The following is a 56,626-nucleotide window of genomic DNA, read 5'->3' on the forward strand; positions in this document are numbered from 1 at the left end:
GAACGGAGCGAAGAAGTCGCCGCCGAACCAGCCTCCGCCACCTCCACCGCCGCGCGGGGCCGGGCGGGGCGAAGCGAACGGGTTGAAGTTGAAGAACTGGGCCGAGGCGGGGCCGGCGATGCCGACGAGCATGGCGATGACGACCGCCAGCACGACCAGCGGGCCGGGCTCGTTCAACAGCTTGAGGATGGACTTCAGCTTTGACATGCGCACCCGTCGCGCGGCGTGATCGTGACGATCCATATAATAGGACGCGAATCAGGCCGCAAACGGGCATTCACCGGATGGTGTTGACGGCGCCGGTAATCACCCCAGAAGGTTACCGGCAGGGCAGGTTGGGCTGCGATCAGCGCGCCCGCAGCCGTTCGAGCACGTCCGAGGTGGCAAATCCGTCCGCCGGCGCCCCGATCGAGGCCTGGAAGTTCCGCAGCGCCTCGCGCGTCTGGCCACCGAACTGGCCGTCCGGCGTTCCGCGGTAAAATCCGCGCTCGGCGAGCAATTGCTGCAGCTCGAGCCGCTCGCCGCGCGACAGCGTTCGCTCCTCGCGCGGCCAGGCCTGAACGAACGGCGGCGCGCCGCGCAGGCGGTCGGCGAAGTGTCCGATCGCCAGCGCATAGGCTTCCGCAGGGTTGTATTTCATGATGACGCGGAAGTTCTGCAGCATCAGGAAGCCGGGGCCCTGGGCGCCGGCCGGCGCCAGCAGATAGGCCTTTTCGGCGCTAGTCGGGAACGGCTGACCATTGGCCCGTCGCAGGCCGAGCTGTTCCCACTGGCGGAAGCTCATGCTCTTGGCGCGGTCGGCGAGCATGTAGTTGAAGCCCTGGGGCACCACGACCTCGTAGCCCCAGCTCTGGCCGCTCTGCCAGCCGTCCTTCTTCAGATTGTTGGCGGTCGAGGCGATCAGGTCGGCCGGATTGTCGACGACGTCGCGGCGGCCGTCACCATCGGCATCGACGGCGAAGCGCTTGAACGCGGTCGGCATGAACTGGGTCGGGCCGAAGGCGCCTGCCCAGGAGCCGCGCAGCTGCTCGGGGCGCAGATCGCCGCGATTGAGGATTTCCAGGGCGGAGAGGAACTCATCCTTGAAATAGGCCTGGCGGCGGCCGATGCAGGCGAGCGTCGCGGTCGACTGCAGCACGCTGCGGTCACCGATCTGGGTCGAGTAGTTGGACTCGATGCCCCAGATCGAAGCGACGATGTAACGGTCGACGCCGTAGGCGCGCTCGGCCGCGTCGAACTGCGGCTTGTACTTCGCCAGCACCTCGCGGCCCTTCGCCAGCCGGTTGTCGTTCACCAGGATGTCGAGATAGTCCCAGATCGATTTGGTGAATTCGGGCTGCGCGTCGAGCAGGTCCATGATGCGCAGGTCCGGCGACAGGCCGGCGGTAAAGCGCTGGAAATTGTCCTGCGTGATGTTGCGCCTTGCGGCATCTGGCCACATGCCGGCGACGCAATTGTCGAAATTGCCGGCGGCCTCGCGGATCGCCGCCGCCGTCATCAGCGGATGGCCGGAGGCGCCGTCCTCGCCGCTCCACGGCTGCGGCCCGCCGGCGGCAGGGGGCTGGTTGGGGGCGGGGTTGCCCTTGGTCAAGGTGCCCGTGAACAGGCCGTCGAGAAAGTTCAGCGGCCCGCCGCCGGATTGCGCGACAGCGGAACCGGACACCACCGTCAACGCCGTGACCAGAACCGCCGCGCCGGCACCCGCCTTCAGAGCTGTCAGCATCACGTTCCGTCGCATCATGTCTCGATCCAGATCGCATGGAAGATCGGCCTCCACGAGGCCCGGTCCTGCTTAACGGGAGATTAACAAGGTTAACGATTTCCGCAGCGAAATTTAGCCGTTCGGTCCATGTCGAGCGGAACACCGGACCAACATCCGCCTTTGTTCTCGGCTGCAAACGAGCTACCTAAAATGCGATCGATTTCGCATTCATATCGCCACAAGGTCTAGTCATCCCCATGAAGATCCGCAAAGCCGTTTTTCCGGTCGCCGGTCTCGGCACCCGCGTCCTTCCCGCCACCAAGGCGATGCCGAAGGAAATGCTGACGATCGTCGACAAGCCGCTCATCCAATACGTCTTCGATGAAGCCAAGGAGGCGGGCATCGAGCATTTCGTGTTCGTGACCGGGCGAAACAAGACCGCGATCGAGGATCATTTCGACCGCATGTACGAGCTCGACGCGACGCTCGCGGCGCGCGGCAAGAAGACCGAGATGGAAATCCTAGCGCGCGACCAGCCGGAGGCTGGCGCCGTCAGCTTCACCCGCCAGCAGGCCCCGCTCGGGCTCGGCCATGCCGTGTGGTGCGCGCGCGACATCGTCGGCGACGAGCCGTTCGCGGTGGTGCTGCCGGACGAACTGGTGCTGAACGCGCCGGGGTGCCTGGCGCAGATGATCGCCGCCGCGAACAAGCTGCCCGAGAAGAGCAATGTGCTCGCGGTGCAGGAGGTGCCGGCCGACCAGACCCATCAATACGGCATCTGCGGCGTCGGCAAGCGTGACGGCAAGATCTTCGAGGTCGACGGCATGGTCGAGAAGCCGGCCAAGGGCACCGCGCCGTCGAACTTCTCGATCACCGGCCGCTACATCCTGCAGCCGGAGATCTTCAAGATCCTGGCGACGCAGGAGCGCGGCGCCGGCGGCGAGATCCAGCTCACCGACGCGATGATCGGGTTGTCCAAGACGCAGAAATTCTACGGCGTGGATTTCGACGGCGAGCGGCACGATTGCGGCTCGAAGTCCGGCTTCCTGAAGGCCAACATCGCCTTCGCCATGGCGCGGCCCGACCTGCGCGATGGCCTGCGCGAGGACATGAAGCGCTATCTCGACGGCAAGGGCTGAGGCCAAGCCGACGAGAAATGCCGCGCCTTCGAGACAGTTGGTGGCATCACGCCGCCAGCGAGGCCGCGGGTGACGGGTTATGCACCGCTGCGCTGGCGCAGCGGTTGCGGCCTGCGGCCTTGGCCATGTAGAGGGCGCGGTCGGCGGCATTGAGCAGGCCGGTCCAATCCGTGTCGCGCGACGGCGTGACACTGGCGGCACCGATGCTGATCGAGGTGGTGCACGCCTCTCCCGCCCACAGCTTGACCTTGCTGCGGATCGTCTCCGCGACGCGCAGCGCATCCGCTTCCGAGGTCCCCGGCAGCAGCACCGCGAACTCCTCGCCGCCATAGCGCGCGGCGCAATCGCCGGCGCGCCGCACCGAATCGGAAATGCACACGGCAATGCCGACCAGCACCTGGTCGCCGGCCTGGTGCCCGTGGGTGTCGTTGTAGCTCTTGAAGTGATCGGCATCGATCATCAAGAGCCCCAGCGGCGCGCCGGCGCGCTGCGCCCGCCGCCATTCGAGCTCGATGGTCTCGTCGAACTTGCGCCGATTCTTCAGACCCGTCAGCGGATCCGTGGTCGCGAGCTGCTCCAGTCTGGATTCGACCTTCGCCCGGAGCTGGATCTCGCGCGCGGCGACCTGCGTCGCGGCCAGGACGAACACGATCAGCGCCAGCATCATCGCCCCGATCTCCGCAGCCTCATGGCGCCAGTAGGCATAGACGCTGTCCCACGACTTGCTGGCGATCACGACCAGCGGCTCATTGGCGTTGCGCCAGACCAGGAGCCGCGGCAGATCGTCGAGCGCGCCATGGCTGCTCGACCAGCCGGCCGGCTCGGTGAGCGCGCGGGTCACGGCCGGCGCCCGCGCCAGGTTGCGTCCGATCGCGGCAGGATCGAACGGCGCGCCGACGATGACGGTGCCGTCGCGCCGGAGCACGGTGATGTTGTCGCCCGTTCCGAGCGTGAGCCGCGCGAACAGGTCGCGGAAATAGCCGAGGCGGATCGAGCCGGCGACGACGCCGGCGAAGCGTCCGTCCGGCGTCGAGATGCGGCGACTGAGAACGATGGAATATTGGCCATGATGCTGGGCGGGCCGCCCGACATAGAGCCCGGTGTCGGGCCCGTCGCGATGCACCTGGAAGAAATCGGCGTCGCTGCGGTCCTCCGGCAGCGGGTCGAGCGTCGACGATTCGAGCGACAGCCGTCCGCGGGCATCGAACACCTGGATGGTGCCGAAATTCTTCGCGGTGGACGAACGGTCGAACAGGATCAATTGGCGGACCGGCTTGCTGACCTCGTTGATTTCGGGCAGCAACATGTTGCTGGCCACGGCCCGCAGCGAGAGATCGTAGAGCTCGACGTTGCGGCTGATGTCGGCGCCGATGCTGGCGGCCATGTTCTCCAGCGCCTGCCGGGCGCGGACCTCCTCGCTCCGGCGCAGGTCGATCATGACGCTGGCGCAGATGGCGGAGAAACCGATGATGGTCGAGATGGAGCAGGTGATCAGCGTGCGCGCCGAGAGCCGCCAAGGCTGCGTCGCCCGGCCCGTTCGGCGTGTCCAGCGCATCGGCTCGTCCCGTCCCCGTGAAACCCCGTCCGTAGACTGACGGATCAGGCCGAAGTAACGCATGTTAGGTTAACGAGCGGTTGCGTTCGCTGCGCCTGTCGTCAAGGCGGCCGCACACGCGCTTGTACGAGGGAGTCGAGACTTGCCGGACTATGATGCGCTTCGAGACTATCTCAAGCGGCAGACCCGCCCCGAACTGGTGCTCAGCCTCGAGGAGATCGAGGAGCTGATCGGCGACGGCCTGCCGCGCGCCGCGCAGCGCGCCTCGTGGTGGGACAGCCTGCGGAGTCCGCAGGAGAAGATGCCGCAGCGCGAGGCCTGCCTGGCGGCAGGCTATGTCGCGACCCGGCTGCCCGATGGCAAGGGCGTCCGCTTCCGCAAGCTGAAGCCGGAGCGCTGAGCTGCATCAGTGTCCGCGCAATTGGCCTACATCCTGCTTTCCGGGCGGTGCTGCAGTGTGGTTGAGCTTTCAGAGCGCGATCGAGCCCGCATTGTGACCGAGGATCTGGAGAGACGGACATGAACGAGCAGGACCTGCGCCACGAGATCGCCGCGGTCAAGGACGGGCGGCTATCGCGCCGTGACTTCGTGCAGCGGATGCTGGCGGCCGGACTGACGGCGCCGCTGGCCGGCATGATGCTGGCGCATTCGGGAGTGGCAATGGCGGCGCAGGAATTCCCCTACAAGCCGACCAAGGCGGGTGGCGGCGGCGCGCTGAAGCTCCTGTTCTGGCAGGCGCCAACCCTGCTCAATCCGCATTTTGCCATCGGCTCCAAGGACCAGGAATCCGCGCGCGCCTTCTACGAGCCGCTGGCCGGCTGGGACGCCGACGGCAATCTCGTCCCGGTGCTGGCGAGCGAGATTCCCAGCGTGGCCAACGGCACCGTCGCGGCCGACGGCACCTGGGTCATCTGGAAGCTCAAGCAGGGCGTGAAGTGGCACGACGGCCAGCCGTTCACTGCGGACGATGTGATTTTCAACTGGCAATATGCCACCAATACCGAGACGTCCGCAGTCACCATCGGCGACTACAGGGACCTCAAGACGATCGAGAAGTTTGACGACCACACCGTTCGCCTCGTGTTCAGCCGGCCGACGCCGCAATGGTTCACGCCGTTCGTCGGCGGCCGGGGTGCCATTATTCCGAAGCATCTGTTCAGCGACTACATCGGCGCCAAGTCGCGCGAGGCGCCGAACAATCTCAAGCCGGTCGGAACCGGTGCCTATCTGTTCGTCGACTTCAAGCCGGGCGACATCCTGACCGGCAGGCTCAATCCCGACTACCACGTTCCGAACCGGCCGCATTTCGACACGCTCGAGATCAAGGGCGGCGGCGACGCGGTATCGGCGGCACGCGCCGTGCTGCAGACCGGCGAATATGACTACGCCTGGAATCTGCAGGTCGAGGACGAGATCCTCGTCAAGCTGGAGACCGGCGGGACCGGGGTCGCCGAGATCGTGCCGACCGGCAATCTCGAATTCATCCTGCTCAATGCCACCGATCCCAATGTCGAGGTCGACGGCGAGCGGTCGAGCCTCAAGACCAAGCACCCGCTGTTCTCGGACCCGGCGGTGCGCGAGGCCATCAACCTCCTGATCGATCGCGCATCGATCCAGAAATTCGTCTATGGCCGCGGCGGCATCGCCACGGCGAACTGCGTCAACAATCCCGCGCGCTATCGCTCGCCCAACACGCGCTTCGAGTTCAACATCGACAAGGCGAACGAGATCCTGGAGAACGCCGGCTGGAAGAAGGGGACGAGCGGGATTCGGGAGAAGGACGGCAAGCCGCTGAAGCTCGTCTTCCAGACCTCCACCAACGGGCCGCGGCAAAAGAACCAGGCGATCGTCAAACAGGCCTGCCAGAAGGCGGGCATCGAGCTCGAGCTGAAGTCGGTGGTGGGTTCGGTGTTCTTCTCCAGCGACGTCGCCAATCCCGACACCTACACGCACTTCTATTGCGACATGGAAATGCTGATGATCACGATGTCGTCGCCCGAGCCGCAGGCCTTCATGACTCAGTACGTGTCGTGGGAAGTGGCGAGCAAGGCCAACAAATGGCAGGGTCGCAACATCTCGCGCTGGCAGAGCAAGGAGTATGACGATCTCTACAACGAGCTCACGCGCGAGCTCGATCCGGTGAAGCGTGCGGCGCTCTACATCAAGCTCAACGACACGGTCTGCGCCGGTCGTCACGTGCTGCCGGAGCTCAATCGTCCGCGCGTCAGCGGCATCCGCAAGGGTCTGCAAACCCATTCCTCGGGGTGGGACAACGACCTCTGGCAGCTGCCCAACTGGTATCGCGAGAGCTGAGCGCTGATCGCGGCGTTGATGCCGCAGCAGACCATCCCGGTGCGGGGCGACCGTCGCTTGCGACGTAGTTCCATTTTCCGGGATGCTCTGGCAGTCATTCTTCCCGCATCTGCGAAGTGCGACAATCGATCCATTCTTTATTGCGGAATTGGCCCGGATTCTGCTTTGACAGTCGCTTCGAAGGCTGATCCAATTTTGTGCAGTTCCTGATCGATGCATGACGGGGACGCGTTTTTTGGCATTCAGCACCACTTTGGAGTCGATGAATGAACGAGCGTGACCTCCGTAGCCAGATCGCTGATGTCAAAGCGGGACGCCTGTCACGGCGCGAATTTGTGCAGCGAATGATCGCCGTGGGGCTGACCGCACCAATGGCCGGCGCGATGCTCGCCCATTCCGGCGTTGCGATGGCCGCCGAGCCGATCGCATACAAGCCGCCCAAGGCCGGCGGCGGCGGCCCGCTCAAGCTGCTGTTCTGGCAGGCGCCGACTTTGCTCAACCCGCACTTCGCCAACGGCACCAAGGATCAGGAGGCCTGCCGGCTGTTCTACGAGCCGCTCGCCGGCTGGGACGCCGACGGCAATCTCGTGCCGATTCTCGCGGCCGAGATTCCGAGCAAGGAGAACGGCCTGCTCGGCGCCGACGGTCTCTCCGTCACCTGGAAGCTGAAGCAGGGCGTGAAATGGCATGACGGCAAGCCGTTCACCGCCGACGACGTCATCTTCAACTGGGAATATTCGGTCAATCCCGATACCGCCGCCGTGTCCGTCGGCAGCTATCGCGGCATCAAGTCGATCGACAAGATCGACGACTACACGGTGAAGCTGAATTTCAAGCAGCCGACGCCGTTCTGGGCGGATGCCTTCGTCGCAGCCTACGGTCCGGTGATTCCGAAGCATCTGTTCGCCGACTATATCGGCGGCAAGTCGCGTGAGGCGCCGGCAAATCTGAAGCCGGTGGGCACCGGCCCGTACGTCTACGTCGATTTCAAGCCCGGCGATTCCATCTCCGCCAAGCGCAACCCCGATTATCATCAGGAAAACCGGCCCTATTTCGACACGGTCGAGGTCAAGGGCGGCGGCGACGCGGTGTCGGCGGCACGCGCGGTGCTGCAGACCGGTGAATACGACTACGCCTACAATCTCCAGGTCGAGGACGAGATCCTGACCAAGCTGGAGGCCGGCGGCCAGGGCAAGGCGCAGCTCACGGTGACCGGTCACATTGAATATATCGCGCTCAACGTCACCGATCCCTGGACCGAGGTCGACGGCGAGCGCGCGAGCATCAAGACCAAGCATCCGGTGTTCTCCGATCCGGCCGTGCGCAAGGCGATCAACCTGTTGATCGATCGCGCCTCGGTGCAGAAGTTCATCTACGGGCGCGCTGGCGTCGCGACGCCCAACTTCCTCAACAATCCCGAGCGCTTCCGCTCGCCGAACAACAAGTTCGAGTTCAACATCGACAAGGCCAATCAGATCCTGGAGGAGGCGGGCTGGAAGAAGAACTCGTCCGGCATTCGCGAAAAGGATGGCAAGCCGATCAAGCTGGTATTCCAGACGTCGATCAACGCGCCGCGCCAGAAGAACCAGGCGATCATCAAGCAGGCTTTTCAGAAGGCGGGCATCGAGGTCGAGCTGAAATCGGTCGTCGCGTCGGTGTTCTTCTCCTCCGACGCGGCCAATCCCGACACCTACACCCATTTCTACTGCGACATGGAGATGTACCAGACCACCATGCCGCAGGCGGATCCGCAGTTCTTCATGAACCAGTTCACCTCGTGGGAGGTCTCGAACAAGGAGAACAAGTGGCAGGGCCGCAATGTCTCGCGCTGGCAGAACAAGGAATATGACGAGACCTACAAGCAGGCCTCGAGCGAGCTCGACCCGGTCAAGCGCGCGGCGCTGTTCGTCAAGCTCAACGATCTCGTCGTTCAGGACAATTACATCCTGCCCGAGATCAATCGCCGCAACTGCATCGGGTTGAAGAACGGGATGGTCGCCAACAAGAGCGGTTGGGACAACGATCTCTGGCAGATCGCCAACTGGTATCGCGAGACCTGATTGCGCCACCAGCATGATTAGACATCTGAGAGGCTGAGCGATGGGAAACTACCTCCTCAGGCGCCTCATCGTCGCGGTGCCGAGCCTGCTCGGCATCAGCGTCATCCTGTTCGTGCTGCTGGCGCTCGCACCGGGCGATCCGTTCGGCGAGCTCGCGAGCAACCCGAACATTCCCCCGGAGGTCCGCGAGGCGCTGCGCGTCAAGTTCGGCATGGATGACCCGATCATGGTGCGCTACTTCCACTGGCTGATTGCGATGATGCATGGCGACTGGGGCTTCTCCTTCGCCAGCCGCGTCAACGTCGACACACTGATCCTGCAGCGCATTCCGGCTACGCTCTACGTGGTCGGAACCGCTCAGCTCCTCGCGCTGATCGTGGCGATTCCGGTCGGCGTGCTTGCAGCACGCCGGCCCTATTCGATCTTCGACCAGATCGCCAACACCTTCGCCTTCATCGGCTTCTCGCTGCCGACCTTCTTTACCGGGCTGCTGCTGATCCTGATCTTCAGCGTCAATCTCGGCTGGCTGCCATTCGTCTATCGTGCCGACATCCAGGCCACGGGGTGGATGTGGTGGTGGGAAAACTTCAAGCAGGCGGTGATGCCGGTTACCGTGCTCGGCCTCTACCAGGCCGCGTCGTATACGCGCTACGTGCGTTCGGCCGTGCTCGACGTCATCAAGCTCGATTACGTCACGACGGCGCGCTCCAAGGGGCTCGACGAGAGCAAGGTCATTGTCAAGCACGTGGTGCGCAACGCGCTGATTCCGGTGGTGACGCTGGTGGCGCTGCAGATGCCGACTGTGTTCGGCGGCGCTATCGTCACCGAGCAGATATTCCGCATTCCCGGCATCGGCTCGCTCCTGATCAGCGCGATCCTCGCGAACGATACGCCCGTCATCATGGCGGTGACCTTCGTGTTCGCCTGCCTCGTCGTCCTATTCAACCTTATCGCCGATATCCTGTATGGCTGGCTTGACCCACGCATCTCCTTCCGTTGAGACGGCGCTCGCGCCGGCTTCGACGAAACGCCGCTTCTCGCCCGGACGAGATGCGGTCAGGCGCTTCCTGCGCCATCGCCTCGCGGCTGTCAGCATCGTCGTGCTGGCGCTGCTGGCGCTCGCGATCGTCGTTGGCCCGTGGATCTGGCGCGTGCCGATCAACGAGATCGATTTCACCGCGCGGCTCGCGGCGCCGTCCTGGGACCATCCGTTCGGCACCGATGATCTCGGCCAGGATCTTCTCGCCCGCATGATCTATGGCGGCCGCATCTCGCTCGCGGTCGGCTTTGCGGCGATGGCGGTCGGCCTGTTCGTCGGCGTCGTCATCGGCGCCATTGCCGGCAACTCCAAGGGGCCGGTCGATGCCGCGCTGATGTGGCTGACCGACCTGTTCCTGTCGCTGCCGCAGCTGCCGTTGCTGCTGCTCGTGATCTATCTGTTCCGCGACCTGCTGAAGGGCCTCGTCGGGCCGGAGGGCGGCACCTTCGTCCTGATCGTGCTCGTGATCGGCGGCTTCCGCTGGATGCCGGTGGCGCGTCTGGTGCGCGCCCAGTTCCTGTCGCTGCGCGAGAAGGAGTTCGTCGAGGCCGCGCGCGCGCTCGGCGCCTCCAACGCCCGTCTCGTCGTCCGCCACATCCTGCCGAACGCGCTGGGACCCGTGATCGTCGCCGGCACCATCGACGTCGCGGCGGCGATCATCGCGGAATCGACGTTGTCGTTCCTCGGTCTCGGCTTCCCGCCGGACATTCCGACCTGGGGCCGGCTGCTGTTCGACGCCAAGGACTATCTCGACATCGCGCCGCATTGGGCGCTGTTCGCCGGCGGCGCGATCTTCCTCACGGTCATCGCGATCAACTTCATCGGCGATGGCCTGCGCGATGCGCTCGATCCGCGGAAGGTGATGTGATGGACGCGCGCGTGGCTCCGCTGCTCGAGATCAAGGGGCTGAAGACCTATTTCAACACCGACGAGGGCGAGGTCCAGGCCGTCGACGGCGTCGACATCTCGATCGGCAGCGGCGAGACCCTGTGCGTGGTCGGCGAGTCCGGCTCCGGCAAGACCGTCACCGCGATGTCGGTGCTGAAGCTGATCGCGATGCCGCCCGGCCGCATCGCCGGGGGCCAGATCCTGTGGCAGGGTCGTGACCTGGTGTCGCTCGGCTCGTCCGAGATGAACAAGATCCGCGCCAGCGAGATCGCGATCGTGTTCCAGGAGCCGATGACCTCGCTCAACCCGGTCTACACCGTCGGCGATCAGATCGCGGAGGTGATCCGGCTGCATCAGGGCCTGTCCAAGAAGGCGGCGATGGATCGGGCGGCGGAGATGCTGGCGCTGGTGCAGATCCCCAATCCGAAAGCCCGCGTGCACGATTATCCGCATCACTTCTCCGGCGGCATGCGCCAGCGGGTGATGATCGCGATGGCGCTGTCGTGCAACCCGAAGCTCCTGATCGCCGACGAGCCGACCACCGCGCTCGACGTCACGATCCAGGCGCAGATCCTCGATCTGCTGCTCGACATGAAGGAGCGGCTCGGCATGTCGATCATGCTGATCACCCACGCGATGGGCGTCGTCGCCGAGGTCGCCCAGCGCGTCGTGGTGATGTATGCGGGCCGGGTGGCCGAGGAGGCGCCGGTCGATCGTCTGTTCGCCAATCCGCGCCATCCCTACACGCAGGGCCTGATCCGCTCGATCCCGCGCATCGATCTCGACGCGGTCAGGAAGAGCCGGCTGGAGAGCATTCCCGGCAGCGTGCCGAAGCTGGTCAATCCGCCGGAGGGCTGCCGCTTCGCCTCGCGCTGCCGCTTCGCCATTCCCGATTGCAGGACCGCGCAGCCTCTGCTGCGCGAGATCGAGCCCGGCCACAAGGTGGCGTGCATCCGCGCCGAAGAGACGTTACTGTGATGACCGAAGCTGCCATTGCCACGCCCGCCGCACCCGCGCCGCTGCTCAGCGTACGCAACCTGACCAAGGCGTTCCCGATCCGGGGTGGGCTCTTGAAGCGCCAGATCGGCAGCGTGCGCGCGGTGGACGGCGTCAACTTCGACATCGAGCCGAGCGAGACCTTCGGCCTCGTCGGCGAGTCCGGCTGCGGCAAGTCGACCACCGGGCGCTGCGTGCTCAGGCTGATCGAGCCAAGCTCGGGCGAGCTGAATTTCGAAGGCAAGGACGTCATCGCGCTGTCCGGCGAAGGCCTGCGCGCGCTCCGCCGCGACATCCAGATCATCTTCCAGGACCCCTATGCCTCGCTCAACCCGCGCATGACCATCGGCGCCATCATCGGCGAGGCGCTGACGATCCACGGGCTGGCGACTTCACGCCAGCAATACGAGGCGCGCATCGTTCATCTCTTGGAGACCGTCGGCCTGCAGGCCGACCACATGACGCGCTATCCGCACGAGTTCTCTGGCGGCCAGCGACAGCGTATCGGCATTGCGCGTGCGATCGCGGTCGAGCCCAAGCTGATCATCTGCGACGAGCCGGTGTCGGCGCTCGACGTTTCGATCCAGGCCCAGGTCATCAACCTGCTCGAGGACCTGCAGCAGAAGTTCGGCATCGCCTATCTGTTCGTCGCGCACGACCTCTCGGTCGTCGAGCACATCAGCCGCCGCGTCGCGGTGATGTATCTCGGCCGCATCGTCGAGACCGCGCCGTCACGCCAGCTCTATTCGGCGCCGAAACATCCCTACACGGAAGCGCTGTTGTCGGCAGTGCCGATCCCGGACCCGAGCATCAAGCGCAAGCGCGTGCGGCTCAAGGGCGAGGTGCCGAGCCCGATCAATCCACCATCGGGCTGTCACTTTCACACCCGCTGCCCGATCGCCAAGGACGTCTGCAGCAAGGAAGTGCCGCCATTGAAGGCGAGCGCCGAGGGGCATCTCGTCGCCTGCCATTTCCGTTGAGGCGGAGGTCGGCGCGCTACGCCGCCTGACGGTCCGAGACCAGCGCCGTCAGCCGCGCCGATTGCTCCGGGTTCAGTGCGAACTGCACCAGCGCGGTGCGGTCGCCGACGCGGGTCACGGTCCCCGGCAGATCGGACACCATGCCGGTGATGGCAAGCGTCACCGACGTGTTCATCGTCAGACGAACCGGAACGGCTTCGAGCAGGGCGCCGCCGAGCGAGAGGTTGCGCACGGTGACGGGGATCGCTTCGCCGTTCACCTGCAGCGTGCCCGGGCGATTGATGTTGAGCCGCGTCGACAGCCGGCGGTCGACGTCGGCTGTCGAGGTCCGGATCACCCGCACCAGCTCGGTGCGCAGCCGCTGCACCTTGTCGGCGACAACAGTCGAGCCGTCGCGGATGTCGGTCGAGCGCCGGCCGGCCTCGCTGGCCTCGCGCGAGACCTCGGCGATCTGGCTCGCGACCTCGCGCGCGGCGGCGGACGTCTCTTCGACTGTGCGCGAAATCTCGATGGTCACACCGTTCTGCGCCTGGATCGCATCGGCAATGCCGGAGGATACAGCTTCGACGTTGCGGATGACTTCGCCGATCGCCCCGATCGAGGTCACCGAGGCGCGCGTCGAGTCCTGAATCTCGGCAATCTGCTGCGCGATCTCGCTGGTCGCCTTGGCGGTCTGCTCGGCGAGCGATTTGACCTCGGAGGCGACGACCGCAAAGCCACGGCCGGCATCGCCGGCCCGGGCGGCCTCGATGGTGGCGTTCAGCGCCAGCAGATTGGTCTGGCCGGCGATCTCGCTGATCAGACTGGTCACGGCGCCGACCTTGTCGGCGGCCTCCGACAGCTTCGCGATGGTGGCCTGGGCGTCGGACGAGGCGGCGACGGCCTTGCGCGTGAGCTCGCGCGACGAGCTGACCTGGCTGGAGATCTGCGAGATCGAGGCGGCGAGCTGGGCGGACGCCTTGGCGACCGTCTGGGTGGTGGCGAGAGCCTGCTCGGCCGCCGCCGCAACGCTGCTCGAGTTGCGCTCCAGCGTCAGCGCACTGTCGGTCATCGACTTGGCATTGTCGGCCATGTGGCCGGTGCCCTGCGCGACCTCGCCGACCGCGTTGCTGGCGGCCTGCTCGACGGCTTCGGCCATCTCCTGCAGCGCCCTGGTCTTGATGCGTTCGGCGACCTGGCGCTGCTCGTCTTCGAGCATCGCGGTCTGCCGCGCCTTCTCTTCGGTCTTCTGCCTGAACTGCTCGATCGAGCGCGCCATGTCGCCGAGCTCGTCGCTGCGGTTCTGACCCGGCAGCTTGATGTCGAAGTTTCCGTTGCCGAGCTCGGTCAGCGCGCCGCTCATCGCGGCCAGCGCCGATGACATCCGCCGCGCGATGATCAGCGTGATCGATCCGATGATCAGCATCACCAGCATGGCGGCAATGAACACGCTGCGCTTGCTCTCCCACATCTGGGCTTCGAGATCGTCGACATAGACACCGGTGCCGATGATCCAGCCCCAGGGCTCGAAGCCGGCGACATAGGACATCTTCGGCTGCGGCGCATCCTTGCCGGGCTTCGGCCACATGTAGTCGACGACGCCGGCGCCCTGACGCTTGACGACATCGACCATTTCGACGAACAGCCGCTTGCCGGTCGGGTCCTTGTTGTCAGCGAGGTTCTGGCCATTCAGCTCCGGCTTGATCGGATGCATGACCATCTTCGGACCCATGTCGTTGATCCAGAAGTAGTCGCCGCTGCCGTAGCGCAGCTTGCCGATCCGCTCGGCCGCCTTCTTCTGCGCGACCTCGGGCGCCACCTTGTCGCGCGCGATCGCGTCATATTCCTCGCGGGCGATGCTGACTGCCGTCTGTGCCAGATGGCTCAGCTCGCTCTGCCGCTGATCCTTGAGAGCGGTCTCGAGGTTCTGGCTCTGCGTTGCGGCGAGCCCGACCAGTCCACAGAATGACAGGCCGATGATCGCGTAGATGCGGAGGGCGAGAGAGAAACGCGGCTTGGCCATGGGGCGGTCCGGACAAATGAGGGAGCTAGATGCAAGCCATTTTAAGGATTCGCAGTTGATGCCCGGTTAAGTGTGACTGGTAGCTAATTGCCGTATTCGCGGGGCGTTTCCGTAATTATACGTGCGACATTTTGTGAGTGAGTCGAGTAGTCGTGTAGTTCCGGATCAGGACATGTCGGGCCTGATCAGCTCGGTCGCGGTTTCATCCTTCAGTCGTGCGACCAGATCGGCGCGGCGGCTGAGCACCGCGCGCTGGTTGATATAGCCCTTGTCGGTGATCTCGCCGGCATCGAGCAAGGGCGGCTCCGCCATCAACAGCGCACGGGTCGCGTAGCGCGACGAGCCGACCGCCTCAGTGCGAAGCCTGGCCAATCCTCGCGCGATGGCGGTGCGCACCGACGGATGCGCCAGAACGTCGCTGGCCGGGACCGTCTCGGCCAGCCCAGCAGCGCTGCGGCAGGCTGCGATGTTGGGCACGACGAGAAAGTGCACCTCGTCGGTGCCGTGGCCGGCGATCACGATATCCTGCGCCAATGGTGCCAGCGCCGCGATGCCGGCGACGCGTAGCGCGCCGACGTTCACCCATGTCCCGGAGCTCAGCTTGAAATCCTCGGTGATGCGGCCGTCGAAGAACAGGCCGCGCTCCGGGTGCTCGGGATCGGCGAGCTTCACCGCGTCGCCGATCCTGTAGAAGCCCTCCTCGTCGAAAGCCGCGGTCGTGATCTCGGGCGCCTTCCAATAGCCGGGCATCACGTTCGGCCCGCGCACGCGGACCTCCAGCTTCTCGCCGGTCGGCACCAGCTTGAGCTCTGTGCCGGGGATGGGCACGCCGATGTTGCCGGCGCGCTCGGCGAAGAAGTGGCAGTCGGTCGCGAGCGGCGATGTCTCAGTGGCGCCCCACGCCGACACCAGCGGTGCAGGACGGCCGATCGTGGCCCGGCTCATCTCATTGAGCGCATCCCACAGATTTTGCGGCAGGGCCGCGGCCGCATAGAGGATGCACCTCACGCCGGAGAAAAATCTGCGGCGCAGATCGTCATCGGACCTGAGTGCCGCGACCAGCATGTCGAAGCCGCGCGGCACGTTGAAATAGATCGTCGGCACCAGGCTGCGTAGATTGGCGAGCGACGTCTCGAACAGGCCGGGCGCCGGCCTGCCGCTGTCGATGTAGATCGACCCGCCGTGGCTCAGCACCAGGTTGAAATTGTGGTTGGCGCCGAAGGCGTGACTCCATGGCAGCCAGTCGACGATGACGGGGCCGCCCTCGACCTCGCGCAGGAACGTCCATAGCTGCGCCTTGGCCTGCTGGCTCATGGTCAGCATCCGGTGCGTGTTGATCACCGCTTTCGGCTGCCCGGTCGAGCCCGAGGTGAACAGCAGCTTGGCCACCGTGTCCGGCGTGACCGCGGCGAAGGCGCGGTCGACCTCGGCGCCTGGCTTCGTCGCGAGCAGGGTCTGCAGCGGCACCGCGCTCGTTCCATCGCCATCGCCGGCGATGATCGTTGCCCGATGCAGGCCATCGACGGCCGCGAGCGCGCGCGCGAACGGCTCGCGCTGCGCGACGAAGATGGCGCCTGGATCGAGCAGACGGATCATCGCACGCAGCTTCTCGTGATCCGTCGACATCAGCGAATAGGCCGGCGAGATCGCGCAGACGGGGACACCGACATGTTGCGCGGCGAGCGCCAGCACGGCATGGGCGATGCTATTGTCGGAGAGGATCGCGAGCGGACGCTCGGGACCCAGGCCCTGGGCGAGCATCCAGGCCGCGGCGGCGCGGACCTGCATCAATGTTTCGCCGTAGGTGAGCCAGGTCCAGTTGTCGCCACGGCGTTCGGCCAGGAACGTGCGATCCGGGAAATGGCGGCCCCAATGCTCCAGCCATTCGCCGGTGCAGCGCGCGGCCGGCTGCAGCGGCATGCGCGAGCGCAGGATGATCGTGCCGTCGTCGCGCCTGACAGCCTCGATCGACGGCTCGGCGAACATCGCAGGCTCGGAGGCGCGGCGTTCTGCATCAGCCATGGCGTGTCTCCGGGCTGCGGGAGGTGATCGCGGAAGCCGCAATGCGGGAGGAGGCGGGGAGGGAGGATGCCGCGCGGCAGGCGCCGCGATCGGGTGCCATCTGCCGCCGCATTGCGGTCGCAATGCAGGCAGCCGTCGTCGTCTTTGACGGCATGCGTTTCCCTCCCATGGTGTAGTCGTTGAGCGCGAGACTAACAGAATGGTTGTACTTTGCAATTATTGTGGATGTGACCAATTGGGGCGGCTTGCCCTGGCGACGGCATCGGTCTAGGCAGGGATGCTTCATGTCAGCGAGCCAGCATGCCCAAGAGCGCGAGCGCCGGAGCGCAGCGAGACGCAACCAGCCGGGAGTCCGGGATCGGTCTCGGTGAGCTCGAGAACCATCTCGGCTATTTCGTCCGCCGCCTGCAGCACTGGATCTTCCGCGACGTCAACGCTGCGCTCGCAACGATCGACCTCGACGTCATCCTCTATTCGATCCTGGAGACGATCGCCGCCAATCCCGGCGCCGCGCAGATCGCGATCGCCGGCGCGCTGGGCATCGAGCGCGCGCGCATGGTCGCGCTGCTCGACGACCTGCAGCAGGCCGGCCTGATCGTGCGCGAACGCTCCGCGCACGACCGCAGGGCCCATGCGCTCGGCCTGACGCCGCGTGGCCGCCTGATCCTGAAGAAGGCCAATGCCCTGGTCGCGGCGCACGAGAAGCGGGTGGCATGCCGGCTCGGTGCCGACAATTATCGCCGCGCGCTCACGGCGCTGTCGCAGTTCGAGACGGACTAGGCTCGTCGCGAACGGGCCAGGTCGCGAGCCTTCTGCCCCGCAAGCACGCATTGGTCATCACTCACACGGCACCCTTTACGCGGTACCGTGGTAACTCTACCTCAAACGAAGCAAAAGGAAAGATACATCCTGAGGCTGTCGCCACCCCGGATGCATTGCGGCCCTCAGCTCGCCGCTTCCAGCCGCTCTTCGGTCAGCAGCCGCATCGCGGCATCGGCATCCATCGGCTCGCCGAAGGCGTAGCCCTGGGCGTATTCGCAGCCGAGCTGGTAGAGCTCGACGGCATCGGAGTCGGTCTCCGCGCCTTCGGCCACCACGTCCATGCCGAGGTCGTGCGCCAGCGCGATGATCGATTTGAGGATCACGGGACGGGTGCCGCGCGCCGTGGTGCGCACGAACGACTGATCGATCTTCAAGGTATCGAACGGGAAGCGCTGCAGATAGGCCAGCGACGAATGGCCGGTGCCGAAATCGTCGATCGACAGGCCGACGCCGAGCTCGCGGATGCGCGCCAGCATCTGCGCGGCGTGCTCGGGGTTTTCCATCACGAGCGATTCCGTCAGCTCGATCTTGAGCGAGCCGCGTGCCACCGACGAGCGCGCCAGCACCGAGCGGATGTCGTGGATCAGGTCGTGGCGGAGCAGCTGGCGCGAGGAGACGTTGACGCTGGCGAAGATCGGCTCGCGCAGCCGCGTCGCGCGCTGCCACACCGAGAGCTGCCGCGCGGTCTGGTCGAGCACGAAGGTGCCGAGATCGACGATCAGGCCGATTTCTTCCGCGATGGTGATGAACTCGATCGGCGACATCCGGCCGAGCTTGGGGTGATCCCAGCGCGCGAGCGCCTCGAAGCCGGCGACCGAGCGATCCTCCAGCCGCACGATCGGCTGGTACAGGATCGTGATCTCCTGGCGCTCGATCGAGCGGCGCAGCTCGCTCTCCAGCGTCAGGCGGTCGTTCTTGCGCGCGCGCATCGCCGGCTTGTAGACGTCGATGCGGTCGCCGCCGATGCGCTTGGAGTGATACATCGCAAGCTCGGCATCCTTGATGATGTCCTCCGACAGCTGCGTCTGCGGATCGGACAGTGCGAGCCCGATCGAGGCGGTCAGGAAGATCTCGCGCTCGTTGAAGGCGATCGGCGCGCGGATGGTCTTGCGGATGGTCTCGGCGAACGCGGTGATGCGGGCGGGGTCCTGCTCCGACAAGAGGATCAGGCCGAACTGATCGCCGGCCAGCCGCGCCAGCGTGTCCTGGGGCTTGAGGATGCGCGACAGCCGCCGCGCCAGGGTCAGCAGGATGGAATCGCCGACCGCGATGCCGACGGAGTCGTTGACCTGCTTGAAGCGGTCGAGATCGATCACCATCAGGGTCGGCCGCATGGCCGGCATCGACTTGGCGAAATTGGCGACGGCGGCAAGACGATCGATGAACAGCTTGCGGTTGGGCAGGCCGGTCAGGTTGTCGTGCACGCTGTCGTGGAGCAGGCGCTCCTCGGCATTCTTGAACTCGGTCACGTCCGTCAAGGTGCCGACCACGCGCGAGACCTCGCCGTCCGAGCCGACCACGGGCCGCGCCTTCAGCGCGAACCACATGAAATGGCCGTCGGGGGTGCGCAATCGGAAGTCCTGCACCAGGCGGCCGCGGCGCTGGTCGAGCACGCTGTCGAGCGCGGCGCGGAAGCGGTCCTGGTCGAGCGGATGCAGCACCTCGAGCCATTTGGCCGCCGGGCCTTCGAGCGTGCCGCGCTTGAGGCCGAGCAGGCTCTCGGTCTCCGGGCTGGTGAACACCTTGTCGGCGGAGACGTCCCAGTCCCAGATCAAATCGCCGGAGCCGGCCAGCGCCAGCGCGCGGCGTTCGACGTCGGAGACGATGCCGGTGGTGGCGCCGCCGCCGGCGAAGGCATGCTGCATCACCGTGAAGCCGATCAGCATCACGATCAGCACGAGGCCGCCGAGCAAAGCCGGACCGACGATGTCGTTGGTGACCTGGCCCGCGACCGTCATGCCGGCGGCGGCGACCCACACCGTGAGCAGGAACCAGGTCGGGATCAGCAGCACCGCGCGGTCGAAGCCGTGGCTGGAGAGATAGACGATCAGCGCAAAGCCGAGCACGGCGATCAGCAGCAGCGACATGCGCGCGATGCCCGAGGCCACCGCCGGGTCGAACAGCGCCACTGCGACCAGCGACCCTAAGAAGAACAGCCAGCCCAGCGTGATGTGCGAGTAGCGAACGTGCCATCGCGACAGGTTGAGATAGGCGAACAGGAACACCAGCAGGGTCGCGGCGAGGATCGCCTCGCCGGCCGCGCGCCAGACGCGCTCGGCATTGTTCGACATGTCCAGGACCTTGCCCCAGAAGCCGAAATCGACGCCGATATAGACCAGCACCGCCCAGGCCAGCGCCGCGGCCGCCGGAAACATGATGCTGCCCTTGACCACGAACAGGATCGTGAGAACGAGGGCGAGAAGTCCGGAGATGCCGATCACGATGCCCTGGTACAGCGTGAACGAGTTGACCTTGTCCTTGTAGGCCTCGGGCTCCCACAGATAGAGCTGCGGCAGCTTGTCAGTGCGCAGCTCGGCCACGAAGGTGACGACCGAGCCCGGATCGAGGGTGACGCGGAAGACGTCGGCGGTCGGGCTCTCCTGCCGCTCCGGCAGGTCGCCGACCGAGGGCGTGATGGTGGCGATGCGCGACAGGCCGAGATCGGGCCACAACACGCCGGAGCCGACCACGCGGTAGTGCGGTGCCACGATCAGGCGGTCGAGCTGGTCGTCGGTGTTGTTGGCCAGCGCGAACACGATCCAGTTCTGGCCGCCCTCGCGGGCCCGCACCTCGATGCGGCGGACGATGCCGTCGGTGCCGGGCGCGGTCGAGACCTGGATGCGGTCGTTCTCGCTGCGCTGATGATCGAGGATGCCCGTGAGGTCGATCGCAGGCGCGTCGCTGCGAACGCTGACGGCGTCAACGGCCTGAGCGGGGGCAACGGCACCACACATCACGAGGCCCAGCGCCGCCAACGACGCGAGGCACCTGATCAGACGCAATGTCAAATCTCCGCGTTCGACACCAATCCAAAGCGAAACAAGCCAAATCGAAAGAGGTCGTCGCCGGGCTAATTGGAGCCGTTCCAGGCACGGTTCAGATGTGCGCGATCATTGGCACGAAAGCGAGGAGAATCAAAGAGTTTCCAAACACGCTCTGTTTAGACTGCGCCTAGATTTCCAACACAATTTTGCCAATATGTTGGCTGGTCTCCATGCGTGCATGCGCTTTCGCGGCGTCCACGAGGGGAAAGGTCGAGTCCATCAGCGGCTTGATGCGGCCCTCGCGCAGGAACGGCATCACCTTGGCCTCGATCGCCGCCACCATCGCCGCCTTGTCGGCGTTGCTGCGCGGGCGCAGCGTGGATCCGGTATGGGTCAGGCGCTTCACCATCAGCTTGACGAAATTGACTGACGCCTTGGGGCTGGCGAGGAAGGCGATCTGGACGATACGGCCATCGATCGCCGCGGCGTCGTAGTTGCGCTCGATGTAGTCGCCGCCGACCATGTCCAGGATGACGTCGGCACCCTTGCCGCCAGTCGCCTCCTTGACCACGGCGACGAAGTCCTCCGTCTTGTAGTTGATAGCTCTGATGGCGCCGAGCTTGACGCAGGCGTCGGCCTTGTCCTGCGAGCCGACGGTGACCAGCACCTTGGCGCCGAATGCCGTGGCGAGCTGGATCGCCATGGTGCCGATGCCCGAAGAGCCGCCATGGATCAGCAGGGTCTCACCCGCCTTCAGACCGCCGCGCTCGAATACGTTGTGCCAGACCGTCATCAGGGTCTCGGGCAGGGCGCCGGCCTCCAGAATGGAGAGTGAGGAGGGGACCGCCATCGCCTGCGCGTCTTGTGCGATGCAATATTGCGCATAGCCGCCGCCGGCGACCAGGGACATCACGGTGTCGCCGAGCTTGTGCCGGACCGCGCCCTCGCCGAGCGCCACGACCTCCCCGGCCACTTCCAGCCCGGGCAGGTCACTGGCGCCGGGCGGCGGCGGGTAGCTGCCGGAGCGCTGGGCGACGTCGGGACGGTTAACGCCGGCGGCCTTCACCTTGATCAGGATCTCGCCGGGGCCCGGCTTGGGGAGGTGCCGGGTTTCCGGCTTGAGCACCTCGGGTCCGCCCGGCTGGCTGATGGCGACCACGGTCATTTGCGCGGGCAGCTGTTCCATGAGAAATCCTTCGGCGAGGGCTGAAAGCGATGCTGCCGCGTGCTTAAGCCAGCCGGGGCATGGCTGGCAACCGGGAGGAGGTTGAGATGGCCAACGAGGACGACGATCGGCCGCGCAAGGCCGTTTCGCACGAGATCGGGCAGGATCTGTCGATGCTGTCGGTCGAGGAACTGACCAGCCGGGTGGCGCTGCTCCGCGCCGAGATCGAGCGCATCGAACAGGCGGTGGCGAAAAAGCGCGCCTCGCGTGATGCCGCCGCCAGCATCTTCAAGTCGTGAGCCTCGCGGCCGTGGAAACACGGTCGGCCAGTGGCCGACATAGCTAACGAAGATTGAAAAATTTTCGCCATTTACGGTTGATTAAGCTTTCGCGTTTACAACCGGAACCGTCCTCGTTTGGACACCGAGTGGCTCCTGTCCACTCTGTTTGACGCCTCCCTGTTATCAACTTCAAAGCCGCCGGAAACGGCGGCTCTTTTTTTTGCGCCCGCACCGAGCGGGGCGAACCGGGCGGTCGCCCGTGGCGCGCTCCCCCATGCGCAGGCGGCGATCGTGGAACGAACGTCGTGCCGGCTCATTACGCCCGTGCCGGTCTTCGGTCGCCAGCAGGTCACGCGCGAAAATCCCGTGCGCCGCGGCAGGCGTGACGATCCTCGTTCGACGACTGCAAACTATTGCCGTGATCATGGTTGCTAGTTGAGCTGATCGTGCGACTCGGCCGCGATCGGCCGTGTTGCAGTCGCAAGTGGTACGAGGGCACGGCATGGCCCACGCCGTGGAAACCATAAAAGGCGTTGCTGCTGGACTCTCGAAACCGGCCGCGCAATGATTTGTTCATCATACCGGCGACGTTGCCGGGTTGCGTAAACAGTCGCGTTTAAGAGGCGTTAACCATGTCGGACCGTTTGCTGGGCGATGGCGCTCTGGTTCAGTTCAACGAGCGGCTCACCAATTCTGCTGCATTCGGCGCGCTGTTCCGGGAAGGCATGGATCTGGTCGAGGAGACCGCCGCCTATCTCGATGGCGACGGCCGCAACGAGGCCAAGGCGCTCGACCGCGCCGTCAGCCTGACCTACGCCACCGAGAGCATGCGCCTCACCACCCGCCTGATGCAGCTGGCGTCCTGGCTGCTCCTGCACCGCGCGGTGAAGGAAGGCGAGATGACCCTGAGCCAGGCCAACCGCGAGAAGACCAAGGTCAAGCTCACCGCCGCAGATCCCGGGCCGGATGATCTGCTGGAGAAGCTGCCGCAGCAGCTGCAGAGCCTGATCTCGCGCTCGATGAGCCTGCAGGTGCGGGTCCGCCGCCTCGACTCGACCATTCATTCCCCGCCGCCGGACCAGAGCGCGATCGGCAATCCGCTGGTGCCGCATCTCAACCGGCTGAAGGCCGCGTTCGAGCAGTAGGCCGCGGCATCGGGCGGCCCTGCCGGGCCGCTCGCCTCACCCGGAGGTCTCGTTGCGTCCAGCCCAGAAACAAAAACGCCCCCGTGTCCGGGGGCGTTTTGCTGTGAGCTGTCCATGGGCGCAGGCCAGGATGGCCGGTGCCGAGGGCCCAGGAAGGATCAATCCTTCTTGAGGAAGCCCTGGAACTTCTTCTGGAAGCGCGAGACGCGGCCGCCGCGATCCATGATCTGCTGGGTGCCGCCGGTCCAGGCCGGGTGCGACTTGGGGTCGATGTCGAGGTTGAGCTTGTCGCCCTCTTTGCCCCAGGTCGAGCGGGTCTGGTACTCGGTGCCATCGGTCATCACGACCGTAATCGTATGATAATTCGGGTGAATGTCGGCTTTCATGGCTGATCCTGCGGCACGATGCGAGGACATGATGCGGCGCGGCCGCGCCTGATCCTGTCGTCACTGAAGGGGGACAATTGGCCGGCTCTATAGCCCAAGGTTCTGCCCAAAACAAGCCAAGGTCGCGGTTGAACACCTTGGTACGTTTCCGGATTTGCCAAGCCCGGCCCGGCAGGCCTATCAGGACGGCAGATCGGTATTTGGAAGAATTCTCAGGTGGCCCATGAGCGCAGTGGAACGGCTTGACGAACGGCAGGGCGCTGCCCCAGGGCAGGATCCGGTCGGAGATGCCGTTGCGGCCGTCGAGGCATTGGCCGAGCCGGCAAGCCCTGTGCGGCGCTCGAAGCTGCGCCCGCTGCTGGCGCTGTCTCCCTATGTCCTGCGCTATCGCGGCCGCGCCCTCCTGGCGCTGATCGCGCTCACGGTCGCGGCCCTGACCACGCTGCTGGTGCCGATCGCGGTCCGCCGCATGATCGATTTCGGCTTCACGCCGAAGGGCATCGAGCTGATCAACAGCTATTTCAGCGTCATGATCGCCGTCGTGGCGGTGCTCGCGCTGGCAAGCGCGGCCCGCTACTACCTCGTCATGACGATCGGCGAGCGCATCGTCGCCGATCTCCGGCGCGACGTGTTCGCGCATCTGATGTCGCTGTCGCCGTCCTTCTTCGATTCCGCCCGCTCCGGCGAGCTGGTGTCGCGGCTCACCGCCGACACCACCCAGATCAAATCGGCGGCGGGGGCCTCCGTGTCCATCGCGCTGCGCAATCTGCTGCTGTTCATCGGCGCCACCGCGATGATGGTGATCACGAGCCCGAAGCTGTCCGGCTTCGTGCTGCTGGCGATCCCGCTGATCGTGCTGCCGCTGGTGGCGTTCGGGCGCTGGGTCCGGCGGCTGTCGCGAAACGCCCAGGACACGCTCGCCGACGCCTCGGCCTATGCGTCCGAGCTGATCGGCTCGATCAGGACCGTGCAGGCCTATACCAGCGAGAAGCTCGCCGCGGCGCGTTTCGGCGGCGAGGTCGAGCAGGCCTACGAGGCGGCGCGGGTCTCGACCCAGGCGCGCGGCGTGCTCACCGCGATCATCATTTTCATCGTCTTCTCCAGCGTGGTCGCGATCCTCTGGGTCGGCTCGCACGACGTGCTGACCGGCGCGATCAGCGCCGGCCGGCTCGGTCAGTTCGTGCTCTACGCGGCCTTTGCCGCCGCCGGCCTCGGCCAGCTCTCGGAAGTCTGGGGCGAAGTGTCGGCGGCGTCCGGCGCGGCCGAGCGGCTGTTCGAGCTGTTGCATGTGCAGCCGGAGATCACGGCGCCCGCGCAGCCGCGCCCGATGCCGGAGCCGGCGCGTGGCGACCTCGGCTTCGACCACGTCAGCTTCGCCTATCCGAGCCGCCCCGACGTCCGCGTCCTCGATGACGTCTCGTTTGCGATCCGCGCCGGTGAGAAGGTTGCGATCGTCGGCCCGTCCGGCGCCGGCAAGAGCACGCTGTTCCATCTTTTGCTGCGCTTCTACGATCCCGCCTCCGGCTCGATCTCGTGCGACGGCGTGCCGGTGCGCGCGGCCGATCCGCGCAAGATGCGCGAGCGCATCGCGCTGGTGCCGCAGGAATCCGTGGTGTTCGCGACAAGCGCGCGCGAGAACATCCGCTTCGGCCGGCCCGAGGCGACCGACGCCGAGGTCGAGCGCGCGGCCGATCTCGCTCATGCCAGCGAATTCATCCGCCGCCTGCCGAACGGCTTCGACACCTCGCTCGGCGAGCGCGGCGTCACGCTCTCGGGCGGCCAGCGCCAGCGCATCGCGATCGCGCGCGCCATCCTGCGCGATGCGCCGCTGCTGCTGCTCGACGAGGCGACCTCTGCACTCGACGCCGAGAGCGAGACGCTGGTGCAGACCGCGCTCGAGGGGCTGATGAAGGACCGGACCACGCTGGTGATCGCGCATCGCCTTGCGACGGTGCTCTCCTGCGACCGCATCCTGGTCATGGATCGCGGCCGTATCGTCGAGCAGGGCACCCATACGTCGCTGGTTGCGGCCAACGGCCTCTATGCGCGGCTGGCCCGGCTGCAGTTCGAGGGCGTGTAGTTTCGGCCACACCGTGGATGAGCGGCAACACTCTCGGAATTCTTGTTCCCGACCCTGCAACCTTTCTCCCGCTTTATACGTTCCCTGCCGGAACAGATGGCGCGCCGTCCTGCTGCGCGCCCAACCGCACAGGAGCAACGCGCATGCCTTATCGTCGTGGCAGTTTTGCCCTCACCCCACCCTCGTTCGTCATCTTCGCGATCGCGCTGGTGCTCGCGCTCGTCGCGATGCTCGCGCACTACATGCACGCGTCGGTGCCGCTGCTGTCGGCAGCGCACGCCTTCGATGCGCTGGCGATTGCCTTCGTGGTGCTGACCATCGGCGTGCTGTTCCGCGGCGTGTAGTTGCTGGCCACCCCACACTCGGTGTCGCCCCTGCGAAAGCAGGGGCCCATAACCCCAGCCCGATATTTGACGGGCAAATGCCCGTGGCCGCGTCCTTCAAAACGTCTGCTGCGGAGTATGGGTGCCGGATCTGCCCTTGCTGCGCCCGGTCGTTCGGGACGACACCGTTGATGTGACCGTGATGCGGCCCGTCGCGGCGACTAAGGCGTCCACGCCATCCGCAGCACGGGACGGCCCGAGGTCGGGTTGACGTCCTCGCCGGCATCGACGAAGCCGTTGCGCCTGTAGAAGCTGATCGCGCGAGCGTTATCCTTGTTGACCAGCAGCGTGATGCCTCCAGGAGATTTCTGCTTGGCGGCATCGACCAGCTGCGTGGCGAGCGGCGAGCCCCAATGTTGGGGCGAGACCACGAGCTGATCGAGATAGCCTGTTGCGTCGATCGTCACGAAGCCGGCGAGCGTCCCCTCCGTCTCGGCGACGATCACCTCTGCGTTCGGCACCAGCTCATTGCGCCAGCGCTCGCGCCACCACGGTACGCGCGCGGCAAAATCGATGGCGGGATAGGCGAGCTGCCACGTCTCCTGCCACAGCGCGATCGCCGCGTCCTCGTCCTCGGCGCGATAGGGGCGGAGGGTGGAGTTCGACGTCACCGCTCCGTCAGCTTCAGCTCGATACGCCGGTTGCGGCGGAACGCTTCCTCGGTGTTTGCAGGATCCAGCGGCTGGAATTCGGCGAAGCCCGCCGCGACCAGGCGCTGGGCCGGTACGCCGAGCGAGATCAGATATTGCACCACCGAGATGGCGCGCGCCGAGGACAATTCCCAGTTCGACTTGAACACCGGGCTGTTGATCGGACGAACGTCGGTGTGGCCGTCGACCCGCAGCACCCAGGAGATCTCTGCGGGGATCTGCTTGTCGAGGTCGACCAGCGCGGTCGCCACCGAGTTCAGCTCCTGCTGGCCCTCGGGCAGCAGGGTGGCCTGTCCGGTGTCGAAGAACACCTCCGACTGGAACACGAAGCGGTCGCCGACGACGCGGATGTCGGGACGGTTGCCGAGGATGGCGCGCAGCCGGCCGAAGAACTCCGAGCGGTACCGGGTCAGCTCCTGCACCCGCTGTGCCAGCGCGACGTTGAGGCGCGAGCCGAGATCGGCGATGCGGCTCTGCGATTCCTTGTCGCGCTTCTCCGAGGCATCGAGCGCATCCTCGAGCGCGGCGAGCTGGCGGCGCAGCGCGCTGATCTGCTGGTTGAGCACCTCGATCTGGGCCAGCGCCCGCGCCGTGACCTGCTTCTCGGAGTCGAGCGCCCGGTTGAGCTCGTTGGCGCGGCCGGCGGCATTGCTGCCGGCATTGGCGAGCCCGTCATAGAGGCCCTTGACGCGGTCGCGCTCGGCCTCGGCGTTCGCGAGCCCGGCGCGCAGCTGCGCAACCTGGTCGTCCAGCGAGAGCTTGCCGAGCTTCTCCAGGGACAGCATCTCGTTGAGCTGCGCGATCTTGGCGTTCAGCTGCTCCAGCGCCTTGTCCTTGCCGGTGACCTCCTGCGACAGGAAGAACTGCACCACCAGGAACACGGTCAGCAGGAACACGATCGACAGCACCAGCGTCGACAGCGCGTCAACGAAGCCCGGCCAGTAGTTGAGGCCGGAATCTCCGCGGCGGGTACGGGCAAGCGCCATTCAGCGTCTCCTAGCTCGTCTAGTAGTTCGGCCTGGGCCGGCCGACGGAGCAGCTCAACTCTTCTCCGTCTGCCGCGCCAGCCGCTCCAGCAGCCGCTTGATCTCGCGGTTCTGCTCGCCCTGGCCGTCGGCCCATTCGCGGATCATCTGCTGCTCGGTGCGCATGTGCCCGACCAGGCCCTGGATCGCCTCGGCGAGGTTGGCCATCGCCGCGGTGGCGCCGCGGTTGGAGCCTTCTTCCATGGCGGTGCGCAGCCGCTCGATGGCAACCGAGAGGTCGGCACCGGTGTCGCCGCTGCCGCCATATTCCCGCACGGTGCCGGCGAGCCAGTCCTCCAGGTCGGTATAGAAGCGGTTCTGCGCCTGGCTCGATTGCAGGTCGAGGAAGCCGAGGATCAGCGAGCCGGCGAGGCCGAACAGCGAGGACGAGAACGAGATGCCCATGCCGCCCAGCGGCGCGGCAAGGCCGCCCTTCAGCGTGTCGAACAGCGCACCGGCGTCGCCGCCGACCTTCAGCCCTTCGATAACCTTGCCGACCGAGCCGACCGTCTCGATCAGGCCCCAGAACGTGCCGAGCAGGCCCAGGAACACCAGAAGGCCGGTCATGTAGCGCGAGATGTCGCGGGCCTCGTCCAGCCGGGTCGCGATCGAGTCGAGCAGATGGCGCATGGTCTGCTGTGAGATCGACATCCGCCCGGAGCGCTCGCGGCCGAGAATGGCCGCCATCGGCGCCAGCAGGACCGGGTGGCGAGGCACCGCCAGGCCGGGATCGGCGATGCGGAAATTGTTGACCCAGGACACTTCCGGATAAAGCCGGACCACCTGTCGGAACGACAGGATGACGCCGATCAGCAGCACCGCCCCGATCAGGGCGTTGAGGCCGGGATTGGCGAAGAACGCCATGACGATCTGCTTGTAGAGCACGACGCCGACCAGGGCGCACAGCACCAGGAAGACCAGCATCCGCACCAGGAAGATCCGGGGCGTGGACAGCTTGGTCCGTTCGACGTCCATCGCGGAGCGGGAGGGGGAGCCTTGAGGCATTGTCGATGACATCCGTTGCGGGGACCGGTCCCTGAAATCCACTATGGCACAGCAGCAGCGGGAAAAAAGCCGCGATCGGCGCAATCCCGTCCCCTGCGCGGAACTATGGCTGAAACCGGCGGGCATCCGCGGCGTAGTTAGTCCCGTGGCTCATATCTAGCGGGAACGCCCTGGCTTTGTCATGACCGTCGTTGAATATCTGCAAGCGCTGCTGGCGATGGCCGTGGCGATGTCGGTGCTGATGGGGCTCGCCTGGGTCGTGCAGCAGCGCAGCGGCAACTCCGGCTGGGTCGACGCGATCTGGACGTTTTCCGTCGGGCTGGTCGGCGCTGTCGGCGCGATCTGGCCCGCCGGCGGCGCCGCCCCCAACGCGCGGCAATGGCTGGTCGCGGTGCTGGTAGCGGTCTGGGCGCTGCGGCTCGGCGGCCATGTTGCGGCGCGCAGCCGCGGCATCTCCGACGACCCGCGCTATGCGGAGTTTGCCCGGCAATGGGGCGCGGCCGCACCGCGAAAGATGTTCCTGTTCCTGCAGCAGCAGGCCTGGGGCTCGATCCCGCTGGTGTTCGCGATGTTCGTCGCCGCCCATGCGCCGGCCGCCGAGCTGCGGCTGCAGGACTATCTCGGCATCCTCGTGCTGTTCGCAGGGATCGCCGGCGAGGGCGTCGCCGACGCTCAGCTCAAGGCGTTCCGTGCCGATCCCGCCAACAAGGGCAAGGTGTGCGACGTCGGCCTGTGGCGCTGGTCGCGCCATCCCAACTATTTCTTCGAATGGGTGTGCTGGCTGTCCTACCCGGTCATCGCGCTGTCGTTCGACCACCCGTGGGGCTTCGCCAGCCTGCTCGCGCCGCTGTTCATGTACTGGATCCTGGTCCACGTCACCGGCATCCCGCCGCTGGAGCAGCAGATGCTGCGCTCGCGCGGCGATCGCTACCGGGCCTACCAGGCGCGCACCAGCGCGTTCTTTCCCCTGCCGCCCCGCAACGGAGCCACAGCATGAGCTTCATCTCGACCATCATCGGCGCCGCCGAGCGTGTGCCGCTGCCCGATGCCGTCATACGCTCGGCGATCTCCGAATTGTGCGCGCGCACGGCGGCGCGGCTCGGCGGGGCCGATGCGATGGGCGACGCAGAGTTCGCCCGCCTGCTGACGACGCGGCCGATCGCCGAGCATACCGACGCGGCGAACAGCCAGCACTACGAGGTGCCGGCGGCGTTCTTCGCCCGCGTGCTCGGGCCGAACCGCAAATATTCCTGCTGCTTCTACAAGGAGCCGGTCTCGACCCTGCAGGAGGCGGAGGAGGAGGCGCTGCGCCAGACGGTGGCCAATGCCGATCTGCAGGACGGCCAGAGCATTCTGGAGCTCGGCTGCGGCTGGGGCTCGCTGTCGCTGTTCATGGCCCGGCAGTTCCCGCGTGCGAAGATCACGGCGGTCTCCAACTCACATTCGCAGCGCCGCGCGATCGAGGAGATGGCGGCCGCGCGCGGCCTGCTCAATTTGCGGGTCGTCACCGCCGACATGAACGGGTTCGCTCCCGACGCGCGGTTCGATCGCATCGTCTCGGTGGAGATGTTCGAGCACATGATGAACTGGCGCGAGCTGCTGTCGCGGGTCCGGGCATGGCTCCTGCCGGATGGCCGGCTGTTCATGCACATCTTCACCCATCGCATCGCATCCTACCTGTTCGACCGCAACGATCGCGAGGATTGGATCGCGCAGCACTTCTTCACCGGCGGCATCATGCCGAGCCACGGGCTGATCCGGCAGTACGACGATCTGTTCGCGGTCGAGAAAGAATGGCGTTGGAGCGGCGCGCATTATCAGCGCACGGCGCGGGACTGGCTCGCCAATTTCGACGCCGACCGCGACCGCATCCTGCAGGTGCTGCAGCCCGTCTATGGCGACGACGCGACGCTTTGGATGCGCCGCTGGCGCTGGTTCTTCCTCGCCACCGCGGGTCTGTTCGGCCATGACGAAGGCCGCGAATGGGGCGTCAGCCATTACCGTCTGCGGCCGGCCAACTAATTTGTTCGCTGCGGCGGGATGCCGCAGCGCCGTCATGGGATTCGCGTTTCGCTCTGCGGAACCTGCCCGGAACTTGTTGCCACAAAGCGCTCACAATCAGGTGAGTCGCGAAAAAGCTAAATCTATCAGCTACGTAGTTCGTGTGACATCAAGCCGCCCAGGTTCCGCGTTGCGTCGCAGCAGCTGTTTTCTATGTTGCACGCAAGGCGAGCGCCAGAATGGCGCCATGACCGGGCCATCCGGTCGACTGGTTTTCATCATCATCGAGGGGGCTCCTCCACTCATGTCTCGTTTTCGCGCGTCGCTGGTCAGCAGTGCATTGATGCTCGCGGCCGCCGCGCCGCTGCTGGCCGGCTGCAACGACCCCATCCAGGCTCAGGCCTCCGCCAATGAGCAGATCGTCATCCCCGAGGTCGGCATCGTGACCGTCGAGCAGAAGGCGCGCGCGATCGTGCGCGAGCTGCCCGGCCGCATCGCGCCGACCCGCGTCTCCGACGTGCGCCCGCGCGTCTCGGGCATCGTCGTCGAGCGGCTGTTCCGTCAGGGCAGCGAGGTCAAGGCGGGTGATCCGCTCTATCGGATCGATCCGCGACCCTTCGAGGTCGAGATCCTGTCGAGCCGTGCGGCGCTGGCCAAGGCCGAAGCGGTGCATGAGCGCGCCGTGCAGCAGGCGAATCGCATCGCGCAGCTGTTCAAGGAGCGCGCGGCGCCAGCCGTCGAGAACGAGAAGGCGATCTCGTCGGAACGCGAGGCTGCGGCCGATATCGAGGCCCGCAAGGCCGATCTCGCGCGCGCCCAGCTCAATCTCGACTACGCGACCGTGCGCGCGCCGATCGACGGTATCGTCGGCGCGGCCCAGGTCAGCGAAGGCGCCATCGCGGTCCAGAACGAGACCTCGCTGGTCACGATCCAGCAGCTCGACCCGATCTATGCCGACTTCACCCAGTCTGTGAGCGAGCTGAACCGCCTGCGCCGCGCGTTCGAGTCCGGCGATCTCGACCAGATCTCGCCCGACGCGATCAAGGTCCGTCTCGTGCTCGACGACGGCACGCCGTACTCGATCCCGGGCAAGCTGTTGTTCTCCGACGCCAAGGTCGATGCCGCCACTGGTCAGGTCACCCTGCGCGGCGAGTTCGCCAATCCCAAGCGCGAGCTGCTGCCGGGCATGTATGTCCGCGTCCGCATCGAGCAGGGCATCGACAGCGACTCCGTCGGCGTGCCGCAGCAGGCGGTGCAGCGCAATGCGGCCGGCGGCTCCGAGGTCTACGTCATCCGCGACGACAACCGCGCGATCGCGAGGCCGATCCGCACCGGTCCGATCCAGGACGGCCTGGTGCTGATCACCGACGGTCTGCGCGCCGGCGACAAGGTCGTGGTCGACGGCTTCCAGAAGTTTGCCGCCGGCGACAGGGTCGCGCCGCAGGTCTGGACCGAGGTCAGCGCCGCGACGCAGCTCGAATCGAAGTCGACGTCGCGGTAAGTCGCCATGCCGAGCTTCTTCATCGACAGGCCGATCTTCGCCTGGGTGGTCGCGCTGTTCATCTGCCTGATCGGCGCGATCGCGATCCCGCTGCTGGCGGTGGCGCAATATCCGATCATCGCGCCGCCCTCGATCTCGATCTCGACCAGCTATCCCGGCGCGTCGCCCGAGAACCTCTACAACAGCGTAACGCGGCTGATCGAGGAGGAGCTCAACGGCGCCTCCGGCATCCTCAATTTCGAATCCACCAGCGACTCGCTCGGCCAGGTCGAGATCACCGCCAACTTCGTGCCGGGCACGTCGACCAACGACGCCTCGGTCGAGGTGCAGAACCGCCTCAAGCGCGTCGAGGCGCGGCTGCCGCGCGCGGTCATCCAGCAGGGCATCCTGGTCGAGGAAGCCTCGGCCGCGGTGCTGCAAATCATCACCCTGCAGTCGACCGACGGCAGCCTCGACGAGGTCGGCCTCGGCGACTTCATGATCCGCAACGTGCTCGGCGAAATCCGGCGCATCCCCGGCGTCGGCCGTGCCACGCTGTATTCGACCGAGCGCTCGCTGCGCGTCTGGCTCGATCCGGCCAAGCTGATCGGCTACGGTCTGACCGCCGACGACGTCACCAAGGCGATCGGCGCCCAGAACGCGCAGGTCGCCTCCGGCAGCATCGGCGCCGAGCCCGCGACGACCTCGCAGCGCACCTCGGCGCTGGTGCTGGTCAAGGGCCAGCTCGATTCACCCGACGAGTTCAGCGCGATCATCCTGCGCGCCAACCCCGACGGCTCGACGGTGCGGCTGCGCGACGTCGCGCGCGTCGAGATCGGCGGCCTCAGCTATCAGTTCAACACCCGCCTCAACGGCAAGCCGACCGCGGGTCTCTCGGTGCTGCTGTCGCCGACCGGCAATGCGCTGGCGACCGCTGGTGCGGTCGAGGCCAAGATGAAGGAGCTGTCGCGCTTCTTCCCCTCCAACATCACCTATGAGATTCCCTACGACATCACGCCGGTGGTGAAGGCGTCGATCAAGCGGGTGCTGATGACCCTGGTCGAAGCGGTCGTGCTGGTGTTCGTGGTGATGTTCCTGTTCCTGCAGAACATCCGCTACACCATCATTCCGACCATCGTGGTGCCCGTGGCGCTGCTCGGCACCTGCGCCACGCTGATGCTGGTCGGCTACTCCATCAACATGCTGACGATGTTCGGCATGGTGCTCGCGGTCGGCATCCTCGTCGACGACGCCATCGTCGTCGTCGAGAACGTCGAGCGCATCATGACCGAGGAGGGGCTGTCGCCGAAGGAGGCGACGCGCAAGGCGATGGGCCAGATCACCGGCGCCATCATCGGCATCACCCTGGTGCTGATGGCGGTGTTCGTGCCGATGGCGTTCTTCCCCGGCTCGGTCGGCATCATCTACCGGCAGTTCTCGGTCACCATGGTGGCGGCGATCGGCTTCTCGGCGCTGCTGGCGCTGTCGCTGACGCCGGCGCTGTGCGCGACCCTGCTCAAGCCGGTCACGGCCGGTCACGGTCACGCGAAGAAAGGCCTGTTCGGCTGGTTCAACCGCTTCATGGACAACAGCCGCAACCGCTACACCGGCGTGGTCGGCGGCGCGCTGAAGCGCACCGGCCGGCTGATGCTGATCTATGCGATCTTCCTGGTCGGGCTGACCTTCGCCTTCATCCGGTTGCCGGGCGGCTTCCTGCCGGTCGACGATCAGGGCTTCATCACGACGGACGTGCAGACGCCGGCGGACTCGTCCTACGCGCGGACGCAGGCGGCGGTGGAGGCGGTCGAGAGGTATCTCGCCAAGCGCGCGGGCATCGAGGACGTCACCTTCCTGACCGGCTTCAGCTATGCCGGCCAGGGCGTCAACACCGCGCAGGCCTTCATCTCGCTGAAGGACTGGTCGGAGCGCGGCAAGCATGACAGCGCCGCGGCGCTGGTCGCCGACATCAACCGCGATCTCGCCGGCCTGCGCGACGCCAAGATCACCGCGCTGCAGCCGCCGCCGATCGACAATCTCGGCAACTCCTCCGGCTTCAGCTTCCGCCTGCAGGACCGCGGCCAGAAGGGCTATGCCGCGCTGACCGCGGCCGCCGACCAGCTGATCGCCGAGGCCAATGCCAGCCAGGTGCTGCAGAAGGTCTTCATCGAAGGCCTGCCGCAGGGTCCCCAGGTCAATCTGATGATCGACCGCGAGAAGGCCGGTGCCTTCGGCGTCACCTTCGAGGACATCAACAACACGATCTCGACCAATCTCGGCTCGACCTACGTCAACGACTTCCCCAACCGCGGCCGCATGCAGCGCGTCGTGGTGCAGGCCGACCGCATCAGCCGCATGAACGCGGACGACATCCTCAACTACAGCGTCAAGAACGCCAAGGGACAATTGGTGCCGTTCTCGTCGTTCGCGACCATCCAATGGGCCAAGGGACCGACCCAGATCGCCGGCTTCAACTACTATCCGGCGATCCGCATCTCCGGCGAGGCCAAGCCGGGCTACACCTCGGGCGATGCGCTCAAGGAGATGGAGCGGCTCGCGGCCAAGCTGCCGCGCGGCTTCGGCTATGAATGGACCGGACAGTCGTTGCAGGAGAAGCTGTCGGGCTCGCAGGCGCCGCTGCTGCTCGGTCTGTCGGCGCTGGTCGTGTTCCTGTGTCTCGCTGCGCTGTACGAGAGCTGGACGATCCCGCTCGCGGTGCTCCTGACCGTGCCGCTCGGCATCCTCGGCGCCGTCGTCGCCGCCAATCTACGCGGCCTGTCGAACGACGTGTACTTCACGGTGGCGCTGATCACCATCATCGGCCTCGCCGCAAAGGACGCGATCCTGATCATCGAGTTCGCCAAGGATCTGCGCGCCCACGGCAAGCCGCTGGTCGCGGCGACGATCGAGGCCTGCTCCTTGCGTTTCCGCCCGATCATCATGACCGGCCTTGCCTTCGTCTGCGGCGTGCTGCCGATGTCGATGGCGACGGGCGCCGGCGGTGCCAGCCAGCAGGCGCTCGGCACCAACGTGATGGGCGGCATGATCGCGGTGGTGATCCTGGCGCTGCTGATGGTGCCGGTGTTCTTCGTCTCGGTGCAGCGCGTGCTCGCGGGCGATCGGGAGAAGACGGAGCCCGCGGCGGGGCGCGAGGTGTACGGGCCGCCGGCGCCGGCGAAGCCGTAGGCGATCGAATTACCTCGCTCGATCAAGCGAGCCGCAATCTCGCCAAGCCGTCGGTGCGCTCCCCTCCCCCTTGCGGGGAGGGGTTGGGGGTGGGGGTCCACCAGTCCCGCTCAATGTGATGAAATCTACTCCCATCCACGACGCCGCTCATTTGCTTGAGCGAGAAACGCAAGCCGCTTGCTCATTCGTGGGCGCCCGAAGATATGTTCCCTTATCGGCGTTCGGAGTTCGCGGACCCCCACCCCCGACCCCTCCCCGCAAGGGGTAGGGGAGAGCACCGCCGGCGCTGGGACATGATGCTGCAATCCCCGCGACTGGAGTTTCTTGGTCCGTCCGTGTATGCTGCGACGACACGTGACGGGTACGGCATGTCGATGGTCTCTCGCAAATCTGTTCTCGCGTTGGTGTTCGCTGGTCTCGGCACGACAGCCGCCCACGCCCAATCCGATCCTGTCAAATATTGGCTGCCGGGCTGGCCGGTCGGCTTCAGCGACTCCGGCAGCCTCGATTCCTACGGCGACTTTCCAAGCTTCACGGGCAGCGGCAAGGACAGCGGCTTCTTCGCGCGGCGCTACAGCGTGACGAACAATTGGGCGGCGCTTTCGGGAGTCGGCCTGAGCTCGAACATCGTCAATCGCTATGGGGCGCTCGGCTCGTACACCACCGAGGGCGCGCAATACGGCTACACGTTCAAGAGCGGGGTCAGCCTCTACGGCGGCTTCGACACGCTGAAATACAATCCCGGCCTGGGCGGCCCGTTCGCGACGTTCGACGGACGCTCGACGTCTACGCCGGCCTACGCGATCAACGGCGGCGTCGAGTTCAAGCCGACGTCCAATGTCAGCCTGTCGCTCGGCTTCAGCTACGCCGGCCAGTCGTCCGATCGCGTCGACAGCGACATCAACTCTCCGGCGCTGCCAGGTGCCACGCCGCAGGCCTTCACCAGCGGACGGCGATACTAGGCGCGGCCAGCCTCACCCTCGGTGTCGTCCCGGACAAGCGCGCGGCACGCGCGCGCAGATCCGGGACCCATACCCCCAGGGAGATGTGCTGGGCACGCCAGTCGAGGCATCTCAGTCAATCAGCACGGCCGGTGGCTATGGCTCCCGGCTCAAGGCCGGGACGACACCGAATGTGAGGCGAGCGCCGTGGCAATGCCACTCCACAAGGGAAACTACGCCGCCGCCTTCAGCACCTTCACCAGCTCGCGGTGGATGACCTCGTTGCCGCACACCACGTGCCCGGTCGCCAGCGCGTCCTCCTTGCCGTCGATGCCGGACACGGTGCCGCCGGCCTCGCGCACCAGGATCATGCCGGCGGCGATGTCCCAGGGCTGCAGGTCGCGCTCCCAATAGGCGTCGAAACGGCCGGCGGCGACGAAGGCGAGGTCGAGCGAGGCGGCGCCGAAGCGGCGGAGCCCTGCGACCTTGACCTGCAGCGAGGTCATCTCGCGCAGGAACAGCTGGTGATCGCCGCGGCCGATATGCGGCAGGCCGCAGGCGATGACGCATTCATGCAGCTGTTTGCGCGCGGCGACGCGCAGCCGCTGGTCGTTGAGGAACGCGCCCTTGCCGCGCTCGGCGATGTAGAGCTCGTCATTGGCGGGATTGTAGATCACGCCGGCGATCACGGTGTCCTCGCGCTGCAGCGCGATCGAGATCGCGAATTGCGGGATGCCGTGCAGGAAGTTGGTGGTGCCGTCGAGCGGGTCGACGATCCAGGTGTGCGACTTGTCGCTGCCTTCGCGCTTGCCGCCCTCCTCGCCGAGGAAGCCGTAGCCGGGCCGGGCCTTGGAGAGATCCTCGTAGAGCATCTCCTCGGCCTTCTTGTCGGCGCGGGAGACGAAATTGGCCGGCCCCTTCAGCGACACCTGCAGGTGCTCGATCTCGCCGAGATCGCGCTTGAGGTTGCGGCCGGCGCGGCGCGCGGCCTTGACCATGACGTTGATGAGGGCGGAATGGATCATGAGCTCGATGCGCTGGGCTGACCGCACCTCGCGGTGCGCGCCTTCCCCGGAAGCGGACGAAGGCGGGTGAAATGGCTGGCTGTGGGTGCCCTGCCGGGGCGGCCGCGTCAAGGCCGGATCAGCGGCCGATCACTTGATGGTGCCCAGCCAGTGCTTGGCGGCCTGTTCGCCCTTGGCGCGGTCTTCGGGGGGCATGTCGGCGAATTTCTCGTCGAGCTTGGGATCGCCCTTGCCGGCGGTCTTGGCCACCAGGTGCCATTTGTAGGCCTCGACCTTGTCCATCGGGGTGGCGATTCCATACAGCAGCACCCACGCCAGCCGGTTCTGGGCGACCGGGCTGTTCTGCCGCGCGGCCCGGCGCAGCAGCGCGATGGCCGCGGGCTGGTCCTTCGGCACGCCGGTGCCGTTGAACAGCGCGATGGCGTATTCGACCTCGGCGTCGATATTGTCGGCGATCGCGGCCGCCTTCAGCAATTGCGCGGCCTTTTCGAGGTCTTTCGGCACGCCGGTTCCTTCCTTGTAGAAGGTCGCCAGCGCGTATTGCGCCTCGGCATTGCCGGCATCCGCAGCCAGGCGCAGCAGCTCGGCCGAGCGCCTGAGGTCCTGCGGCAAGGTCTGGCCGTCGAGATAGAGCAGCGCGAGATTGTAGGCCGCCTTGGGCTCGCCGAGCTTGGCGGCGGAGGCCAGCAGCTTGACCGCCTCGAGCTTGTCGACAGGGCCGCCGCGCCCGGCCAGCCGCATCATCGCCAGCGCGAACATCGCCTCGCGGTCGCCGGCCTCGGCGGCCCGCTTGTACCAGATCGCCGCCTTTTCGTAATCGCGGCGGATGCCCTGGGCGTTTTCGTAGAGCTGGCCGAGCATCGCCATGGCCTTGGGATCGCCGGCCTGCGCCCGCGGCGTGGCGAGATCGAACGCGGTCTTGTACTGGCCGCGCTGATAGGCGCCGTAGACCAGGTCGACATTGGGATCATTGGTGGCGGGCGGTGGCGTCGCGGCCGGCGCTGGAGCGGCCGGCTTGGCCGACGGGGCGGGGGCCGGCTTCTTTGCCGCGGACGTTGCCGGCGGCTTGGCCTTCTCGGCCGCCTTCTCCGCCGGCCGTTCGACCGGCTTGGGCTTTTCCGCCGGGGCCGGCTGCAGGGCCGGCGGCGTCAACGAGATCTGCGCGCGTGCGCCCGGCATCGCCATGGCGAGCGCAGCAACGACACATGTCAGGCGCAGGATCGTCATCGGCCGCCGTTCAGCTCTGTCCTGGCGCGTCGGCTGGCGCGGCCGTATGGGCGCTGCGGATCGCGGTGCTGATCTCAGCAAGCGCCGCGGCCGGGCCGCGGGCGTCGTTCCAGACGAGGTCGTCGACCAGCACGAAATCGGCTCCCGCCGCGACGAAGTCCGCGGCCTCCTTGAGCGAGATCGCATAGCCGACGCAGGGCGGCTCGAACAGCTCCGCCCACCAGGCGAGGCGCTCGTTGACGGCATCCGGCGAGGGCCGCCGTCCCTGCGCATCGCGCTCGCCGAACAGCACATAGTCGGCGCCGAGCTCGCCGGCGCGCATCGAATCATGGCGTGTGGACAGGCCGCCGCAGCCGGCGATGCGGTCCGGCTTCAGGCCGGGCAGCGCCTCCTCCAGCGCGGCGATGCCGGTCAGGTGCGCGCCATCGGCGCCGGCGCGGGCGACGATGTCGGGATGGCCGTCGATCAGCAGCGCTGCGCCGGCGCCCTGGATCGCCGGCGCCAGCGTCTTGACCATCGTGATCATGCTGCGCGGATCGCTGTCCTTCAGCCGCACCAGCACCGCAGCGATGTCGGCGCTGGCGAGGATCTCGGGCAGGCCGGCGGCCAGCGCCGCCGCATCGGTCACGACCGGCGTTGCCAGATAGAGGCGCGGCGCGGGCCGCGCGGATGTCGTCTTGCCGGACACTAGGCGGCCTCTTTCTCGAGCGCTGCGGTCCACTGGCCGCGGCTGGCAAGCGCGTTCATGCGGGCGCGGTGGGTGAAGGCGCGCTGGCCGGCGGGGATGTTCGCCGCCCTGCCTGCCCATGCCTGCTGCGGCGCCGCCTGCAGCGCGCGGCCGTAGGAGAAGGTCAGCTTCCAGGGCAGCGGTCCGAGCCGGTTCATCGCGTCGAGATGCGCGGTCGCGCTCTCGTCGGATTGTCCGCCGGACAGGAAGGCGATGCCGGGCACCGCCGCAGGCACGCATTCCTTCAACAGTTGGACGGTCCTTTCGGCGACCTCCTGCACCCCGGCCTGGTCCGGCGACTGCTTGCCCGCGACCGCCATGTTGGGCTTCAGGATCATGCCTTCCAACGCGACGCGCTGGATGCGCAATTCACGAAACACCTCGTTCAGCACGCGGCGCGTGACGTCGAAGCAGCGACCGATGTCATGATCGCCGTCCATCAGCACCTCCGGTTCGACAATCGGCACGATGTTCGCTGCCTGGCACAGGGCGGCATAGCGGCCGAGCGCATGCGCGTTGACATGGATCGCTGTCATCGAAGGGATGTTGTCCTTGTCGATATCGATCACGGCCCGCCATTTGGCGAAGCGCGCACCCAGCGCGTAGTACGTCGCCAGCCGATCCGCAAGCCTGTCGAGGCCGACCGTGACCCGCTCGCCGGGGCAGCCGGACAGCGGCTGTGTTCCCTCATCGACCTTGATGCCGGGAATGGCGCCGGCCGCTTCGATCAGCTTCACCAGCGGGGTGCCGTCGGCGGCATGCTGCCGGATGGTTTCGTCATAGAGGATGACGCCGGAGATGAACGACATGCCCTCGCTGCGAAACAGCATCTCGCGATAGTCGCGGCGGTTCTGTTCGGTCGAATCGACCTTGATGGCATCGAAGCGCTTCTTGATCGTCCCGGTGGATTCATCGGCGGCGAGGATGCCCTTGCCCGGTGCAACCATGGCAAGGGCCGTGGTGTTCAGTGCGGAGAGATTCATGCTTGGCTCCAGACGCACCTGCCCTGCCCATCAAAATAGACGGTTCTCGGGCGGATGCCGAGCAAACATTGGCCGCCGGTGAGGCGGACTCTCGAAGAGGTGAAGGGGAGGTTGCTGATCGGAGCAAGCGATCACGTCACCGGTGGTCGGCTTCCCTCCCCCTTGCGGGGAGGGGTTGGGGGTGGGGGGCCACACGCACTGAACTCAGTGAGTTACGCGTTGAGATCGTAAGTGGTGAACGCTGTCGCGCGCACGCGTTCGGCCACTTCAATCGCAAGCGCGATGGTCGATATGCGCCTTCGATCTCATCACTGATAGTACGCCCCGGACCCCCCCGACCCCTCCCCGCAAGGGGGAGGGGAGCTTACCGCCGTTGCGGCGGCTGCTGGGGTCGAGAAGCTCAACGCAGCGCGGCGGCAGCTGCCTCACGCCACCTTCGGAGCCAGCTCGCCCTTGGCGTAGCGCTTGGCCATCTCGGCCGTGGTCAGCACGCGCTTGATCTTGGAGGCCTGGCCGGCGGTGTTGAACTCCTGCAGGCGCTGCTTGCACAGCTTGGCCATCGCCTCCATCGCCGGCTTCAGGTACTTGCGCGGATCGAATTCCTCCGGGTGCTCCGACAGAACTTTCCGGATCTGGCCGGTCATCGCCATGCGGTTGTCGGTGTCGATGTTGATCTTGCGCACGCCGTTCTTGATGCCGCGCTGAATCTCGCTGACCGGCACGCCCCAGGTCGGCTTCATCCTGCCGCCATAGGCGTTGATGATCTCCTGCAGGTCCTGCGGCACCGAGGACGAGCCGTGCATCACGAGATGCGTGTTCGGCAGCTTGCGATGGATCTCCTCGATCACGTTCATGGCGAGGATGTCGCCGTCGGGCTTGCGCGTGAATTTGTAGGCGCCGTGCGAGGTGCCCATCGCGATCGCGAGCGCGTCGACCTGGGTCTCACGCACGAACTTCACGGCCTCGTCCGGGTTGGTCAGCAGCTGGTCGTGCGACAGCTTGCCTTCGGCGCCGTGGCCGTCCTCCTTGTCGCCCATGCCGGTCTCGAGCGAGCCGAGCACGCCGAGCTCACCCTCGACCGAGATGCCGCCGAGATGCGCCATGGTGGCGACCGTCTTGGTGACGCCGACATTGTAGTCCCAGTCAGCCGGCGTCTTGCCGTCGGCCTTCAGTGATCCGTCCATCATCACCGAGGTGAAGCCGGACTGGATCGCGGTCATGCAGGTGTCGGGACCGTTGCCATGGTCGAGATGCACGCACACCGGAATGTGCGGATAGATCTCGGTGACCGCGTCCATCATGTGCTTGAGCATGACGTCGTTGGCATAGGAGCGGGCGCCGCGCGAGGCCTGGATGATCACCGGAGCGTCGACCGCATTGGCCGCCTCCATGATCGCCAGTGCCTGCTCCATGTTGTTGATGTTGAAGGCCGGGACGCCGTAGTCATTTTCCGCCGCGTGGTCGAGCAATTGACGCAACGTGATACGAGCCATGGCTGGAACTCCCTGATTAAGAATTGGACCGTGCGGCAGGATGCGCACGTGTCGAAACTGCTGCACCGTGCATAACGCGGTGGTCGGGAGATTCCAAGGGTTGCGGGCGACGCAGGCCACCAGACCGCGCTGTCAGCGGCCATTCATAGGTTATCAGCCAAATCCGTCGCAACGGACAGCACGTAAGAGCTGGCTCAGCTCTTCCTGGCTTCGAGAGCCGCGATGCGCTCCTCGACCGCACTGACTCGCTCGTCGAAGTCGCTGGCGGCCGCGCGCATCATGACCAGCATGCCGGCGGAATCACGCCGCTGCTTGCGGATCAAGGTTTCCAAGCTATCGAGCCGCGTCTCGGTCGATTGTCTGAACTGTCCAAACTCCGATCGGAACGCAGCAATGCTCTCCTGAATCTTGATCAGGATCGAGTGCACGGCGTCTGTCGGAGTGTCAGCCATGAATGGAACATAACAGAAACATCCATGGCCGACAAGCTCTGAGGATCAGGCCTTCAGCACTTCCACGCCCGGCAGCGGCTTGCCTTCCATCCATTCCAGGAAGGCGCCGCCGGCGGTCGAGACGTAGCTGAAGTCGGCGGCCACGCCGGCCTGGTTGAGGGCCGCGACGGTATCGCCGCCGCCGGCCACCGAGACCAGCTTCTTGGTCTTGGTGCGTTCCGCTGCGTGCTTGGCGGCGACCATCGTGCCGCGGTCGAACGGCGTCAGCTCGAAGGCGCCGAGCGGACCGTTCCAGACCAGCGTCGCGGCATCGTCGATCGCGGCATGGATGCGTGCGGTCGATTGCGGGCCGACATCGAGGATCATGCTGTCCGGCGGGATCGCGTCGAGGCCATAGGCGAAGGACGGCGAGTTGGCTGCGAAGTGATAGGAGACGGTCGCGTCCACCGGCAGGATGATGGCGCAGTTCGAGGCTTCCGCCTTCTCCATGATCCTGAGCGCGGTCGCTGCCAGATCCTTCTCGGCCAGGGACTTGCCGATCTGCACGCCCTGGGCATGCAGGAAGGTGTTGGCCATGCCGCCGCCGATCACCAGCGCATCGACCTTGGTGACGAGGTTCTCCAACAGGTCGATCTTGGTCGAGACCTTGGCGCCGCCGACGATCGCGATCACCGGCTTGGCCGGGCGGCCCAGCGCCTTGTCGAGCGCGTCGAGCTCGGCCTGCATGGTGCGGCCGGCATAGGCCGGCAGCTTGTGGCCGAGGCCCTCGGTCGAGGCATGGGCGCGGTGCGCGGCGGAGAAGGCGTCGTTGACCCAGATGTCGCCGAGCTTGGCGAGCTCGGCCACGAAGGCCGGATCGTTCTTCTCTTCCTCTTTGTGGAAGCGCGTGTTCTCCAGGCACAGCACGTCGCCGTCCTTCATCGCGGCGATGGCGGTCGCCGCCGGCTCGCCGATGCAGTCGTCGGCAAAGGCGACCGGGCGCTTGATCACTTGCGAGAGCGCGGCGGCGACCGGCTTCAGCGAGTCCTTGGCGTCGCGGCCCTTCGGCCGGCCGAAATGCGCGAGCAGGATGACCTTGCCGCCCTTGGTGGCGAGCTCATTGATGGTCGGCGCGACGCGCTCCAGGCGCGTGGCGTCGGTGACGTGGCCATTCTCCATGGGGACGTTGAGATCGACGCGCAGCAGCACGCGCTTGCTCTTGGGATCGACGTCGTCGAGGGTGCGGAATTGTTTCATTGAAGCCACCGTAAAACGAGGGACTAATCAGTGGTGATTATATCCGTCGGTGTTTTCCGGCGGATGGCCTTCCTGCTTCGTCGTCACCCGCATGCCTTGGCGGAAGCCATAGGCAATCAAGCCAATCAGCAGCAGCGCCCCGGGGATTCCGAGCCAATTAGGAAGGGTCATGGCGCTTCCTCAGCCGTCATTCCGGAGCGGTCCGAGGACCGCAGCCGGAATCTCGAGATTCCGGGTTCGATGCGGCGCATCGTCCCGGAATGACTGAAGAGAGTTACAGCAGCTTGCCCATCGCGACGGCGGTGTCGGCCATGCGATTGGAGAAGCCCCACTCGTTGTCGTACCAGGACATCACGCGCACGAGGTTGCCGTTCATGACCTTGGTCTGGTCCATGTGGAACGTCGACGAGTGCGGGTCGTGGTTGAAGTCGATCGAGACGTTGGGCGAATTGGTGTAACCGAGCACGCCCTTGAGCTCCTGCTCGGCGGCGCGCTTGATCGCCTCGTTGATCTCCTTCGGCTCGGTGTTGCGCTTGGCGACGATCTTGAGATCGACCACCGAGACATTCGGCGTCGGCACGCGGATCGCGACGCCGTCGAGCTTGCCCTTCAGCTCCGGCAGCACCAGGCCGATCGCCTTGGCGGCGCCGGTCGAGGTCGGGATCATCGACATCGCCGCCGCGCGGCCGCGATAGAGATCCTTGTGCATGGTGTCGAGCGTCGGCTGGTCGCCGGTGTAGGCGTGGATCGTGGTCATGAAGCCGGTCTCGATGCCGACCGTGTCGTTCAGCACCTTGGCGACCGGCGCCAGGCAGTTGGTGGTGCAGGAGCCGTTGGAGACGACCAGGTGATCCCTCGTCAGCGTGGTGTGGTTGACGCCGTAGACGATGGTGGCGTCGGCGCCGTCGGCCGGGGCCGATACCAGCACGCGCTTGGCGCCGGCGGTCAGGTGCGCGGAGGCCTTGTCCTTGGAGGTGAAGATGCCGGTGCATTCCAGCGCGATGTCGACGCCGAGATCCTTCCACGGCAGCTTCGACGGATCACGCTCGGCGGTGACCTTGATCTTGCCCTGGCCGATATCGATCGTGTCGCCGTCGACGGTCACGGTGTGCGGGAAGCGGCCATGCACGCTGTCGAAGCGCAGCAGGTGGGCGTTGGTCTCGACCGGGCCGAGATCGTTGATGCCGACCACCACGATGTCCTTGCGGCCCGATTCCGCGATGGCGCGCAGAACGTTGCGGCCGATGCGGCCAAACCCGTTGATCCCGACCCGGACTGCCATTTTCGTCTCCTTCAATGACGTTTATCGTTCAATGACGTTTCTCGTCCCTCGTAGCCGGCCCCTGGCAAGGGCTCTACGAGGGTTTGGACCTGTTGACGCCCGGTTCTGCCGGGCGGGAGCGGACGATATGGCCCTTTCGTAGTCCTTTTTTTGCGCTCGCTCAACCGTCGCGAATCAGGGATCCGCCGGCGCGGCTGTCCGGTCGCTCAGACGTGATGGACGGCCGCGCGGGGGACCGAAGGCCTTACGCCAGCCGCTGTACGGCGGCCTCGACAGCCGCCTCGGCGGTGATGCCGAAATGCTTGTAGAGCTCCTTGGCCGGGCCGCTCTCGCCGAACGAATGCATGCCGATGAAGATGCCATCCTGGCCGATGACCGCGTCCCAGCCCCAGCGCACCGCGGCCTCGATGGCGATCTTGACCGGCGCCTTGCCGATGATCGCGGCCCGGGTCTCGGCCGGCTGCTCCAGCAGCAGCTCGAGCGACGGCACCGAGACGACGCGGGCTGGGATGCCACGCTCGGCGAGCTGCTTCTGCGCGGCGACCGCGATCTCGACCTCCGAGCCGGTGGCGAACAGCGACACCTTGGCTTCGCCTTGCGCCGCGACCAGCTCATAGCCGCCGCGGCCGCAGGGATTGTCCGCCGGCGCGGACGTGCGCAGTTGCGGCAGGTTCTGCCGCGTCAGCGCCAGCACGGTCGGGCCGTTGGTGCGGTTCAGCGCCAGCTCCCAGCACTCGGCGGTCTCGACCGCGTCGGCCGGGCGGAAGACGCGCATGTTCGGCATCGCGCGCAGCGCGGCGAGATGCTCGACCGGCTGATGCGTCGGGCCGTCCTCGCCGAGGCCGATGGAGTCGTGAGTCAGCACGTAGACGACGCCGGCGCCCATCAGCGCCGACAGGCGCATTGCGCCGCGCGCGTAGTCCGAGAACACCAGGAAGGTGGCGCCGTTCGGCGCGAAGCCGCCATGCAGGAAGATGCCGTTCATGCACGCCGCCATGCCGTGCTCACGGATGCCGTAATGGATGAAGCGGCCCTTCGGCGTCTTGGCCGAGAACGAGGTCGCGGACTTCGCCTTGTTGTTATTGGAGCCGGTGAGGTCGGCCGAGCCCGCCACGAACTCGAACGGCATCGCTGCGGCGATCACCTCGATCGCGGCCTCCGAGGACTTGCGGGTGGCGACGTTGAGCGGGGTCTCCAGCAGCGCCTTCTTGTGGTCCTTCAGCGCCTTCGCCAGCGACGCCGGGCGCTCGTGGCGCAGCCGGCGCTCGAACTCGGCGCGCTTGCGCGGGCCCATCTCGCCGAGCCGGGTCTCCCACTCCGTGCGCGCAGCCGCGCCGCGGCGGCCGGCCTCGCGCCAGGCGGCGAGCACGTCGTCGGGCACCGAGAACGGCTCCAAGGAGATGCCGAGCTTCTCCTTGGCGCCCTTCAGCTCTTCTGCTCCCAGCGCCTCGCCATGCACCTTGGAGGTGCCGGCCTTGGTCGGCGCGCCATAGCCGATCGTGGTCTTGCAGGCGATCAGCGACGGCTTGGAGGACTTCTGCGCCCGCGCGATCGCGGCGGCAATCGCCTCGGGATCATGGCCGTCGATCAGCTCGGCGGCCCAGCCGGCCGACTTGAAGCGCTTCACCTGGTCGACCGAGTCGGCGATCGACAGCGGGCCGTCGATCGAGATGCCGTTATCGTCCCACAGCACGATCAGCTTGTTGAGCTTCCAGTGCCCGGCCATCGCGATCGCTTCCTGGGAGATGCCCTCCATCAGGTCGCCGTCGGAGGCCAGCACATAGGTGTGATGGTCGACGATCTTCTTGCCGTACTCGGCCTGGAGCATCTTCTCGGCCAGCGCCATGCCGACCGCGGTGGAGATGCCCTGGCCGAGCGGGCCGGTGGTGGTCTCGATGCCCTTGGTGCGGAAATTCTCCGGATGGCCGGGGGTGAGCGAATCGACCTGGCGGAAGCGCTTGATCTGGTCGAGCGTCATCTCCTCGTTGCCGGTCAGATACAGCAGCGCGTAGAGCAGCATCGAGCCGTGGCCGGCCGACAGCACGAAGCGGTCGCGGTCCGGCCAGGCGGGCGCCGCGGCATCGAATTTCAGCACGCGGGTGAACAGCACGGTGGCGACGTCGGCGGCGCCCATCGGCAGGCCGGGATGGCCCGATTTCGCCTTTTCGACGGCATCCATTGCGAGCGCGCGGATGGCGTTGGCCATGCGGGAATGATCGACCTGCGTCATGCTGGAATCCGTCCAAACGTGAAATGCTGATGACAGGGACGCCGCCGGTATTGCTGGCGGGCCGGGATTTTGCGGGCTGATTAGCACCTCGGTTCCGGGAATCAAAGGCAATGCAACGTCCCGGACGTCCCAAAAGTTGCTTAGTAGTGCATAGTTTCGGCCGAGCGTTGCGCTTGGCTCGCCCAGCACGTAAGATTTTGCCCGTAACCGCTTGCCGGACAGCGCTTTTGTCGCGTCCCGCTTGCTCCGAGGGCCTCGCATCCGCGCCATGAACGATCACCCTGCCAATCTTGCCGGCCAGGTGGAACCCGGCGCCGCCGATCTCGAGGCGGCGACGCGGCGACTGATGACGGCACTCGACGCGCTGGAGAGCGCGGTCGAGCGGCGGCGTGAGGCGGATCGTGACGAGGACGAGCTGGCGACGCGCATCCAGGCGCTCGGCGCCGACCGCTCGCGTCTCGCCGACGAGCTCGACGGCTCCCTGATGAAGACGCGCCGGCTCGAGCGCACCAATCGCGAGATCGCCGAACGTCTGGACACCGCGATCGGCACCATCCGCGCCGTGCTCGCTGGCGGCGACGGGCAGGGCGCCGCTGAAGACGATGAGGACGAGGAATGAGCCACATCAACGTCACCATCAACGGCCGCCAATATCGCATGGCGTGCGAGGAGGGCCAGGAGCTCAGGCTGCTGAAGCTCGCGGAGAGTCTGGAATCGCGCATCACCAATCTGCGCGGCAAGTTCGGCGAGATCGGCGACGCCCGCCTGACCGTGATGGCTGCGCTCACCGTGTGCGATGAGCTGATCGACGCCAATCAGCGCGTGCAGATGCTGGAGCAGGAGCTGGAAGGCCTGCGCAACGTGCGCAACCAGGCGAGCGACCGCGCCCGCGCCACGCAAGTCGCGGTGGCCAAGGCGCTGAACGCCGCCGCCGAGCGCATCGAGCGCACGACGCAGGTGCTCAACCGGACCATCGGTGGCGGGGTGGCGATCGGATAGGGCGGAACTAACAAGTCAGTCCTAGTGCAGTCAACGTGGACCGCCTCATTTCGCGGTGCTTATGAGTGTGCCCTCGCCCCTTGTGGGAGAGGGCATGTATGACAGTGCGGCGAGCGCGGTTGGGTGAGGGGTCTCTCGCGGCGAGCGTTGTTCGTGGAGAGAAACCCCTCACCCAACCGCGTGCGTGGATAGGCCGGCGATGCCCTCTCCCACAAGGGGCGAGGGCGCTGTATCTGAGAGCACGCTCTTCCTTCGCAGCCTCACTCACGCTCGCGCGAGTTGCGCCTCGATGGCGGCCTTGTCGATCACCGACCATACTTCCGCGATCCTGCCGTCGCGGAATGCGTAGAACACGTTCTCCGTGAAGGCGACCCGCCGGCCGTTGACCGGCAGCCCGAGGAACGCGCCACGCGGCGTGCAGTCGAACTCCAGCCGGCTTGCGACGCGAGGCGGGTCGGACAGCAGCAGGCCGATGTTGAAGCGAAGGTCGGGGATATCGGCGAAGTTTCCCACCAGCATATCGCGATAGCCGTTGAGCCCGAGCTGCCGGCCGTTGTGAACGACGTGGTCGTGCACGAAATCGCCGAGCACCGGCCATGCCTGCGCATTCAGGCACACGATGTAGGCGCGATAGTGATTGGCGAGCTCGGGTCCGGTCATGGCGCTGCGTCCGTTCGAGACGAGAGCAGGCAACCTCTCGCACCGGCAACGGTTCCGAACAGGGATCAAAGACCTTCTATGATCAATGCGATGGCTTCCAACGGCAATGCCGCACCTACTGCGCCGATGACCAGACCGACGAGGCCGAGGACGACGGCACCGATCCAGCCGCCCGAATGAAAGCCGACGGTTGCACCGACGAAGGCTCCCGTCGCAAGCGTACAGATGGCCCAGAGCGTGTGAAGGATGAGTCCGATCGTCCTCAGCATGCGTGATATCGCCTGTCAGCGGTCTCACCCGTCCCCTTCCGATGGGTCGCGCGGAGACGCCATTGTGCGGCAGCGAAGCCGATCACGTCATCGCGATGTGTTCGTGTTGCGAGCGCTTGTCGTTCTTTCCCATGTCCTCTACCCATTGGTCAGGCGGAGCGATCGAATCCCGCGAGACAAGCGGGATCATCCGCGCATCAGGGAGGTGCCCATGAAGACGCTGCTCAAGGCGGCCGTAGCCACAGCCTTCACCATGATCATCACGCAGCTCGCCGCCGCGCCCCTGCCGGAGGCCAGGCCCGACGAGGTCGGCTTCTCGCAAGATGGCCTGGCGCGCATGGATGATTTCTTCGCCCGCGAGATCGCGGCCAAGCGCGTCCCCGGCGCGGTGGTGGCGATCGCGCGTGACGGCAAGCTCGTGCACTACAAGGCCTACGGCCAGCTCGATCCGGTGAAGGGCACGCCGATGCCGCTCGACGCGATCTTCGCCCTGGCCTCGATGACCAAGCCGATGACCGCGGTGGCGGGGCTGACGCTGATGGAGCAGGGGCGACTGCCGTTGCAGGCCAGGCTCGCCGACTACTATCCGGCCTTCGCCGACATGAAGGTCGGCGTCACCCAGGAGAACGGCGCGCTGCTGCTGGTGCCGCAGGCCCGCCCCATCCTGATCCACGATCTCTACCGCCACACTTCGGGCCTGATGTATGGCGGCCGGCCGGACAGCTCGAGCCCGGTGGCGCGGCTCTATCCCGACGGCACCGCGCCTGCGATCGAGGGCGACACCCAGGCCTTCATCGAGCGCATCACCAAGCTGCCGCTGGCGCACCAGCCTGGCACGCAGTTCGAATACGGCTTCTCCATCGACGTGCTCGGCGCGGTGATCGAGAAGGTCAGCGAGCAGCGGCTCGGCGAATATCTTTCAGCCAATGTCTGGAAGCCGCTCGGCATGGTCGACGCGACCTTCGCGCCAACCGACGCACAACGCCCGCGGCTGGCGCATCCGTTTCCGAACAATCCGCTGACTGGCAAGCCGCAGGCGATCAAGCTGCTGGATACGTCGACGAAGTCGGACTGCGGCGGCGCCTGCTCCTTCGCCACCATCGGCGACTACGTCCGCTTCGGCCAGATGCTGCTCAATGGCGGCGAGCTCGATGGCGCGCGCATCCTGAGTCCGAAGACGGTGCACCACATGACCTCCAACCATCTCGGGCCGGAAATCAAGAACACCGTCGCCAATGTCGAGCCGCATCGCGCCGGCTTCAGCTTCGGGCTCGGCGTCGCGGTGCGCGTCAGCGAGGGCCTCTCGGCCGTGCCCGGCAATCCCGGCGAGTTCAGCTGGAACGGCGCCTATGGCACGCAGTTCTTCTGCGACCCGAAGGAGCGCCTCGTCGTGGTGGTCGGCACCGCGGCGCCCGGCGACCTGCGCAAATATTATCGCGAGCAGGTGCAGGACATCGTGTACGGCGCGATGGTGAGGTAAGATAGCGCATGCTGACAGTCCATCATCTGGGGAAGTCCCAATCCGAGCGCATCGTCTGGCTCTGCGAGGAGCTGGCGATCCCATACGAGCTGAAATGCTACACGCGCGACGCCAGGACGGTCCTGGCGCCCGCGGAGTACAAGGCGCTGCACCCGATCGGCGCCGCGCCGGTCATTACCGACGGCGATCTGGTGCTCGCCGAATCCGGCGCCGTTGTCGACTACATCATCTGCAAATACGGCCAGGGCCGGCTGCGGCCAGGCCCCGATGATCCGAACTTCGCGCCATTCCTCTACTGGTTCCACTTCGCCAACGGCACCTTGCAGGCGGCGATGGGCCGGCTGATGATCCTCAACCGTCTCGATCTGCCCGACGACAATCCCATGCTCGGCGCGATGCGGGGGCGGGTCGATCGCGCCTTCGCGGCCGTCGAGGCGCGCTGCGGCGAGGCGGACTACCTGGCGGGGCCGGCGCTCACCACCGCCGACATCATGACCGTGTTCTCGCTGACGACGATGCGCTTCTTCCTGCCTTACGATCTCAGCCCCTTCCCCGACATCCGCGCCTATCTGTCACGCATCGCCGCCCGCCCGGCCTATCAGCGGGCGATGGAGAAGGGCGATCCGGGGATGAAGTTGTTATTGAGTTGATTGCAAGCAAGTTTGCGCGATCGCTCGCGCGGCTGGCTCGGTGTACCTCGCCCCGCTTGCGGGGAGAGGTCGGATTGCATCGTCAGATGCAATCCGGGTGAGGGGGTACAGGGTCTCACCAAGGACGCTCCCTGCGCGTCTGCCCCAACTCACACTTCCCGTGTGGCGGCCGCTCACCCCAACCCTCTCCCCGTAAGAACGGGGAGAGGGAGCCGACTGCCCGAGCCGCTATTGGCGGTCCCCCTCATCTCTGCCGCTTGCGGCTCCAGTCCAGGAACGAGCGATACAGCTCCTCCTTCTCCGCCTTCGAGGTCGGCGCCTTGGCCTGCGATTCGAGAAACGCCTCGAAGCGGTCCTGTTGCGAGAGACCGCCGGTCGCGGCGGGCGCCAGGCCGACATTGGCCTCCTTCTTCATCCGTTCCAGCACGGCGTCGACATACGGATAGCGCTGCCAGCCCGGCACCTGGGCCTCGAGATTGAGATCCTTCCAGCCCGGATGGAACGGCGGCTGCTGCAGCCGCGCGAGGTTGGTGAACAGCGTGTCGACGAAGCGGTTGACGCGGTCGGCGCGGTCGCTGCCCGGCTTCCAGTTGTAGACGGCCAGCACCGACGGCACGGCGATGGTTTCCACGGCGGTGTCAGGTGCGACCAGCCCTGGATAGGTGTCGGCCTTGATGCTGGTCGGATAGTAGAAATCCGAGAATTGCTGCGTGTACGGCACCGGCACGAAGTGGAATCCGGGATCCGCCTTCTTGCCGCTGAACAGCTCGCCGGGCTTGGAGGCGACATAGACCATCGCGGCGATCTCGCCCTTGTGCAGCTTCTCCAGCGCGACAGGGCCACCGACCGCGACCGGCTCTATGTCGATGCCGAGGCGCCGGAAGATCAGCGGGCCGGTGTGGGCGGCGGCGACGCCCGCCGTGCCCACCGCGACCTTCTGGCCCTTCAGGTCCTGCAGCGTCTTGAACTCGTCGCGCGCATAGATGTGCACGTCGGAGATGAAGAAGCGCAGCACGTAGCGGATGCGGTCGTTGATGTTGGAAAGACCGGCCTGCCTGGCGTAGAAGTCGAAGGCGTCGGCATAGGTGATCGCGACGTCGACGCCGCGCAGATAGAGCAGGTCGGCGATGTTCGAGGTGGTGCCGCGCGTCACCATCGGGATCAGGCGCATGTTGTCGCCATCGTCCATCGTCCGCGCCATCTCGCTGGCGAAGCGCACGAAGCCGCCGTCGGGCAGGCCCGCGGCCAGGCCGACGGTCCATTGGTTCATGCGCGTCTTGATGGCGGCTTCGTCCGAGGCGCTCCGCGGCTCGCGGGACTCTGAGACCCGAGGCTCGACGGTCCGCCGTTCCGACGCGCGCGCAGGCTTGATCGAGAGCGGAGCGGCGGACTGCTCTTGCGCGCGCACCGCGCCGACGGGGGTGAGCAAGGCAGCCGAAAGCGTTGCCAGCGCCAGCAGCGCCGGCCGGGCGAGTACTCTGTGCATGTGACTAGTCCCCGATCGCGTCTGCTCGCCATTCCCCCGAGCAGACTGATGACACAGATCAATCCAAGATCGTATCTCAATGAGCCCTAAACCTGGCAGTTTTGGGGCAAGAACTACTTAAGGTTTCAGGTAGCTCCAGCCGCTCTCCTGCAATTCCATCAGCCTCACTGCGCCCGAGGGCACCAGGCTCGCTTCGGCGACGATCGCAATCGGATGTCCTTCGCGTTTCTCCATGCCGCGCTTGGTGATGTTGCAGGCGGAGAATTTGATCTTGGCGGGAAAGCTCAGCTCGGCGATCTGCTTGAGCCGGTCCTTCACCGGCGAGGTATCCTCGCGCAGCATGTTCAGCCCGGGTCCATAGGTGACGAGCTCGATCTCGACCTCCTCGCCCTTCTCCTTGAACGTCTCCATGATGTTGGTGGCGTTGTTGAGCGCCAGATTCATGATCGCCGGATCGTTCTGATCGACCTGGATCGCGACGCGATGGATCTTGACGTCGGCGGCGAGGCCCGCTCCAGCCGGCGCGATCAGCAGCGCGCAGGCGGCCATGACAGTTGTGAGATTGAAGCGCATGCCAGGACTCCGATGTACGATACAGGGCATTGGGATGTGGGCATGATCTGCCACAACCTCAGCTCCCAGTCGATGGGCCTGAATCGTGGCAAGACTATGCGCTGCCGCGGGAGCGCCGTGATGCGGCGAGGAGGGCGGTGATGATGACGGCAATGCCGGAGATGAGAGGGATGGCTGGCATTGATGTGGATGACGATTGGGATTGAAGAGGCGCGATGACCTCCGCCGTCGCCAAGCCCGCCGCTATTTGGTTGCGTCTCGCACCCTCGCCGGATGGATGCCTCTCCGCCAACTGCTTTCCTCTGCCGCACGACGGGCAATCCGCGCATACGCGCCCTGCGCAAACTGCCCGTCGCGTTACGATGTCGCAGGCTGCGTCACTTGTCTCGTCGGGCAAATCAGGCGGATGCTTCCGCTCGTCCTGCTGCCGCATGAGGGGCGTGTCGCGACCGTCACGAGACGTTGGCAGTGGGATGCGATGGGCGTGGATTGCCGCAGCGTGAGTCACATCGCGCGGACGAACGGCGATGCACGTACGGTCAAGTCGCGTGGTCCTGACACCCCGATGCTGGTGTTCCCTTTGCGACGACGCTTGAGGCGTCGCGCGGAGCATGGTGGCCAACAAGCCCGGCGCACCAGGGAGATCGCGAAGCAGCCGTTCCAACCGTCGCGCAGGGAAGGCCGGGTGTTTCCGGCTGCACCTGTGGTACCTGCCGCCTGCATTTTTTGAGCAGGCGGGCCACGGGCGTCAGCCGACGCCCGGCCTTCCCTGCGCCCTCTGTTCGAAAGAGGGTGAACCAACCGAACAGCTCGGACGCGATCAGCGCCGCGAGGAGGCGAAGCCATGGCCGACGCCGAATCCACCGTGATCTGCACTGGAATGAAAGGCCCCGCGGCAATCGGCTCAGCAGGGATCAGCCCGGCTGCCGCCACCTCACCGCTGTCGTCGCCCGCGAAAGCGGGCGATCCAGTACGCCGCGGCCTCTCGGCTGAGCCACTGCCGTCACGGCGGACTGGGTCGCCCGGTCAAGCCGGGCGACGACACCGAGGATGGGCGACGGCGTCCCGTCCCAATCCGTCGGCACCGCTGGCAAAATCACCCCGCCATGGTTACATTGCGCCGGCGAGGCTGCGACGCGCGTCCGGAACCAACATATCCCCGGGGCCTTATCGATCCTTTAGGGAACTGTCCCTGGCCAGGTCCGTGGACCTGGACATATGGTGCCCACCTACTTTCGTAGGGAACTCCGGGATCGAGCGTTTCAACGGCGATTGCGGCTTCGCGCTTGTCTCTCTCCTCTTTGTATCTCTCCTCTGTCCCCTTGATTGCCGACCTGCTGCGTTTCTGAGAACGTTGGAGTGCCCGCGTCCGCGCGCTCTTGACGGAGGTCCCGCCGCATGCCGATGAAGGCCGTCCAGCACACCAAGCAGCAGCTGCGGGCTGCAGCGCTGGCCGCGCGCGATGCGCTGAGCGACGAGGCGCGCAGCGCCGCCGCCCAGGCCATCGCGGTGCGCGGGCTGCCGTTCGCGCTGGAGCCGGGCCAGGTGGTCTCGGGCTATGCGCCGATTCGCAACGAGCTCGATCCGGTGCCGCTGATGCGCGTGCTGGCGGCGAAGGGCGCGCGGCTGGCGCTGCCGGTCATCCTGGCGCGCGGCCATTCGCTCTCCTTCCGGGAGTGGTCGCCGGGCGATCGGCTGACATTGGGCTCGCTCGGCATCCCCGAGCCGTCGCCGGTCGCGGCCGAGCTGGTGCCGGACGTGATGCTGGTCCCGCTCGCCGCCTTCGACCGCACCGGCCACCGCATCGGCTATGGCGGCGGCTACTACGACTACACCTTCTCGCACTTGCGGAAGACACATCATCTCATCGGCGTCGGGCTCGGCTTTGCCGTGCAGGAAACCGAGGCCATCCCGGCCTTGGCCCACGACGCGGCGCTGGATTATGTGCTAACCGAGCGCGAGACCTTGGATTTCCGGAGCAATTGAATTGCGAATTCTCTTCGTCGGCGACGTCGTCGGCCGGGCCGGCCGCAGCGCCGTCTCGGACCACCTTCCAGGCTTGATCCGCGATTGGGCGCTCGATCTCGTCATCATCAATGGCGAGAACGCGGCCGGCGGGTTCGGCATCACCGAGGCGATCTATCAGGAGCTGGTCGATGCCGGCGCCGACGCGGTCACGCTCGGCAACCACTCCTGGGACCAGCGCGAGGCGCTGGTGTTCATCGAGCGCGCGCCGCGCCTGGTGCGTCCCGCGAACTATCCGGCGGGCACGCCCGGCCGTGGCGCCGCGCTGATCGATGCCAAGAACGGCGCCCGCGCGCTGGTGGTCAACGTGCTCGGTCGCGTGTTCATGACGCCGTTCGACGATCCGTTCGCGGCACTGGGGCGCGAGCTCGGCGCCTGCCCGCTGCGCGAGGCGGCGGATGCTGTTGTGGTCGACGTGCATTGCGAGGCCTCCAGCGAGAAGCAGGGCATGGGCTATTTCTGCGACGGCCGCGCCAGCCTCGTCGTCGGCACCCATACGCATGTGCCAACGGCCGATCACCAGATCCTGCCCGGCGGCACCGCCTACATGACCGATGCCGGCATGACCGGCGATTACGACTCCATCATCGGCATGCAGAAGGACGAGCCGCTGCGGCGCTTCCAGTCGGGCATCCCGTCGGCGCGGTTCGAGCCGGCGTCCGGCGAGGCGACGCTGAGCGGGGTGGCGGTCGAGACCGACAACGGCACCGGGCTTGCGACCAAGGTCGCGCCGGTGCGGATCGGCGGCCGGCTGTCGCAAACGAGGCCGGCGTTCTGGGGAGGATGAGAGGCTGCGTCAGGCCTTGAGGCGAAAACCCATCCGGAAGGCGCCCCAATGGCGGCCCTTGACGACGATCGGTGCCGAGAGGTCCTTCATCAGCACGAACTGCCCGCCGCCCATGTCGCGGCGGTAGGTCTGCAGCAGGAACGGCTTGTTGCTGGCGGCGGCCACCTTCTTGACCGCGCGGTCGTCGAACAGCCGGCGGTTGCGGCAGTTGGCGTTGTTCCAGACCGGATCGGGCCCCTGCGGCCTGCGGTAGTTCGGATTGTGCGTCGGCAGATAGCCGCCGCGCGCCCAGGCGACGCAGAACACGATGCGCGGGTCGCTGCCCTGGATCGGGTCCTGGATCGCGGGCAGCACGCGGTCGGTGAACTCGACGTAGCGCGTCATGTACTGCTTGGGATTGGTGCCGGGAATCTCGCGATAGGTCTCGTCCATCAGGTCGGCGAGCGTGATCTCGCCGCGATCGATCGCCGCCTCGAAGGTCGCCGAGATCTGCCGGGCGGTCTCGACGACGGTCTTGATCAGCGGCGCGTCCGTGGTCTGCACGCCGCTTTCGGCGATCAGCCCGATCAGCGCCTCGGAATGATCGAGCAGCTTGGCGATGCGGCTGTCGGCCTGTTTGAGCTCGACCGAGGACTGGTCGACGCCCTTGGCGAGCTCGTTGAGCTCGCTGATCACGGCGTCGCAATGCGCGAGGTTGGAGGTCGCGGCCTTCGCCACGCCGTCGATCTCCTGGCCGACGCTGGTGAAGCCGTCCTGGACGCGGACGATGATGCCGCCGATCTGCTGGGCGCCTTCACCCGCTGTCTTGGCGCGCG

General features: G+C 66.2%; 50 protein-coding genes and 1 other RNA gene (2 of these 51 cut by a window edge). 25 read left to right on the top strand and 26 right to left on the bottom strand.

Annotated features, from left to right (window positions below; translation table 11 throughout):
- Together ACQR1H_RS10340 and ACQR1H_RS10345 are read right to left on the bottom strand one after the other, a co-directional pair.
- Positions 1 to 207: the 5' portion of a DUF459 domain-containing protein gene (locus ACQR1H_RS10340; protein WP_316177302.1), read on the bottom strand. It extends 1,536 nt beyond the left edge of the window; only the first 207 of its 1,743 coding nucleotides appear in the window; the start codon lies at positions 205 to 207; the stop codon falls past the left edge of the window.
- A gap of 139 nt (positions 208 to 346) precedes the next feature.
- On the bottom strand, positions 347 to 1,741 hold the full coding sequence (locus ACQR1H_RS10345; RefSeq protein WP_315804752.1) for a lytic murein transglycosylase: 1,395 nt from the start codon (positions 1,739 to 1,741) through the stop codon (positions 347 to 349).
- 218 nt (positions 1,742 to 1,959) lie between these two features.
- Here ACQR1H_RS10345 and galU point away from each other — a divergent pair, with 218 nt between their 5' ends.
- A complete protein-coding gene (gene galU, locus ACQR1H_RS10350; protein WP_315804753.1) occupies positions 1,960 to 2,841 on the top strand; it encodes a UTP--glucose-1-phosphate uridylyltransferase GalU in 882 nt (293 codons plus the stop codon).
- Between the two features lie 46 nt (positions 2,842 to 2,887).
- Here galU and ACQR1H_RS10355 read toward each other — a convergent pair whose 3' ends face one another.
- The gene (locus tag ACQR1H_RS10355) at positions 2,888 to 4,396 is read right to left on the bottom strand and encodes a sensor domain-containing diguanylate cyclase (RefSeq protein WP_434886762.1); all 1,509 of its coding nucleotides are present in this window, start codon (positions 4,394 to 4,396) and stop codon (positions 2,888 to 2,890) included.
- A gap of 142 nt (positions 4,397 to 4,538) precedes the next feature.
- Between ACQR1H_RS10355 and ACQR1H_RS10360 the strand changes: the two genes are divergently transcribed.
- The 7 genes from ACQR1H_RS10360 to ACQR1H_RS10390 all read left to right on the top strand — a co-directional run bounded on the left by ACQR1H_RS10360 (position 4,539) and on the right by ACQR1H_RS10390 (position 12,672).
- On the top strand, positions 4,539 to 4,796 hold the full coding sequence (locus ACQR1H_RS10360; RefSeq protein ID WP_316177305.1) for a DUF7662 domain-containing protein: 258 nt from the start codon (positions 4,539 to 4,541) through the stop codon (positions 4,794 to 4,796).
- 119 nt (positions 4,797 to 4,915) lie between these two features.
- Positions 4,916 to 6,709 (top strand): peptide ABC transporter substrate-binding protein, encoded by a 1,794-nt coding sequence (locus tag ACQR1H_RS10365; RefSeq protein WP_434838594.1) that lies wholly within the window; start codon positions 4,916 to 4,918, stop codon positions 6,707 to 6,709.
- Between the two features lie 266 nt (positions 6,710 to 6,975).
- Complete coding sequence (locus ACQR1H_RS10370; RefSeq protein WP_434838595.1) at positions 6,976 to 8,769, top strand: peptide ABC transporter substrate-binding protein; 1,794 nt, start codon at positions 6,976 to 6,978, stop codon at positions 8,767 to 8,769.
- 40 nt (positions 8,770 to 8,809) lie between these two features.
- Positions 8,810 to 9,769, top strand: a complete 960-nt coding sequence (locus ACQR1H_RS10375; RefSeq protein WP_316177308.1) for an ABC transporter permease — start codon at positions 8,810 to 8,812, stop codon at positions 9,767 to 9,769.
- The gene (locus ACQR1H_RS10380) at positions 9,735 to 10,676 is read left to right on the top strand and encodes an ABC transporter permease (RefSeq protein WP_434846218.1); all 942 of its coding nucleotides are present in this window, start codon (positions 9,735 to 9,737) and stop codon (positions 10,674 to 10,676) included. Before ACQR1H_RS10375 ends, ACQR1H_RS10380 begins: the two co-directional genes overlap by 35 nt.
- A complete protein-coding gene (locus ACQR1H_RS10385) occupies positions 10,676 to 11,674 on the top strand; it encodes an ABC transporter ATP-binding protein (protein ID WP_315804760.1) in 999 nt (332 codons plus the stop codon). Before ACQR1H_RS10380 ends, ACQR1H_RS10385 begins: the two co-directional genes overlap by 1 nt.
- Entirely contained in the window at positions 11,674 to 12,672 is a 999-nt protein-coding gene (locus ACQR1H_RS10390; RefSeq protein ID WP_434848571.1) for an ABC transporter ATP-binding protein, read from the top strand. The genes ACQR1H_RS10385 and ACQR1H_RS10390 overlap by 1 nt, the downstream gene beginning before the upstream one ends.
- Before the next feature lie 16 nt (positions 12,673 to 12,688).
- On the opposite strand, the gene ACQR1H_RS10395 is transcribed toward ACQR1H_RS10390, so the two are convergent.
- Together ACQR1H_RS10395 and ACQR1H_RS10400 are read right to left on the bottom strand one after the other, a co-directional pair.
- Positions 12,689 to 14,674, bottom strand: coding sequence for a cache domain-containing protein (locus ACQR1H_RS10395; RefSeq protein WP_315804762.1), 1,986 nt, complete (start codon positions 14,672 to 14,674; stop codon positions 12,689 to 12,691).
- A 165-nt stretch (positions 14,675 to 14,839) separates the two neighbouring features.
- Complete coding sequence (locus tag ACQR1H_RS10400; protein WP_434907508.1) at positions 14,840 to 16,696, bottom strand: feruloyl-CoA synthase; 1,857 nt, start codon at positions 16,694 to 16,696, stop codon at positions 14,840 to 14,842.
- 300 nt (positions 16,697 to 16,996) lie between these two features.
- On the opposite strand from ACQR1H_RS10400, the gene ACQR1H_RS10405 reads away from it, so the two are divergent.
- Entirely contained in the window at positions 16,997 to 17,476 is a 480-nt protein-coding gene (locus ACQR1H_RS10405; RefSeq protein WP_434907509.1) for a MarR family winged helix-turn-helix transcriptional regulator, read from the top strand.
- A 164-nt stretch (positions 17,477 to 17,640) separates the two neighbouring features.
- On the opposite strand, the gene ACQR1H_RS10410 is transcribed toward ACQR1H_RS10405, so the two are convergent.
- Positions 17,641 to 20,520 carry an EAL domain-containing protein gene (locus ACQR1H_RS10410; RefSeq protein WP_434873351.1) on the bottom strand — a complete coding sequence of 960 codons (2,880 nt, stop codon included), beginning with the start codon at positions 20,518 to 20,520 and terminating at the stop codon, positions 17,641 to 17,643.
- 169 nt (positions 20,521 to 20,689) lie between these two features.
- Positions 20,690 to 21,688, bottom strand: a complete 999-nt coding sequence (locus tag ACQR1H_RS10415; RefSeq protein ID WP_316216497.1) for an NAD(P)H-quinone oxidoreductase — start codon at positions 21,686 to 21,688, stop codon at positions 20,690 to 20,692.
- Between the two features lie 86 nt (positions 21,689 to 21,774).
- On the opposite strand from ACQR1H_RS10415, the gene ACQR1H_RS10420 reads away from it, so the two are divergent.
- Both ACQR1H_RS10420 and ACQR1H_RS10425 read left to right on the top strand, forming a co-directional pair.
- A complete protein-coding gene (locus ACQR1H_RS10420) occupies positions 21,775 to 21,966 on the top strand; it encodes a DUF1192 domain-containing protein (protein ID WP_315713892.1) in 192 nt (63 codons plus the stop codon).
- Positions 21,967 to 22,580: 614 nt separating this feature from the next.
- Positions 22,581 to 23,093 (top strand): DUF1465 family protein, encoded by a 513-nt coding sequence (locus ACQR1H_RS10425; protein ID WP_315713893.1) that lies wholly within the window; start codon positions 22,581 to 22,583, stop codon positions 23,091 to 23,093.
- 158 nt (positions 23,094 to 23,251) lie between these two features.
- On the opposite strand, the gene rpmE is transcribed toward ACQR1H_RS10425, so the two are convergent.
- Positions 23,252 to 23,479, bottom strand: coding sequence for a 50S ribosomal protein L31 (gene rpmE, locus ACQR1H_RS10430; protein ID WP_012046762.1), 228 nt, complete (start codon positions 23,477 to 23,479; stop codon positions 23,252 to 23,254).
- A gap of 223 nt (positions 23,480 to 23,702) precedes the next feature.
- Between rpmE and ACQR1H_RS10435 the strand changes: the two genes are divergently transcribed.
- Together ACQR1H_RS10435 and ACQR1H_RS10440 are read left to right on the top strand one after the other, a co-directional pair.
- Complete coding sequence (locus tag ACQR1H_RS10435) at positions 23,703 to 25,559, top strand: ABC transporter ATP-binding protein/permease (protein ID WP_434873350.1); 1,857 nt, start codon at positions 23,703 to 23,705, stop codon at positions 25,557 to 25,559.
- 143 nt (positions 25,560 to 25,702) lie between these two features.
- A complete protein-coding gene (locus ACQR1H_RS10440) occupies positions 25,703 to 25,903 on the top strand; it encodes a hypothetical protein (protein WP_006614616.1) in 201 nt (66 codons plus the stop codon).
- 200 nt (positions 25,904 to 26,103) lie between these two features.
- Here the strand turns inward: ACQR1H_RS10440 and ACQR1H_RS10445 are convergent, their stop codons facing one another.
- The 3 genes from ACQR1H_RS10445 to ACQR1H_RS10455 are packed head-to-tail and all read right to left on the bottom strand — an operon-like array spanning position 26,104 to position 28,622.
- Positions 26,104 to 26,553: a GNAT family N-acetyltransferase gene (locus tag ACQR1H_RS10445; protein WP_315804769.1), complete on the bottom strand. Its 450-nt coding sequence runs from the start codon at positions 26,551 to 26,553 to the stop codon at positions 26,104 to 26,106.
- A complete protein-coding gene (locus ACQR1H_RS10450) occupies positions 26,550 to 27,578 on the bottom strand; it encodes a peptidoglycan -binding protein (RefSeq protein WP_315804770.1) in 1,029 nt (342 codons plus the stop codon). Before ACQR1H_RS10450 ends, ACQR1H_RS10445 begins: the two co-directional genes overlap by 4 nt.
- A gap of 54 nt (positions 27,579 to 27,632) precedes the next feature.
- Positions 27,633 to 28,622 (bottom strand): flagellar motor protein MotA, encoded by a 990-nt coding sequence (locus tag ACQR1H_RS10455; RefSeq protein WP_315804771.1) that lies wholly within the window; start codon positions 28,620 to 28,622, stop codon positions 27,633 to 27,635.
- 181 nt (positions 28,623 to 28,803) lie between these two features.
- On the opposite strand from ACQR1H_RS10455, the gene ACQR1H_RS10460 reads away from it, so the two are divergent.
- From ACQR1H_RS10460 to ACQR1H_RS10480, 5 genes are all read left to right on the top strand, one after another.
- Positions 28,804 to 29,619 carry a DUF1295 domain-containing protein gene (locus tag ACQR1H_RS10460; RefSeq protein WP_434907510.1) on the top strand — a complete coding sequence of 272 codons (816 nt, stop codon included), beginning with the start codon at positions 28,804 to 28,806 and terminating at the stop codon, positions 29,617 to 29,619.
- The gene (locus ACQR1H_RS10465) at positions 29,616 to 30,644 is read left to right on the top strand and encodes an SAM-dependent methyltransferase (RefSeq protein ID WP_434907511.1); all 1,029 of its coding nucleotides are present in this window, start codon (positions 29,616 to 29,618) and stop codon (positions 30,642 to 30,644) included. The genes ACQR1H_RS10460 and ACQR1H_RS10465 overlap by 4 nt, the downstream gene beginning before the upstream one ends.
- 283 nt (positions 30,645 to 30,927) lie before the next feature.
- Complete coding sequence (locus ACQR1H_RS10470) at positions 30,928 to 32,124, top strand: efflux RND transporter periplasmic adaptor subunit (protein ID WP_315804844.1); 1,197 nt, start codon at positions 30,928 to 30,930, stop codon at positions 32,122 to 32,124.
- A 6-nt stretch (positions 32,125 to 32,130) separates the two neighbouring features.
- Positions 32,131 to 35,286, top strand: coding sequence for a multidrug efflux RND transporter permease subunit (locus tag ACQR1H_RS10475; RefSeq protein ID WP_434907512.1), 3,156 nt, complete (start codon positions 32,131 to 32,133; stop codon positions 35,284 to 35,286).
- 368 nt (positions 35,287 to 35,654) lie between these two features.
- Complete coding sequence (locus tag ACQR1H_RS10480; protein ID WP_434907513.1) at positions 35,655 to 36,248, top strand: outer membrane protein; 594 nt, start codon at positions 35,655 to 35,657, stop codon at positions 36,246 to 36,248.
- Between the two features lie 212 nt (positions 36,249 to 36,460).
- Here ACQR1H_RS10480 and ACQR1H_RS10485 read toward each other — a convergent pair whose 3' ends face one another.
- From ACQR1H_RS10485 to tkt, 10 genes are all read right to left on the bottom strand, one after another.
- The gene (locus ACQR1H_RS10485; protein ID WP_315804776.1) at positions 36,461 to 37,252 is read right to left on the bottom strand and encodes an inositol monophosphatase family protein; all 792 of its coding nucleotides are present in this window, start codon (positions 37,250 to 37,252) and stop codon (positions 36,461 to 36,463) included.
- 129 nt (positions 37,253 to 37,381) lie between these two features.
- Complete coding sequence (locus ACQR1H_RS10490) at positions 37,382 to 38,479, bottom strand: tetratricopeptide repeat protein (protein ID WP_316216505.1); 1,098 nt, start codon at positions 38,477 to 38,479, stop codon at positions 37,382 to 37,384.
- Positions 38,480 to 38,489: 10 nt separating this feature from the next.
- Positions 38,490 to 39,167, bottom strand: coding sequence for a thiamine phosphate synthase (locus ACQR1H_RS10495; RefSeq protein WP_316216506.1), 678 nt, complete (start codon positions 39,165 to 39,167; stop codon positions 38,490 to 38,492).
- Positions 39,167 to 40,189: a class I fructose-bisphosphate aldolase gene (locus ACQR1H_RS10500; protein WP_434881814.1), complete on the bottom strand. Its 1,023-nt coding sequence runs from the start codon at positions 40,187 to 40,189 to the stop codon at positions 39,167 to 39,169. Before ACQR1H_RS10500 ends, ACQR1H_RS10495 begins: the two co-directional genes overlap by 1 nt.
- Before the next feature lie 425 nt (positions 40,190 to 40,614).
- A complete protein-coding gene (gene fba / locus ACQR1H_RS10505) occupies positions 40,615 to 41,682 on the bottom strand; it encodes a class II fructose-bisphosphate aldolase (RefSeq protein ID WP_315804780.1) in 1,068 nt (355 codons plus the stop codon).
- 194 nt (positions 41,683 to 41,876) lie between these two features.
- Positions 41,877 to 42,134: a hypothetical protein gene (locus ACQR1H_RS10510; protein ID WP_434846209.1), complete on the bottom strand. Its 258-nt coding sequence runs from the start codon at positions 42,132 to 42,134 to the stop codon at positions 41,877 to 41,879.
- A gap of 45 nt (positions 42,135 to 42,179) precedes the next feature.
- A complete protein-coding gene (locus tag ACQR1H_RS10515; protein WP_316177327.1) occupies positions 42,180 to 43,370 on the bottom strand; it encodes a phosphoglycerate kinase in 1,191 nt (396 codons plus the stop codon).
- 27 nt (positions 43,371 to 43,397) lie between these two features.
- Entirely contained in the window at positions 43,398 to 43,541 is a 144-nt protein-coding gene (locus tag ACQR1H_RS10520; RefSeq protein ID WP_316216507.1) for a hypothetical protein, read from the bottom strand.
- A gap of 103 nt (positions 43,542 to 43,644) precedes the next feature.
- Positions 43,645 to 44,652: a type I glyceraldehyde-3-phosphate dehydrogenase gene (gap, locus tag ACQR1H_RS10525; protein ID WP_434863945.1), complete on the bottom strand. Its 1,008-nt coding sequence runs from the start codon at positions 44,650 to 44,652 to the stop codon at positions 43,645 to 43,647.
- Between the two features lie 244 nt (positions 44,653 to 44,896).
- Positions 44,897 to 46,882: a transketolase gene (gene tkt / locus ACQR1H_RS10530; RefSeq protein WP_434873344.1), complete on the bottom strand. Its 1,986-nt coding sequence runs from the start codon at positions 46,880 to 46,882 to the stop codon at positions 44,897 to 44,899.
- 268 nt (positions 46,883 to 47,150) lie between these two features.
- Here tkt and ACQR1H_RS10535 point away from each other — a divergent pair, with 268 nt between their 5' ends.
- Together ACQR1H_RS10535 and ACQR1H_RS10540 are read left to right on the top strand one after the other, a co-directional pair.
- On the top strand, positions 47,151 to 47,501 hold the full coding sequence (locus tag ACQR1H_RS10535) for a DUF4164 domain-containing protein (RefSeq protein WP_315804785.1): 351 nt from the start codon (positions 47,151 to 47,153) through the stop codon (positions 47,499 to 47,501).
- The gene (locus tag ACQR1H_RS10540) at positions 47,498 to 47,881 is read left to right on the top strand and encodes a cell division protein ZapA (protein WP_315804786.1); all 384 of its coding nucleotides are present in this window, start codon (positions 47,498 to 47,500) and stop codon (positions 47,879 to 47,881) included. The genes ACQR1H_RS10535 and ACQR1H_RS10540 overlap by 4 nt, the downstream gene beginning before the upstream one ends.
- A gap of 264 nt (positions 47,882 to 48,145) precedes the next feature.
- On the opposite strand, the gene ACQR1H_RS10545 is transcribed toward ACQR1H_RS10540, so the two are convergent.
- Positions 48,146 to 48,541 (bottom strand): ester cyclase, encoded by a 396-nt coding sequence (locus tag ACQR1H_RS10545; protein ID WP_434873343.1) that lies wholly within the window; start codon positions 48,539 to 48,541, stop codon positions 48,146 to 48,148.
- A gap of 65 nt (positions 48,542 to 48,606) precedes the next feature.
- Complete coding sequence (locus tag ACQR1H_RS10550) at positions 48,607 to 48,810, bottom strand: hypothetical protein (RefSeq protein WP_434907514.1); 204 nt, start codon at positions 48,808 to 48,810, stop codon at positions 48,607 to 48,609.
- Positions 48,811 to 49,021: 211 nt separating this feature from the next.
- On the opposite strand from ACQR1H_RS10550, the gene ACQR1H_RS10555 reads away from it, so the two are divergent.
- The gene (locus ACQR1H_RS10555) at positions 49,022 to 50,290 is read left to right on the top strand and encodes a serine hydrolase domain-containing protein (RefSeq protein WP_434907515.1); all 1,269 of its coding nucleotides are present in this window, start codon (positions 49,022 to 49,024) and stop codon (positions 50,288 to 50,290) included.
- Between the two features lie 8 nt (positions 50,291 to 50,298).
- Positions 50,299 to 50,940: a glutathione S-transferase family protein gene (locus ACQR1H_RS10560; RefSeq protein ID WP_434907516.1), complete on the top strand. Its 642-nt coding sequence runs from the start codon at positions 50,299 to 50,301 to the stop codon at positions 50,938 to 50,940.
- Positions 50,941 to 51,184: 244 nt separating this feature from the next.
- Here ACQR1H_RS10560 and ACQR1H_RS10565 read toward each other — a convergent pair whose 3' ends face one another.
- Complete coding sequence (locus ACQR1H_RS10565) at positions 51,185 to 52,426, bottom strand: TAXI family TRAP transporter solute-binding subunit (RefSeq protein WP_315804791.1); 1,242 nt, start codon at positions 52,424 to 52,426, stop codon at positions 51,185 to 51,187.
- 117 nt (positions 52,427 to 52,543) lie between these two features.
- Positions 52,544 to 52,999 (bottom strand): DsrE family protein, encoded by a 456-nt coding sequence (locus tag ACQR1H_RS10570; protein WP_315804792.1) that lies wholly within the window; start codon positions 52,997 to 52,999, stop codon positions 52,544 to 52,546.
- A 1,123-nt stretch (positions 53,000 to 54,122) separates the two neighbouring features.
- Here ACQR1H_RS10570 and ssrS point away from each other — a divergent pair.
- The 3 genes from ssrS to ACQR1H_RS10585 all read left to right on the top strand — a co-directional run bounded on the left by ssrS (position 54,123) and on the right by ACQR1H_RS10585 (position 55,811).
- A non-coding RNA gene (gene ssrS / locus ACQR1H_RS10575) (6S RNA) lies at positions 54,123 to 54,284 on the top strand.
- 119 nt (positions 54,285 to 54,403) lie between these two features.
- Positions 54,404 to 54,985: a 5-formyltetrahydrofolate cyclo-ligase gene (locus ACQR1H_RS10580; protein WP_434907552.1), complete on the top strand. Its 582-nt coding sequence runs from the start codon at positions 54,404 to 54,406 to the stop codon at positions 54,983 to 54,985.
- Position 54,986: 1 nt separating this feature from the next.
- On the top strand, positions 54,987 to 55,811 hold the full coding sequence (locus ACQR1H_RS10585) for a TIGR00282 family metallophosphoesterase (protein ID WP_434907517.1): 825 nt from the start codon (positions 54,987 to 54,989) through the stop codon (positions 55,809 to 55,811).
- 9 nt (positions 55,812 to 55,820) lie between these two features.
- On the opposite strand, the gene ACQR1H_RS10590 is transcribed toward ACQR1H_RS10585, so the two are convergent.
- Positions 55,821 to 56,626, bottom strand: the 3' portion of a protein-coding gene (locus ACQR1H_RS10590; protein WP_434892651.1) for a methyl-accepting chemotaxis protein. Its footprint extends 625 nt past the window's final position; the window shows 806 of its 1,431 coding nt (coding positions 626-1,431); its start codon lies beyond the right edge, outside the window; the stop codon is at positions 55,821 to 55,823.

Origin of the sequence: Bradyrhizobium sp. HKCCYLRH2015 (assembly GCF_051168215.1) — a bacterium.
In the GTDB taxonomy this organism is placed as follows: domain Bacteria; phylum Pseudomonadota; class Alphaproteobacteria; order Rhizobiales; family Xanthobacteraceae; genus Bradyrhizobium.

Coding starts and splice junctions, on each gene's coding strand:
- ACQR1H_RS10535 (WP_315804785.1), top strand. CDS start 47,151: ATGAACGATCACCCTGCCAATCTTGCCGGCCAGGTGGAACCCGGCGCC.
- ACQR1H_RS10400 (WP_434907508.1), bottom strand. CDS start 16,696: ATGGCTGATGCAGAACGCCGCGCCTCCGAGCCTGCGATGTTCGCCGAG.
- ACQR1H_RS10370 (WP_434838595.1), top strand. CDS start 6,976: ATGAACGAGCGTGACCTCCGTAGCCAGATCGCTGATGTCAAAGCGGGA.
- ACQR1H_RS10345 (WP_315804752.1), bottom strand. CDS start 1,741: ATGATGCGACGGAACGTGATGCTGACAGCTCTGAAGGCGGGTGCCGGC.
- ACQR1H_RS10375 (WP_316177308.1), top strand. CDS start 8,810: ATGGGAAACTACCTCCTCAGGCGCCTCATCGTCGCGGTGCCGAGCCTG.
- ACQR1H_RS10395 (WP_315804762.1), bottom strand. CDS start 14,674: ATGGCCAAGCCGCGTTTCTCTCTCGCCCTCCGCATCTACGCGATCATC.
- ACQR1H_RS10385 (WP_315804760.1), top strand. CDS start 10,676: ATGGACGCGCGCGTGGCTCCGCTGCTCGAGATCAAGGGGCTGAAGACC.
- ACQR1H_RS10550 (WP_434907514.1), bottom strand. CDS start 48,810: ATGCTGAGGACGATCGGACTCATCCTTCACACGCTCTGGGCCATCTGT.
- gap (WP_434863945.1), bottom strand. CDS start 44,652: ATGGCAGTCCGGGTCGGGATCAACGGGTTTGGCCGCATCGGCCGCAAC.
- ACQR1H_RS10480 (WP_434907513.1), top strand. CDS start 35,655: ATGTCGATGGTCTCTCGCAAATCTGTTCTCGCGTTGGTGTTCGCTGGT.
- ACQR1H_RS10540 (WP_315804786.1), top strand. CDS start 47,498: ATGAGCCACATCAACGTCACCATCAACGGCCGCCAATATCGCATGGCG.
- ACQR1H_RS10425 (WP_315713893.1), top strand. CDS start 22,581: ATGTCGGACCGTTTGCTGGGCGATGGCGCTCTGGTTCAGTTCAACGAG.
- ACQR1H_RS10565 (WP_315804791.1), bottom strand. CDS start 52,426: ATGCACAGAGTACTCGCCCGGCCGGCGCTGCTGGCGCTGGCAACGCTT.
- ACQR1H_RS10520 (WP_316216507.1), bottom strand. CDS start 43,541: ATGACCCTTCCTAATTGGCTCGGAATCCCCGGGGCGCTGCTGCTGATT.
- fba (WP_315804780.1), bottom strand. CDS start 41,682: ATGGCTCGTATCACGTTGCGTCAATTGCTCGACCACGCGGCGGAAAAT.
- tkt (WP_434873344.1), bottom strand. CDS start 46,882: ATGACGCAGGTCGATCATTCCCGCATGGCCAACGCCATCCGCGCGCTC.
- ACQR1H_RS10515 (WP_316177327.1), bottom strand. CDS start 43,370: ATGAAACAATTCCGCACCCTCGACGACGTCGATCCCAAGAGCAAGCGC.
- ACQR1H_RS10440 (WP_006614616.1), top strand. CDS start 25,703: ATGCCTTATCGTCGTGGCAGTTTTGCCCTCACCCCACCCTCGTTCGTC.
- ACQR1H_RS10500 (WP_434881814.1), bottom strand. CDS start 40,189: ATGAATCTCTCCGCACTGAACACCACGGCCCTTGCCATGGTTGCACCG.
- galU (WP_315804753.1), top strand. CDS start 1,960: ATGAAGATCCGCAAAGCCGTTTTTCCGGTCGCCGGTCTCGGCACCCGC.
- ACQR1H_RS10510 (WP_434846209.1), bottom strand. CDS start 42,134: ATGGCTGACACTCCGACAGACGCCGTGCACTCGATCCTGATCAAGATT.
- ACQR1H_RS10485 (WP_315804776.1), bottom strand. CDS start 37,252: ATGATCCATTCCGCCCTCATCAACGTCATGGTCAAGGCCGCGCGCCGC.
- ACQR1H_RS10365 (WP_434838594.1), top strand. CDS start 4,916: ATGAACGAGCAGGACCTGCGCCACGAGATCGCCGCGGTCAAGGACGGG.
- ACQR1H_RS10555 (WP_434907515.1), top strand. CDS start 49,022: ATGAAGACGCTGCTCAAGGCGGCCGTAGCCACAGCCTTCACCATGATC.
- ACQR1H_RS10415 (WP_316216497.1), bottom strand. CDS start 21,688: ATGGAACAGCTGCCCGCGCAAATGACCGTGGTCGCCATCAGCCAGCCG.
- ACQR1H_RS10450 (WP_315804770.1), bottom strand. CDS start 27,578: ATGGCGCTTGCCCGTACCCGCCGCGGAGATTCCGGCCTCAACTACTGG.
- ACQR1H_RS10390 (WP_434848571.1), top strand. CDS start 11,674: ATGACCGAAGCTGCCATTGCCACGCCCGCCGCACCCGCGCCGCTGCTC.
- ACQR1H_RS10570 (WP_315804792.1), bottom strand. CDS start 52,999: ATGCGCTTCAATCTCACAACTGTCATGGCCGCCTGCGCGCTGCTGATC.
- ACQR1H_RS10455 (WP_315804771.1), bottom strand. CDS start 28,622: ATGCCTCAAGGCTCCCCCTCCCGCTCCGCGATGGACGTCGAACGGACC.
- ACQR1H_RS10405 (WP_434907509.1), top strand. CDS start 16,997: ATGCCCAAGAGCGCGAGCGCCGGAGCGCAGCGAGACGCAACCAGCCGG.
- ACQR1H_RS10580 (WP_434907552.1), top strand. CDS start 54,404: ATGAAGGCCGTCCAGCACACCAAGCAGCAGCTGCGGGCTGCAGCGCTG.
- rpmE (WP_012046762.1), bottom strand. CDS start 23,479: ATGAAAGCCGACATTCACCCGAATTATCATACGATTACGGTCGTGATG.
- ACQR1H_RS10470 (WP_315804844.1), top strand. CDS start 30,928: ATGTCTCGTTTTCGCGCGTCGCTGGTCAGCAGTGCATTGATGCTCGCG.
- ACQR1H_RS10460 (WP_434907510.1), top strand. CDS start 28,804: ATGACCGTCGTTGAATATCTGCAAGCGCTGCTGGCGATGGCCGTGGCG.
- ACQR1H_RS10380 (WP_434846218.1), top strand. CDS start 9,735: ATGGCTGGCTTGACCCACGCATCTCCTTCCGTTGAGACGGCGCTCGCG.
- ACQR1H_RS10435 (WP_434873350.1), top strand. CDS start 23,703: ATGAGCGCAGTGGAACGGCTTGACGAACGGCAGGGCGCTGCCCCAGGG.
- ACQR1H_RS10355 (WP_434886762.1), bottom strand. CDS start 4,396: ATGCGCTGGACACGCCGAACGGGCCGGGCGACGCAGCCTTGGCGGCTC.
- ACQR1H_RS10420 (WP_315713892.1), top strand. CDS start 21,775: ATGGCCAACGAGGACGACGATCGGCCGCGCAAGGCCGTTTCGCACGAG.
- ACQR1H_RS10465 (WP_434907511.1), top strand. CDS start 29,616: ATGAGCTTCATCTCGACCATCATCGGCGCCGCCGAGCGTGTGCCGCTG.
- ACQR1H_RS10475 (WP_434907512.1), top strand. CDS start 32,131: ATGCCGAGCTTCTTCATCGACAGGCCGATCTTCGCCTGGGTGGTCGCG.
- ACQR1H_RS10560 (WP_434907516.1), top strand. CDS start 50,299: ATGCTGACAGTCCATCATCTGGGGAAGTCCCAATCCGAGCGCATCGTC.
- ACQR1H_RS10545 (WP_434873343.1), bottom strand. CDS start 48,541: ATGACCGGACCCGAGCTCGCCAATCACTATCGCGCCTACATCGTGTGC.
- ACQR1H_RS10490 (WP_316216505.1), bottom strand. CDS start 38,479: ATGACGATCCTGCGCCTGACATGTGTCGTTGCTGCGCTCGCCATGGCG.